Origin of the sequence: Streptomyces sp. NPDC058674 (assembly GCF_042716505.1) — a bacterium.
Taxonomy (GTDB): Bacteria; Actinomycetota; Actinomycetes; order Streptomycetales; family Streptomycetaceae; genus Streptomyces.
Genome location: NZ_JBHXSC010000005.1, coordinates 113116 through 169826, shown reverse-complemented (window position 1 = coordinate 169826; position 56711 = coordinate 113116). Strand labels below are relative to the sequence as shown.

Here is a 56711-nt window from a genome sequence, read left to right as displayed (position 1 = left end):
CTGCGCCGGCCGCCGGGGAAGCAGTGCGAGCGTCCCGCGCGCGGTGCTCCGGCTGGCGGCCGCCCTCGCCCTCATGACGGCCTGCGTCCTGGGCGCCGCAGCGGTCGGACTGCTGCCGGCCGGGCGCCGGGACGCGGTGGTGCGCGCCTGGTGCACCGCGCTCCTGCGGGCCCTCGGCATACGGATCACCCGGCACGGCAGCCCCGGTGGCGACGGCGGCCGCCTGATCGTCGCCAACCACATCTCCTGGCTGGACATCCCTCTCGTCCTCGCCGTGCTGCCCTCCCGCATGCTGGCCAAGAGCGACCTGCGGACCTGGCCGGTCCTCGGCCGCCTCGCCCGGCGGGCCGGCACCCTCTTCATCGAACGCGACCGCATCCGCGCCCTGCCCGCCACCATCGAGGACATCACGCACGCCCTGCTGGCCGGGGACCGGGTCACCGTCTTCCCCGAGGGCTCCACTTGGTGCGGACGGGCCCGGGGGACCTTCCACCGGGCCGCCTTCCAGTCCGCCCTGGACGCCCGGGTCCCCGTACAACCCCTGCACCTCGCGTACCTGCGGGGTGACGGGGGGCCCGCCGGGGAGGCCGCCTTCGTCGGGGACGACCCGCTGACCGCCTCCCTCTGGCGGATCGCCCGGGCCCGCGGAGTACGGGCCGAGATCACGCTGCTGCCGCGGATCCCGCCGGGCCGGCACGCGGACCGGCGGGACCTCGCGGCGGCAGCTCAGGCAGCCGTGGCCGCCGCCGCGGGTCCCGCGCCGCTCCCGGGCGTACCCGATCAGCCCGCCGCGCCCTCGGCGACCGACAGGGACAGCGCGAAGCGGCCTGCCGCATCCGTCCACCACTGGGTCAACTCCAGCCCGGCCGCAGCAAGTTCCTTGCGCACGCCCTCCTGACGGAACTTCGCGGAGATCTCCGTCAGGATCTCCTCACCCGCCGCGAACGGCACCACGAGATCCAGCGCCGGGATCTTCACCACCACGTCGGCCCGGGCCCGCAACCGCATCTCGATCCACTCCTGCTCCCCGTTCCACAGCGCCACGTGCTCGAAGTCGGCGAGGCCGAAGTCGGCGCCCAACTCCCGGTTGACGACGGCCAGCACGTTCTTGTTGAACTCCGCCGTCACCCCCCGCGCATCGTCGTACGCCGCCACCAGCACGGACTCGTCCTTCACCAGGTCCGTCCCCATCAACAGCGCGTCCCCCGGCGACAGCATCGCCCGTACGGACGACAGGAACAGCGCCCGCTCCGGCGGCAGCAGATTTCCGATCGTGCCGCCCAGGAACACCACCAGCCGGGGCCCGGGGGACTCGGGCAGCCGCAGCGCCCGCGTGAAGTCGGCCAGCAGCGCGTGCACCCGCAGCCCCGGATGCCCGGCGAGCAGGGACTGCGCCGCGCCCTGCAACGCGCTCTCGCTCACGTCCACCGGTACGTACATGTCCAGCGCGGGCAAGGCCTCGATCAGGTGCCGGGTCTTCTCGGAGGAGCCTGAACCCAGCTCCACCAGCGTCCGGGCCCCGCTCTCCGAGGCGATCTCCCGCGCCCGCTCCAGCAGGATCTCCCGCTCCGCCCGGGTCGGGTAGTACTCGGACAGCCGGGTGATCTCCTCGAACAGCTCGCTGCCCCGCGCGTCGTAGAACCACTTCGGCGGCAGCGCCTTGGGCGTCCCCGTCAGCCCGTGCAGGACGTCCGTGCGCAGTGCGGCCCCCGCGGTGCTCTCGTCCAGGGTCCGGGTCAACTGGAAGTCACTCACGAGCGCTCCTTCTCCCCCAGCGGGGTGTCCTTCGAGAGGGGTCAGTTCGACCCGGGTGCGGGTGGCGGTCAACAGGGTCCGGTCGGGCACTTCGCGCCAGCGGGAGTCGTCGTCGTACGGCTCGGACGCCACCACCGTGCGCCGGGCCTGCGGATCGTGCAGGTACCAGAGCGAATCGCCCCAGGCCGTCGCGGCGATGGCCGCCCCGTCGGTCAGCAGCAGGTTCAGCCGGGAGCCGGGCGAGGCCGCGGCCACCTCCCGGACCGGCTCGGCGAGCGCCGTGCCCAGGTCGTCCCCGGCGCGCAGCCGACGCAGGACCAGCGCCCAGAGCAGCGCCGAATCCGTGCGCGCGGTCAGCCGCAGCAGCTCCTCGGGCGGCAGTGCGGCGGCCAGGGGGGCCACCGCGCCGGGCCAGTCCCGCACCGCGCCGTTGTGGCTGAACAGCCAGGGGCCGTCCGCGAAGGGCGCCGCCGCGGCCTCCCCGTCGGCCCCGGCCAAGGTGGCGTCCCGTACCGCCGCCAGCAGGGCCCCGCTGCGCACGACCCGGGCGATGTCCGCGAAGCCCTCGTCCGCCCAGACGGGGCCGGACCGGCGGTAGCGGCCCGGGACCGGGTCGCCCTCCGCGTACCAGCCGACGCCGAAGCCGTCGGCGTTGACCGTGCCGTACCGCTGTCGGCGCGGCTCCCAGGACTGCCGGACCAGGGAGTGTTCGGGATCGCTCAGGAGTCTCCCCAGGGCCGCTTCCGGCCCCAGGTAGGCAAGGTGACGACACATCAGCTGTCACCGTCGCGGGCCGTGCGGAAGCCGGAGAAGATCTGCCTGCGCACCGGGAGGTCCCAGTTGCGGAAGGTGCCCCGGCAGGCGACCGGGTCCACCGCGAAGGAACCGCCGCGCAGCACCTTGTGCTCCGGCCCGAAGAACACCTGCGAGTACTCCCGGTACGGGAACGCCCGGAATCCGGGGTACGGCGTGAAGTCGGAGGACGTCCACTCCCACACGTCGCCGATCAGCTGGCGCACCCCGAGCGGGGAGGCCCCGGCCGGATAGCTGCCCGCCCGGGCCGGCCTCAGGTGCCGCTGCCCCAGATTTGCGTGGGCCGGGGTGGGCTCGGTGTCACCCCACGGGTAGCGGGTGGAGCGGCCGGAGGCCGGGTCGTGGCGGGCGGCCTTCTCCCACTCGGCCTCCGTGGGCAGCCGGCGCCCCGCCCACCGGGCGTAGGCGTCGGCCTCGTACCAGCTGACGTGCAGCACGGGCTCCTCGCCCGGCACCGGCTCGGTCACCCCGAAGCGGCGGCGGAGCCACTGGTCACCGTCCCGGCGCCAGAACAGCGGTGCCCCGATGCCGTGCGTGCGGATCTGCTCCCAGCCGGCCGGCGCCCACCAGCGGGGCTCCTCGTAGCCGCCGTCCGCGATGAACGCCTCGTACGCGGCATTGGTCACCGGCGCCGTGTCCATCCAGAACGGCCCGGTCTCCCGGGTGTGCGCCGGCCGCTCGTTGTCCAGCGACCAGGGCTCGGTGGAGGTGCCCATGGTGAACGGGCCGCCGGGGACGAGGACCTCGGCCGCGGCGGGCGGATCGTAGGGCGCCTGCGGGTCCGGGGCCGCCAGCACCGGCGGGCCGGAACGCAGCTGATGAGTGATCAGCATCGTTTCGTCGTGCTGCTGTTCGTGTTGGGCGATCATCCCGAAGACGTATCCGGAGTCCAGCAGGGCGGTGCCCTCCAGCGGGGTGTGCTCCAGCAGGTCGAAGACCCGGCCCCGGACCTCGGCCGCGTACCGGCGGGCCTCCTCGGGCCCCAGCAGCGGCAGTTTGGGCCGCTCCGCGCGCGGGTGCTCGAAGGCGTCGTAGAGCGGGTCGATCTCCGGGCGCATGGACGCGCGGCCCGCGACGTTGCGCAGCAGCCACAGCTCCTCCATGTTCCCGATGTGCGCCAGGTCCCACACCAGCGGCGACATCAGCGGGGAGTGCTGGGCGACCAGGTCGGGGCCGCTCACCGGGTCGGTGAGGCCGGCCGTACGGGCACGGGCCGCGGTCAGGGCCGCGGCGGCCCGCTCCCGCAGGTCGGGGGCGGGTCGGGGGCGTTCGGCGTCGGTCGTCACGAGCGGGCCCCCGTTCCGCCGGTCCGCAGCGCCGGCGGATCGTCGGCGGGACATCGCCCGCGCAGGACGTACCGCTCGGCGAAGGCCGCGACGGTGTCGCGGACTTCGGGGCCGGCGCCGAGCCGGGGCAGCGCCTCGGCGGCGGCCCGGAAGCAGAGGGCCGCGGCGTTCCGCAGCTCGGGGTCGGCGAGGCCGTACCGGGCGGCCGACCTCCACAGCGGATTGCGGGGCGCGGGGCCCGGTCCGTAGGAGTCGGCCAGCCCCTTGGCCACGGTGTACGCCGTCTCGGCGGCTTCCGGATCGTCGAACAGCGCGTGCACGACGGCCACCGGGACCAGCCACCCGTCGTCGCCGGGCTGCGCGTCGATCATGCGCAGTTCGAGGTGGCCGCGCGGCCGGACCGGGGGGAACAGCGTGCTCTGGTGGTAGTCCAGGTCGTCCCGGGTCGGCCGCCGCAGTCCCGGCGGGCCGTCGCCGCGCAGCCAGTCCCGGAAGGTCATCCCGCGGGGCGCCGACCACGGATCGCCGTCGTACGACCGTACGCACATCACCTCGGTGTCGAGGGCCTGCCGGGTCCACGCGGAGCGGGGCGCGGCCTCCAGGGGAGGGGCGAGGGCGCGCCGGGGGTCGATGTCGCCCCACGTGCCCTGGCGGGCGCAGCGCCAGCCGGCGTACGGGCCTTCGGGACCGGGGGAGTTGGCGAAGGCGGCCACCAGCACCGCGCCCAGCAGGTGAGCCAGCCGCCAGCGCCGCCCGAGGCCGAAGGGTCCGGGCTCCTCGAACCCGGCGTCCACGCAGACCTGCACGGACGTGGAGGCGCGCATCATGGCGCGGCCGGCCGGGCCGGTGCGGTCGAAGTGCGCCTCCATCGCCCGGTAGCGCGGGCTGTCGAGCAGTCGCCGCTGCGGGCGCCGGGGGTCCTGTCCGAGGCCGCGCAGGGCGAGGCCCCGGGAGAGGAGGGCGGAGCGTACGGCGGTGAGGTCGGCCTGGAGGCCGTCCAGGCACCCGGTCAGGGAGGCGGCGGGGGCGGAGCTCAGTTCGAGCTGGCCGCCGGGCTCGACGGTGAGTCCGGAGTTCAGGGGCAGGGCCCGGGCGGCGGCGTGCGCGGCGCGCAAGCGCTCGGGCGGCAGCGGCTGGTCGGGGCGCTCGACGTCCACGACCAGCCATTCGAGCTCGGCACCGAGCAGGCGCGGCGGGCCGGTCTTGAAGCATATGCCGTGGAGCAGCTCCTCGGCCTGCGTCTCCGTGAGGGGGGAGCCGGATGGGGGAACCGATGGGGGAGGGGCCTTCGGGAGCGGTGCGGGAGCGGATGAGTCCTGTGACATGACCGGGTCCTCGTCTCCTGTCGACAGCCGTGGCATCACCGGTGCCTACCCGTCTCGCAGGCACTAATTCCTTTGCCGCCGGGGTCTGCGGTGCGCAGGATGGCGGGGTGAGCAGCAGATTGCGCGAGATCGCGCGGGAGAACGCGGAGATCCTGGCGGCCGGCGGCTACCGGACGCGGTCGGGACGGCAGGTTTCGCTGGCCGCCGCCCTGGCGGAGGCCAAGGCAGGAACCAGGATATACGGGCCGAACCGGGTCGCTCCAGACGAACTGCCGCCGCCTGCGGCCGCCCGGACCGATGTGGAGGTCACGGGGGAGAGCAGCACGGTCGCGGCCCGCAGGCTCGCGACGGACGGCGCGGACGGTCCCGGCGCCGGTCCGGTGGCCGTCCTGAACTTCGCCTCGGCCAGGAACCCCGGGGGCGGCTACGTCCGCGGCGCCAAGGCCCAGGAGGAAGCGCTGTGCCGTGCCTCGGCGCTCTACGAGACCCTGCTGGAGGCGCCCGAGTACTACGCGGTCCACCGGGCGGAGCGCAGCACCTTCTACACCGACCGGGTGATTCACTCGCCCGGAGTCCCCGTCTTCCGCGACGACCGCGGGGCACTCCTGGAGACCCCCTTCCGCGCGGGCTTCCTCACCTCCCCCGCCCCGAACGCGGGCACCATCCGCCGGCAGGAGCCTGAACGCGTCGAGGAGATCCCCGGCGCGCTGCTCCGGCGGGCCGGGCTCGTCCTGGAGGTGGCGGCCCTGCACGGCTACCCGCGGCTGGTCCTGGGGGCCTGGGGGTGCGGCGTGTTCCGGAACGACCCGGCGCAGGTGGCCGAGGCCTTCCGGATCCTCCTGTCCGACCGGTTCGCGAACACCTTCGAGCGGGTCGTGTTCGGCATCCTGGACCGCGACCCCGGCCCCCGCGAGGCCTTCGAGCGGGCCTTCGCGACCTGAGGGCCGCGGGGCGACGGCTCCGCCGGGCGCGAGGGGGCCAGGGCGGCCGGGGCGGCCGGGGCGGCCGGGGCGGCCGGGGCGGCCGGGGCGGTCCGGGGCGGCCGGCGGGCGGGAGCGACCGGAGCGGCGGGCGGGTCTCCGGGCTACTGCCAGCCGTGGCGTTCGCGCAGCCGGCCCGCCACCCGCTCGAACCGGTCGCGGTCCAGCGCGCACGCCTCGCGGCGCATCCCGGCCTCGTGCACGCGCAGCACCCGGTCCACGGCCACCCAGGACTCCCGTCCCGCGGCGTCCCAAGGGCCCGTGCCGATCGGCACCCACTCCCGGTCGTGATCGTGCCGCTTGCTCGACAACTGCACGGCGAGCACGGTCCGTCCGCCCGCCTCCCGGGCCACGACCAGCACCGGCCGGTCCTTCCCGCGGCCGTCGTTCTCCTCGTACGGGACCCAGGTCCACACGATCTCGCCGGGATCCGGATCGCCGTCCGGGTCGGGGGCGTACTCGGTGCGCACCGGTCCGACGGCGCGCGGATCCGCCTCGGCGGTCGCCGTGCCGCCGTCCCGGCCGGGCTGCTCGACGTGACCGGAGCGCCCGGCGTGATCCGGCTGCCCGACGTGACCGGGCCGCTCGGCGCGGCCGTTGCCCTGGTGCGAAAGTGCCGTCATCCGGGTGAGGCTACCGGCTCCGGGGCGGCCTGGCCGTGGGCGAACCCGACCGTCCCGGCCCTCGTGTGCGGGGCGACCGCCGTCCGCGGGGCCCTCCCGTCCTGCGCGGTGGCCGTCAGGAGGAGCGGCCCTTCTTGCGGAGCGCCCCCGGCTTGTGCACCGCGTTCCGCCCGGACGCGTCGCTCTCCACCTCGTACTGCGGCTGCTCGTCCGAGGCGTCCACGGTGCGGCCCGCCGCCCGCGTGCGGTCCGTGATCTTCTTCTTCACCTTTCCCGTCACCTCGTGGCCGTGGCTCTGCCACGCGACCTCGTCACCCCGGCGCGGTTCCCCGCTGGCACCCATGGACCTCTCCCTCCTGCTCGCCCGCCGCCCGCATCCCGCGGCACGACCCTGTCCAGCCTCGGTCACCCGCCCCGCTCACGCACCTCGTGGGCGGACGGACGGACGGGCGTTCGAACCCCGCCGGACGGCCGCGTCCGCCGCCGTCGAAGCGGGCCGGGTTGGTTGGATGCGCCCATGAGTCCAGTGCACTGGTTGTTCGGGGACCAGCTCGGCCCGCACTTCACCGCCACCGCCGCGGGCGGGACACCGAGGGGCACCCGATGGCTGCTGATCGAGTCCCGGGCCGTCTTGCGCCGCCGCCGGTTCCACCGGGCCAAGGCCCATCTGGTCCTCAGCGCCATGCGACACCGGGCGGCCGAGCTCGGCGAGCGCGCGCAGTACGTCCAGGCGGAGACCTACCGGGAAGGACTGGCACGGGCCGTCGGCGACGCACCCGTGTCCGTGCACCACCCCACGTCCCGTGCCGCGCTCGCCCTGGTGGCATCGCTGCCGCAGGTCACCGTCCACCCGGCCCGCGGCTTCCTGGTCGACCACCGGGAATTCGTCGGGTGGGCCGCACGGCAGAAGGGCCGGCGGCTGCTCCAGGAGAACCTCTACGAGCACACGCGCCGCACCCACGACATCCTCATGGACGGCGACCGGCCGGCGGGCGGCCGCTGGAACCTGGACCACGAGAACCGCGAGCCCCCTCCCCGCGGCACGGCCACCCTCGGTGCGCCCCCGCCGTACCGGCCCCGCGAGGACGAGATCGACGAGGAGGTCCGGCGGGACCTGGACCGCTGGGAGCGCGAGGAGGGCATCACCTTCGTGGGCCGCGACGGCCCCCGGCTCTTCCCCGCGAGCCGGCGGGAGGCGCTGGCCGCGCTGGACCACTTCGTCACGCACCGCCTCGCCGGCTTCGGCGCGCACGAGGACGCCATGCTGGCCGCCGACCCCGTGATGAGCCACAGCCTGCTGTCCTCCTCCCTCAACCTCGGCCTCCTGGACCCCTGGGAGTGCGTGACCCGGGCCGAGGACGCCTGGCGGGCCGGGCACGTCCCGCTCAACAGCGCCGAAGGGTTCGTACGACAGGTGTGCGGCTGGCGCGAGTACGTGTGGAACCTGTACTGGCACCTCGGCGAGGACTACCGGCACCGCAACGACCTGCGCCACACCGCGCCGGTGCCCGCGTGGTTCGCGGAGCTGGACGCGGACGCGGTGGAGGCCCGCTGCCTGTCCACCGTGCTGGCGCAGGTCCGGGACACGGGGTGGACGCACCACATCCCCCGCCTGATGGTCCTCGGCAGCCGCGCCCTGCAGCAGGGCTGGGACCCGGCGGAGGTGACGGACTGGTTCCACCGGTGCTTCGTCGACGGCTACGACTGGGTGATGCTGCCCAACGTGGTGGGCATGTCCCAGTACGCGGACGGCGGGCTGATGACCACCAAGCCCTACACCTCGGGCGGCGCCTACATCCACCGGATGAGCGACCTGTGCGGGAGCTGTCGGTACCGGCCCACCGACCGCACCGGCGACCGGGCCTGCCCCTACACCGTCGGCTACTGGGCCTTCCTGGACCGGCACCGCTCGCGGCTGGAGGGCAACCCCCGCACGGCCCGGGCCGTGCGCGGCCTGGACCGGCTGGGCGACGCGGCGGAGGTCGTCCGGGCGCACCGCGACGGGGGAGACGCACCACCCTGAGGACACCGGCGGGAGCGCCGGTCACCGCACTAGAGTGGACATACCGCCCGGTACATCCCCGGGCACCCCCGGGGCCCGCAGTCCCGGGGCAGCGGTGAGGATCGGAACGGGGCAGGAGACGCACATGGGCTCCCAGCCGTACGCGGGCGGGCCGGGCTACCACGAGGACGCCCTGTTCGGCCTGGAGGACATCGACACGGGGCAGGAGCGGGGTGCGCCCGCGGGGGCCGGCCCGCTGTTCCGCGACTCACCGGCCGCGCGCCGGCTGCTCTCCGTACGGGCGATCCACGCCGAACCGGCCGCCGCGGCCTCCCCGCGCGGCCGGCAGGTCATCGCCCGCTTCCCCGGGGCCGAGGTGATCCCCGTGGAATCGCACTGGGGGATTCCGGAGCTCCACGGCAACGAGGGGAACGTCGACCGGTGGGTCCGGATCAAGAGCGAGGTCCTGGTCCTGGGGGAGAAGAAGACGCTCACCACCCGCCCCAACGGGCGCTCCGCCGACTGGATCGCCCCCGGCCCCGCCAACGGCTGCGCCATGGCCTGCGCCTACTGCTACGTCCCGCGCCGCAAGGGGTATGCCAACCCGATCACGGTCTTCACCAACATCGAGCGGATCATCGCCCACCTGTCGCGGCACGTCGCGCGCCTGGGGCCCAAGGCGGAGGCGAACCAGTGCGATCCGGCCGCGTGGGTCTACGACATCGGAGAGAACAGCGACTGTTCGGTGGACGCTCTGATCAGCGACAACGTCGCCGACCTGGTCCGCGCCTTCGCACGGTGGCCTGCCGCCAAGGCCTCCTTCGCCACCAAGTTCGTCAACCCGGACCTCCTCCTGCTGGACCCGCGCGGCCGCACCCGCGTGCGGTTCTCCGTCATGCCGCCGGAGGACGCCAAGCTGCTGGACATCCGCACCAGCCCGGTGGAGAGCCGCATCGCCGCCGCGGGCGACTTCCTGGAAGCCGGCTACGAGGTCCACTTCAACCTCTCGCCCGTCGTCCTGCGCCCCGGCTGGGAACGGGACTGGGCCCTCCTCCTGCGCCACATGGACGACGTGCTGCCCGGTCCGGTGAAGGAACAGGCCGCCGCGGAGGTGATCATGCTGACGCACAACAAGGACCTGCACGACCTCAACCTCGGCTGGCACCCGCGCGCGGAGGACGCCCTTTGGCGGCCCGACCTCCAGCAGCCCAAACGCTCCCAGAACGGCAGTTGGAACGTCCGGTACCGCAACGCCGTGAAGGCCGAGGCGGTCGAGGCCGTGCACGCGCTCGTGGCCGCCCATGCGCCGTGGCTGCCGATCCGCTACGCCTTCTGACGGACGCCACCGGCGGGCGGACGCGCGACGGGGCCGGGACCGCTCCCGCGGTCCCGGCCCCGTCCGTACGCGATCCGTACGAAGATCAGTGCTTGAACGTGTCCTTGACCTTCTCCTTGGCCTCCCGGGCGTCGCCCTTGGCCTGATCCGCGCGGCCCTCGGCCGTCATCCGCTCGTTGCCCGTCAGGCGGCCAGCGGTCTCCTTGAGCTTGCCCTTGGCCTGCTCGCCCTTTGCCTCGGCCTTCTGCTCACCAGACACAGCTGATCACTCCCTGTTCGATGGAAAAAGTCTTACAGAACCCCGTATGACCGGTCAGCCGCCTCCCAAACGGCCGGGGGCGAAACCACCGGGCCGCACGCCCCGGCTTCCCGGTCGGAGCGCGTCACGGCCTGGCGCGGCGTACGGCCGCGGGGGCCACCGGGCCGGGCCTGCTGGCACAGTGGTGGCGGTGACACACGATCCGCATCCGCCCCGCACCCCCGACGGGCACCACGTCATCATCGGCGGCAGGCGCTGGCGCGCCACCGACCCGTCGATCCCGCAGGACGCGGGCGCGCGTCTGCGGGCCCATCTGATGACGGCCCGACGGGCGGTCGGGGCCGCCCTCAGAGCGGGCGACGGGCAGGCCGAGGCCGCCGCCCGCGCCCGCGTGCAGCTGGCGAAGGTCGCCCTGGGGGAGCGTGGCACCCCCTGGTGGGAGCAGAGCGAGACCGAGCGGCGGGCCCGCTGGCAGGAGGGCCTGGACACGCTCGACGAGGAGTGACGGCGTCCCCGCCCCGCCCGGAGTGCGCTCGACCGGGTGACGGCGTACCCGCCCCGCCGGGGCGGTCGGCCCGACAGTGCCCGGCGGTCGGCACGCCGGGGCCGCGCGCCGGCGGCTCGTCCTGCCGGCTACCGCCCGGCGGGGGACGCGCCCCCGGCGGCCCCCGCCCACGCGGCGCTCCAGGCCGGGGCCTGCGCCTCCTCCACCTGCGCCGCCAGGCTCAGCAGGAGGGGCTCCGAGTGCGCCGGGCCGAGGAGCTGGGCACCCAGGGGCAGCCCCGAGCGGGTGAAGCCCGCCGGGACGTTCACCCCCGGCCAGCCCAGGACGTTCCACGTCCAGGCGTACGGGCAGGCGGCGATCATCGCCCGGTCCGTGGCCAGGGCGCCGAGGCCGGCCAGGGCGCCGATCCGCAGGGGCGGTGTGGCCGTCGTCGGGGTCAGCACCACGTCGTACCGGCCGAACACCTCGCCCACCCGCCACCGCAGCCCCGCCTCCGCCCGGCGGGAGAGCCGCAGCGGCAGGCCGCCCAGCATCCGCCCCGTCCGGACGGCCTCGTGCGTACGGCGGTCCAGCAGGGTCCGGTCCGGCACCCGGTCCGCCCAGTCCCGTACGCCCGCGGTCGCGCGGGGGACGAAGGTCAGGCCGATCGGCCCGTACCGCGGGTCCTCCGGAACCACCTCGTGGCCCAGTGACTCCAGCCGCACGGCCAGCCGCTCCACGGCCGAACGGACCTCGGGGTGGAGGGACTTCGGCGTCGCCGTGAACGGCATCGCGAAGGAGAGGGCGATCCGCAGCCGCCGGGGGGCGCGCCGGGCCGCCTCGAGCGCTGAGACGGGGGCCGGACGGTGCAGGTCCTCGGCGTGCTGACCGCTCGCGGCGTCCAGCAGGAGCGCGGCGTCGGCGACCGTGCGGGCCAGTACGCCGTTGACCGTCAGCCCGTTGAAGGACTCGGGCTCGGGCCAGGTGGAGATGCGCCCGCGCTGGGGTTTCACGCCGATCAGGTGCGTCCAGGCGGCGGGTATCCGTACGGAGCCCGCCCCGTCGGAACCGAGCGCCGCAGGGACCAGGCCCGCCGCCACGGCGGCGGCGGAGCCGCCCGAGGAGCCGCCGGGGGTGTAGTCCGTGTTCCACGGATTGCGCGTCAGGCCGAAGGCCTCGCCCTCGGTGAAGGGCCATTGGCCCAGCTCCGGGGTCTGGGTCTTTCCGACGATCACGGCGCCGGCCGCGCGGAGCCGGCGTACCGCCTCGCAGTCGGCGGTCTTCGGGGCGAAGGAGCCGGCGCACCCGAAGGCCGTCGGCTCCCCCGCGAGGTCCATGTCGTCCTTGACGGCGAGCGGTACGCCCAGCAGCGGCAGCCGCTCACCGGCCGCGAGGCGCCGGTCCGCGGCGTCCGCCTCGGCGAGCGCGGCCTCCGTGCGTACGGTCCGGAAGGCGTTGAGGCCGGGCTGCGCGACCGCGATCCGGTCGAGGGCCCGCTCGGTCAACAGGCGTGCGGACACGCTCCCTTCGGCGAGCGCGGCCGCCATCTCCACGAGGCCCGCGGGCTCGGACACGGGAGAGGCCCCGGACGGATGCGGCACTGTGACCCCTCCCCGTTACCGATCGGTAGGGAGACGGTAGCGGCAGTACCGTCGAGTGGCCAGTGCCACCGGCGGGGCGGAGCCCCGGGACACCGGTCCCGGCCGCGGGCGGGCGGTGCACCGAGGCCTCCGGGGCCGCCCGACGGCGTGCCCCCACCCGGGCCACCCCGCGGGCGCGCGTTTTTCGCCATCCGCCGGAGCCGGGGCCCCGCCGGTCTGGAAGGATGCCTCGGCAATGTCTCAGTCACCGAAGTCACCGAAGCCGCCGACACCGGACTCCGGACCGCCCCCCACCCCGCCGCCGCCCGTCCCCACCAGCGCCGACGTGGCCCGCCTGGCCGGGGTGTCGCGCGCCACCGTCTCGTACGTACTGAACAACGCCGAAGCCGTGCGCATCAGCGAGCCGACCCGCCTCAAGGTCCGCCGCGCCGCCGAGGAACTCGGCTACGTGCCGCACGCGGCGGCCCGCAGCCTGCGCGCCGGGCACACCCGGATCGTGCTCCTGCCCACCTCCCACGTACCGGTCGGGCCGCTCTACAGCACCTTCCTCAACGAGCTCCAGTGGGCCCTGCGCCGCCTCGACTACACCGTGGTCCAGTACGGCAGCCTCGGCTTCACCGGCGACGAAGCCGCCCGCGCGTGGGCGGAGCTGCGCCCGGTGACGGTGATCTCCCTCGGCGAGATCACGCTCTCCGCCCGCAACGTCGCCACCCTCAAACGGGCCGGGGCCCGCGCGGTGATCACGATGGGACCGGCCGGCGTGCCGGGGGCGCACGCGCTCGTCATGGACCAGCGGGAGGTCGGTGCGCGGGCGGCCGCCCACCTCGTGGAGCGCGGCCTGCGGCGGATCGGCGTGGTCGTGCCTGAGGAAGAGGGGCTGGAGCTGTTCTCCGCTCCCCGTCTGGCCGGCGCCCGCTCCGTCGCGGGCGCGGAGGTCACGCGCCTCCCGATGGCCTACTCGGAGGAGTCGGCCGCGGCGCTCGCGGCGCGCTGGCGCGGGCTCGGGCTGGACGCCGCCTTCGCCTGCAACGACGAGTACGCGATGCTGCTGATGCGGGCGTTCCAGGACGAGGGGCTCCGCATCCCCGCAGACGTGGCCGTCATGGGGGCCGACGACCTGCTCATCGGCCGCCTGCTGCGGCCCCGGCTGAGCACGGTGCAGATCGAGATGCCGACCGGGGACCACCTGGCGTCGCTGGTGGACAGGGCGGTGCGCGAGCCGTCGGAGGTCACGCAGCGGCACGACCTGATGGCGGCCGTGGCCGTCCCCCGCGAGTCGACCTGACCGACAGCACCGCCCCTGCCGGCTCCCCGGCCGCCGACGCCCACCCCCGTGCCCGGCGGCGGGCCCCCGGCAGCCGTTGACAGGCGGCGACGTGCGGACGGAGACTTCGGGCGCGCCCCACCGGGCGCGCCCGCCCGGCGGCGCGTCCCGGTACCCACCGGCACCGGCGCGCCACCGTCCGTACGGATCCGCCCAGGAGAAACCCGATGAGCATCCGCACCGTCCGCGACGTCTACGTGGTCGACGCCGTCCGCACCCCGATCGGCAAGTTCGGCGGGGCCCTCGCCGGAGTCCGGCCGGACGACCTCGCCGCCCACGTCGTCCGTGCACTGGTGGACCGTACGCCCGACCTCGACCCCGCCCGCATCGACGATGTGGTCTTCGGCGACGCCAACGGCGCGGGCGAGGACAACCGCGACGTGGCCCGGATGGCCGTGCTGCTGGCGGGGCTTCCCGTGACCGTTCCCGGAGCCACCGTCAACCGGCTCTGCGGCTCCGGCCTCGAAGCCGTGATCCAGGCCGCCCGCGCGATCGCCCTCGGCGACGCCTCCGTCGCCATCGCGGGCGGAGTCGAGTCGATGAGCCGCGCCCCCTGGGTGGTGCAGAAGCCCGAGCGGACCTTCCCGGCGGGCCACCAGCAGATGTGGTCCACCACCCTCGGCTGGCGGATGACCAACCCGCGGATGCCCGCCGAGTGGACCGCCTCGCTCGGCGAGGGCGCCGAGCTCGTCGCCGAGAAGTACGGCGTCACCCGCGAGGCCCAGGACGCCTTCGCCCTGGAGAGCCACCGCAAGGCGGCGGCCGCGTGGGCCGCGGGCCGGTACGACGGCGAGGTGGTCCCGTACGGCGGCGTGGACCTGGTGCGCGACGAATGCATCCGGGAGGACTCCACGGCCGGGGCGCTGGCCCGGCTCAAGCCCGCCTTCCGGACGGACGGCACCGGCACGGTCACGGCCGGCAACGCCTCCCCGCTCAACGACGGCGCCGCCGCCCTGCTGCTGACCGACGAGGCGGGGCTGGCGGCGACCGGCCGCGAGCCGCTCGCCCGCATCAGCGCCTCCGCCGTCACCGGGATCGAGCCCCAGCTGTTCGGCCTGGGACCCGTGGACGCCGTCCGGAGCGCACTGGAGAAGGCCGGCCGGGGACTGGCGGACCTCTCCGTCCTGGAACTCAACGAGGCCTTCGCCGCACAGGCGTTGGGCTGTCTGTCGGCCTGGCCCGAGCTGGACCCGGCCGTGGTCAACCCGCGCGGCGGCGCCATCGCGATCGGCCACCCGCTCGGTGCCTCGGGCGCGCGGCTGGCCGGAGCGGTCGCGCACCAGCTGGCGGCGGCCGGCTCCGGCACCGGCATGGCGGCGCTGTGCATCGGCGTCGGGCAGGGCATCGCGCTCGTCCTGGAGCGCTGAGCCGGTTCCGCCGACGGTCCGTCGATCGTTTCCGGTCAGCGGCACATGCCAACTGCCCAATAACTGAACAGAAGTGAGGCCTCCGGTCTGGCACGATGGCGCGTGCTGCCGCCCCCCGCCCCGCCCTTCCCCGACCGGAGGCCCCGCGCCATGCCACTCCTCGACCCGACGCTCTGGCAGGACGGACCCACCCTGACCGGCGGCGCCGCCCCCGTCGTCGAACCGGCCACGGGCCGTACCCTGGCGACCCTCGACCTGGCCGCCCCCGCCGACGTCGCCGAGGCCGCCGTACGGGCCCGGGCCGCCCAGCGCGACTGGGCGCGCGCCACCCACCCGGAGCGGGCGGCCGTGCTGCGCCGGGCGGGGGACCTGTTCACCGTCCACGCCGACGAACTGCGGGACTGGCTCGTGCGGGAGTCGGGCTCGATACCCGGCAAGGCGGACTTCGAACTGCACGTCGCCGCCCAGGAGTGCTACGAGGCCGCCGCGCTGGCCTCCCGCCCGACCGGGCAGGTACTGCCGAGCGAAGCGCCCCGGCTGTCCATCACCCGACGGGTGCCGGCCGGCGTGGTCGGGGTCATCGCCCCCTTCAACGTCCCCCTGGTCCTCGCGATCCGCTCCGTCGCCCCCGCGCTGGCCCTCGGCAACGCGGTCCTGCTCAAGCCGGACCGGCGCACGGCCGTCTCCGGCGGCCTCGCCCTCGCCGCCGTCCTCGCGGCCGCCGGCCTCCCGGCCGGTCTGCTCCAGGTCCTGCCCGGCGGCGCCGCCACCGGGGCCGCGGTGGTCGCCGACCCCCTGGTCCGGGTGGTGTCCTTCACCGGTTCCACCGCTGCCGGACGGACCGTCGGCGAGCTCGCGGGCCGTCACCTCAAGCGCGCCCACCTCGAACTGGGCGGGAACTCGGCCCTGGTCGTGCTGCGCGACGCCGATGTCGAAGCCGCCGTCGCCCAGGCCTCCTGGGGCTCCTTCTTCCACCAGGGCCAGATCTGCATGACCGCCGGGCGCCACCTCGTCCACGCCTCGCTGTACGACGACTACGTGGAGCGGCTCGCCGCGCGCGCCGAGGCGCTGGCGGTGGGGGACCCGTACCGGGATCAGGTCCACCTGGGCCCGCTGATCGACGCGGGGCAGGTGGAGCGCGTGCACGGCCTGGTGGAGGCGAGCACTGCCCGGGGCGCCAAGCTCGTCGCGGGCGGAACGCACCGGGACCTCTTCTACCGGCCGACCGTACTGGCGGGCGTCGCCGACGACACCCCCGCCTACGCCGAGGAGGTCTTCGGCCCCGTCGCGCCCGTACGGTCCTTCGCCACGGAGGAGGAGGCGGTGGCCCTGGCGTCGGCCGGTCCGTACGGGCTCTCCCTCGGGATCGTCACCCGGGACGCGGGGCGGGGCCTGGAGCTGGCGGAGCGGATTCCGACCGGGATCGCGCACATCAACGACCAGACGGTGAACGACGAGGCCGTGGCCCCCTTCGGCGGGGTCGGCGCCTCCGGCACGGGTGCCCGCTTCGGCGGCGAGGCGAATCTGGACGCCTTCACGGAGCTGCGCTGGACCACGGCCCGTACCAGCCCCGCACCGCACCCCTTCTAGCCGAGCCCGGCCCACGGTGCCGGAATGATGCGGGCAGGCCGTTCGTTCAAGCAGCAGACGGCTCACTCAGGAGGAATGGACACCGTGGCTACAGTCGAGCTCACCAAGGAAAACTTCGACCGGACGGTCAGCGAGAACCCGTTCGTGCTGATCGACTTCTGGGCGGGCTGGTGCCGGCCGTGCCTGCAGTTCGCCCCCGTCTACGAGAAGGCCTCGGAGACCCACTCCGACCTGGTCTTCGCCAAGGTCGACACCGAGGCGCAGCAGGAGCTGGCCGCCGCATTCGAGATCAGCTCGATTCCGACGCTGATGATCGTCCGGGACCAGGTCGCGATCTTCTCGCAGCCGGGTGCGCTGCCGGAGGCGGCCCTGACGGACCTGATCGGGCAGGCGCGCGCCCTCGACATGGACGAGGTACGGGCAAAGATCGCCGCTGAGCGGAAGGGCGCCCAGGAGTCCGGCACGCCGGAGGCCTGAGTGCGCGCGCCGCTCCGGGCCGGTCGGTGACACTGGTCCGCATGACTGAAGCGGTGGAGTACGACGTCGTGGTGCTCGGCGGGGGACCGGCCGGCGAGAATGTCGCCGACCGGACCCGCGCCGCCGGGCTGAGCACGGCCGTGGTGGAGAGCGAGCTCCTGGGCGGGGAGTGCTCGTACTGGGCGTGCGTCCCGAGCAAGGCCCTGCTGCGCCCGGTGCTGGCGCGGGCGGACGCCCGCCGGGTTCCCGGCCTGGCCGGCGCGGTCGAGGGGCCGCTGGACACCCGGGCGGTGTTCGCGCACCGCGACTACTGGGCGAGCCACTGGAAGGACGACGGCCAGCTCGACTGGCTGACGTCGATCGGCGCGCACGTCTACCGGGGACACGGCCGGCTGTACGGGACCCGGAAGGTCGCCGTGACCAGCCCCGAGGGCGAGCACCACGTGCTGGCGGCCCGGCACGCCGTGGTCGTCGCCACCGGCACCCGGGCCGTCGTCCCCGACCTGCCCGGGATGGCCGGGGCCCGCCCCTGGACCAGCCGGGAGGCGACCTCCGCGCAGGAGGCGCCGGGACGGCTGCTGATCGTGGGCGGCTCGGTGGTCGCCGCGGAGATGGCGACGGCCTGGCAGGCGCTGGGGTCGCAGGTCACCGTGCTGGTGCGCGGCCCGCGGCTGCTGCCGCGGATGGAGCCCTTCGCCGGGGAACTGGTCGCCGACGCGCTGCGCGAGGCCGGCGCGGTGGTCCGTACGGAGGTGTCCGTCGAGGCGGTCGTACGGGACGGCTCGACGGGGCCGGTCACCGTGGTGCTGGAGGGCGGCGAGACCCTGGAGGGCGACGAGCTGCTGATGGCGACGGGCCGTGCGCCGCGGACCGGGGACATCGGCCTGGACACCGTGGGGCTGCCCGCGGGGGAGTGGATCGGGGTCGACGACAGCTGCCGCATGCCCGGCCACGACTGGCTGTACGCGGTGGGGGACGTCAACCACCGCGCGCTCCTGACCCACCAGGGCAAGTACCAGGCCCGGATCGCCGGCGCCGCCATCGCGGCCCGCGCGGCGGGCACCGGAGCCCTGGACACCGGCCGCTGGGGCGCGCACGCGGCGACCGCCGACGTACGTGCCCTGCCGCAGGTGGTCTTCACCGACCCGGAGGCCGCGGCGGTGGGCCTCTCACTGGCGGAGGCGGAGCGCGCCGGCCACCGCGTGCGCGCCGTCGACCACGACCTGGCGAAGGTGTCCGGCGCGGGCCTGTACGCCGAGGGCTACCGGGGGCGGGCCCGCATGGTCGTCGACCTGGACCGCGAGGTCCTCCTCGGAGCCACCTTCGTGGGCCCGGGGGCGGCGGAGATGCTCCACGCGGCCACCATCGCGGTCGCGGCGGAGGTACCGATCGACCGCCTGTGGCACGCGGTCCCGGCCTTCCCGACGATCAGCGAGGTCTGGCTGCGCCTGCTGGAGGCGTACCGGGGGTAGGCCGTCTCTCTCGGATGCGTGACCCTGCTGTTGCTGCGGACGCCGGAGACGCCCTGAGGGCGTGCCCGAGGCGGACCCGCACCGAACCGGTGAGACCGTGCGGGGGTTCGGCCGTCGCGGTCGGGTCCCGCGGCTCACCCGATCCGGTGGTCCCCGCGTGATTGCGCCGGGGCCCGCGGGTCCCTGCGTGACACTCGGGGCGTGGCAGAGACATCACCGCCGGCGGACGAGCGCGCCCCGGATTCCCGCGGCCGGCACGCGAGACGTCCGGCCGGCCGTACGACGGGCGCCCTCGGGCAGTCCTTCACCAAGTGGGTGCTCGCTCCGCGTACGGCCTGGCGGGCCAGGCGCCCCGGCCGGGACGTGGGGCCGGGCTCCGGGCCGGACTCCGGGGCCTCCCCGGCAGCCCCGGCATCCGCGGACGCACTGGGCGGGCCCGCCGGCCGGCCCGGCGGACAGGGGTACGGCCGGCACCGCCGTGACGGTGACGCGACGCCGGGCCCGCGGTGAGCCCGGCCGCACGGGTGGCCGGGGACCGCACGTAGAGCCGGGGACCGCGGGGGAGACGGCTGTCCGGCGGTCGAGGGCCGTGGCCCCTGGTCCTCCGTCACCGGAGCACGGGAGCCGCCGCGCACGCGCCGTACGGACGACGGCGGGGTGGCGGCGCCCTGGCGGCGGCGGAACAAATGCGTTGCCGGGGGTGCCCGGCCCGGGAGAGGGTCCCTCACATGTCACAGAGCACCGAGCATCAATCCCCCACGCCCTCCGCACGAGGAAACGTCGCCGACCTCTTCTCTCCCGCCGGCCGGCTCCTCGCCGTCCCCCGCAAGGCCGCCCGGCGCGAGCAGTTGCTGGTCCACCTCGCGCGGACGCTCTTCGCGGGCGACCGGGACTACACGGAGCCCGAGGTGAACGATGCGCTCCGCACGGTGCACGAGGACTGCTCGGCGCTGCGGCGCTACCTGATCACCTCCGGCCTGCTCACACGGACCCGCGACGGAAGCAGCTACCGCCGCGCCCCGACCGCGGGGTAGCGCCCGTCGGCGGCCGGACCGCTGTCGTTCCCGTCGTTCGGGTCGGCTCCGTGCGGAAGGCCCGCCGGCCCCGGAGCGTCCGGGGCCGGCGGGCCTGTGCGCGGTACGGGTGATCAGGGGCCGACGGTGATCTGCTGCGCCGGGTTCGTGGTGTCGGCGACCTTGTAGACGGCGTTGAAGGTGGAGGAGGTCGCGCTCGTCGGGCAGCCGAAACTTCCGGTGACCGTGACGGGCACGGAGGCGTTGGTGAAGGTCAGGCTCGACGGGGCGCCGTTCGCCCAGGTCCCGCCGACGTTCGCGGGGGCCGTGGGCGCGGTGACGACGGTGCAGTTGGCCAGGCCGCTCGTCGTCACGACGAGGCCGCCGACCGGCACCTTCATGGTGGCGGTGATCGGGGAGCCGTTCTGCATCGACACCGTCCAGGCCCCGCTGGTGGTGACGGTGGGGGTCACGCCCGGCATGCTGGACGTGCAGGAGCTGTACGTCGGGGGCGTGATCGGCGAAGTGACCGGTCCGGCCGGGTTGTTGTTGCCGGGGGCGGCCGGCACGGTGCCGGTGGAGACGGAGACCGAACAGGTCACCGTGACCGAACCGGCCTTGAGGGTGGCCTTGCCGCTGAGGGTGGCCTTGAAGGCGTGACCGGCCGGGGTGACGGTGGTGGACCCGGCCAGCGGTAAGGGAGCGGCGGTCGCGGTGACCGAGGCCACCGACAGGGCTCCGGCGGCGGCTATCCCGAGGACGAGCGAGGTACGCGTACGGCTCACGGCTGTGCTCCTTGGGGATCGTGGTGCGGGGGTGTGGGTGTGGCGGTGGGGGTGGGGCCGGGGTCGGGAGCGGCGGGCTCCGTGCCCCCGGCGGACGGGACGGCGACCGGCTGCCATGCGAACATGAGGCCTCCGCCGAGGATGCCGAGCAGGGTGCCGATCAGGAATCCGCCCAGGTTCGACAGGACGAGGGCGGCCGTCGCGATCAGCACGGTGAGGACACCGGCCAGGTTCCGCTGCGCGGGCGAGAACCAGGCGGTGAGTCCGAGCACGATCATGACGAGGCCCATCAGGACGGACGGGATGCCCGCCACCCCCTGCTGGAGCATGATCTTCAGCGGGGCGAGGGGCAGGACGCAGATCTCGGCGCCGGCGAGGAGGGCGAGGAGACCTCCCCAGAACGGTCTGCTCCGGCGCCAGCGGCGGAACCGTCCGGACCGGCCCCGCCCGACGGGTGCACCCGCTGCACCCGCCGTCGCGGCGGTGCCCGGATCGTCCGGCCCGGTCGGCGCGCCGCGCCCTCTCCGTTCCTTCCGCCCCGCCCGCCCCGTCCTTTCCGTCCTTTCCGTGCGTTCTTCCGGCCGCCCGTCGTCGCGGCGGCTCAGAAGCATTCCTTCTTGCCCTTGCTGACGTTCATGCTGAGACCGGAGAGCTTGAAGGTGCCGGCGTTCGTGGCCCACGCCGTCTGCTGCAGGTTGGAGATGCTGATCGTGTCCGCCTGTTGGGCGAAGAGGTCCTGCATCCCCTGCGCGTCCGCCGGGCCCTTGTCGAGGGTGGAGGCGTCACGGCCGATCTCGATGTTGCTGAAGACGGCGTCGCCGGAGAGCTGCGTCGCGTCCACGAACAGGTTGCTGGCCTCGACCGGGGTCTTCTGGCCGGCGGTGAGGTTGAGCGAGATGTCACCGATCATCGGGAGGGTCGTCACCACGGACTGGCAGAGGCTGTGGAGCTTGGCCTCCCTGATCGCAGTGACCGCGACCGGTATGAGCTCCTGGCGCGCGTTGACGTCCACGCTGCCGTACTGGGCGAAGCCCTCGCCGTCCAGGCTCTTCGCCGAGACCTTGAACTGCTGTCCCGACACCGCGAAGGAGGCGGCGAGCACGCCCTGCGAGAGGGCGATGCCGAGGCCGGCGGTCACGGCCACGGCGGGGACGGTCAGGACGGCGAACCGGCGCCAGCGCACTCGGCCCGCGGCCCCGCCCGGCGCTTCGGATAACTTCGGGGAATCTGCCATGATCGTCCCTTATTTCGGCTGTGCACCGTTGTTACCGACGAGTTGAATGTAAGAGTGCCAATGGAGGTTGGCAAGGTTGCGCGAGCGCACCCTTTCGGCCGACTCCTACTGCTCCGTACGCAGCAGTTCGGCGACCTCCGCCTCCACCCGCCGGGCCATCGCCCGCGCGAACTCCGTGGCCACCACCTCCCCGGCCACCGGGCGCAGGGCCGTCACCGCCTCCGTGATGTGCTGGAGCTGCGTGGCCGAAAGCGGCTCCAGCCCCTCCGAGCCGATCACATGCCGTCGGAACAGTCCGACGAAAAGGTCCGCCAACGCGGACGCCTGCACCTGGAGGAAGTCCCCCGCGTCCAGGATCTCCGCGAGGGGCACCCCCTGGCGCACCAGGGCCAGGGTCGCGTCCAGCAGCCGGCGGTTCGGGTACGTGACCCGGTCCCCGTCGACCGTCACGTACCCCAGCTCCGCCGCCCGCCGGGTGTCCTGCGCCGTCGCCGAGGGGCCGAACAGCTCCCGCAGCTGTGCCCGGGTCATCGTGACCGGCTCCTCCTGGACCCAGCCGCGGGTCATCTCCCGCTCCAGGCCCAGCAGTCGGGACAGGCCGTCGCCCTGCTCCCACGCGTCCAGCAGCTCGGCGATGCCGTTGACCGTGTACCCCCGGCCCAGCAGGTCGCTGATCAGCCGCAACCGCGTCAGGTGGTCGTCGGAGTACCAGGCGATCCGGCCCTCCCGGCGCGGCGGCGGCAGCAGGCCGCGCTCCTGGTAGTAGCGCAGGTTGCGCACCTTGACGCCCGCCGCCCGCGCCACGTCCTCCCGGCGGTACCGCCCGCCACCGTCGGCCACTGCGTCCCCGTCATTGCGTACCTGGCTGCTCACGCGGCCGAGTGTAGGACGTACCGGCAGGTCACATAGGCCGCGGACGATCCTGCTTGACCGCCCGCAGGACCACGAACTTCGGTTCGGACGCGACGACTTCGCTGTTGCCGAAGAGGCGGCGCAGGTGCGTGTGGTAACCCATGTGCCGGTTGGCCACCACCCACAGCTCACCGCCCGGGCGCAGCACCTTGCGCGACTGCGCGAACATCCGCAGCGCGGTCGCGTCCGTCGTCGCCTGGTGGGAGTGGAACGGCGGGTTGCAGAGCACCAGGTCCACGGAGGCCGGGGGCAGCATGGCGACACCGTCGCCGACCAGGAACTCGGCGGTCCGCCGCCCCTCGCGGACGTTCGCCCGGTACGTGGCCTGCGCCGAGGCGACGGCCTGGTACGACTCGTCGGTGAAGACGACCTCGGCGTCCGGGTCGTGGACCTGGACCGCGGTGCCGACGACGCCGTTGCCGCAGCCGAGGTCCACGACCCGGGCGCCGTCGGTGTTGGTCGGCAGGTTCTGCAGGAAGAAGCGGGTGCCGATGTCGAGCCGGTCGGCGCAGAAGATCCCGGCGTGGTTGGCCACGGTCAGCCCGGCACCCGAACCGCCGTCCTCGTCGACCGTGTACGTCAGGGGCCACGGCCCGGGGGTCGCGGGCCGGGTGGCGCCGGGGGTTCCCGGCGTACAGAAGATCAGGCGCGCCTTCTTCTCGGCGAGCGAGGTCTTCGTCGGGCCCAGGATCCGCTCGAAGAGCCGCAGGGTGGAGGTGTGGATCTCCTTGACCATGCCGGCGCCGACGACCACGGTGCCCGCGTGCACGTGCGGGGCCACCCGGTGCAGCTGGTCCTCCAGCAGTGCCAGGCTCTTCGGTACGCGCACCAGCAGGACGTCGATCCGCTCCGGCGGCGCGTCCTGCGTGGTCAGCAGCGTCACCGTCGACTTCGCGGTCCCGATCCCGGCCCGGTCCAGGTTCGCCGCGGTGGCGGACCTGGAGAGGGAGGAGTCGGTGATCTGCGTCGGGTGGTAGGCGGCGAGCGCGGTCGTCAGCGCCCCCCACCGGTCACCGAGGACGGTGATCTGGCCGGCGCCGGCCAGATCCACCGGGCCGCGGTCGCCCGTACCGGAGTCGAGGTGGCGCAGGAGGTACTCGTCGGCGGCGTCCCAGGCGAAGAGCCGGTCGCGCGGGTCCTCGGGGAAGCGGGTGAGCTCGTAGGAGCCGAAGGGCGTGGTCAGACGGTTCATATTGAACCCAGGCTAACCGAGCCGGGGCCCGCCCCCCGCACGGACCGGGCCGGGCCCCGCACGGGTCGGGGCCCGGCCCGGCCGACCGGGTCCTACCCGCGGGCGTCGCCTCCGGGGAGGTCGCCGGCCATCGCGGCGGCCATCCGCAGGTACGGACGGGCCTCGCCGGCCCGGCCGAGCCGCTCCAGCGTGCGACCGAGCATCAGCTGCGCGTAGTCCTCGACCGGCCAGCGCTCCAGGATGGCGCGGAGCTCGCCCTCGGCGCGCACGAGCTGGGCGGAGTGGTAGTAGGCGCGGGCCAGCAGCAGTCGTGGTGCGAGCTGCTCGGGGACCTCCCGCGCGAGCCCGTCCAGGACGCGGGCGGCCGTCGCGTACTCCTTCGCGTCGAAGAAGAGCCGGGCGCGCTCCCAGCGCTCGGCTGCGGTCCCGTGGCCCAGGTAGGTCGTCTGCCCGTTCATCGCGTCCCTTCCGCCGTGCGGGTGATCCGTTCGCCGCCTCCAACACGGCTGCGCGGCGGAACATTCCGCTCACCGGGGCCGCGCCCGCGCGGCTAGGTTGTCCGCATGAGCAATCTCGATCGCCAGCCCGCTCTCTCCGCCTGCGGCGGCCGCGGCTTCGTCGTGGCCGAGCCGGTCCGCGAACTCCTCAGCCCGCGCACGGTCGCGCTCGGGGAGTCCACCGAGGTCCGCCGCCTCCTGCCGAACCTGGGCCGCCGCATGGTGGGTGCCTGGTGCTTCGTGGACCACTACGGCCCGGACGACATCGCCGACGAGCCCGGCATGCAGGTCGCGCCGCATCCGCACTCCGGCCTCCAGACGGTGAGCTGGCTCCACGAGGGCGAGGTCCTGCACCGCGACAGCGTCGGCAGCCTCGCGACGATCCGCCCCCGCGAGCTCGGCCTGATGACCTCCGGCCGGGGCATCAGCCACTCCGAGGAGAGCCCCCGCCCGCACGCCCGGCTCCTGCACGGCGCACAGCTGTGGGTGGCGCTGCCGGACGCCCACCGCGGCGTCGAGCCGCACTTCCAGCACCACGCGGAGCTCCCGCACGTCACGGCCCCCGGGCTGACGGCGACGGTCATCCTGGGCACCCTGGACACGGCGACCTCGCCCGGCACGGCGTACAGCCCGATCGTCGGCGCGGACCTGACCCTGGCGGCGGGCACCGAGACCCGTCTCCCCCTGGACCCGGACTTCGAGTACGCGGCCTTGTCGATGTCGGGCGACGCCCACGTCGACGGCGTCCGAATCCTCCCGGGCTCGATGCTCTACCTCGGCTGCGGCCGCACCGAACTCCCGCTGCGCGCGGCCTCGGACGCGAGCCTGATACTGCTGGGCGGCGAGCCGTTCGAGGAGGAGATCGTGATGTTCTGGAACTGGATCGGACGGTCCCATGAGGACATCGCGCAGGCCCGCGAGGACTGGATGAAGGGGACGCGATTCGGTGAGGTGAAGGGCTACGACGGCCCTCCGATTCCGTCCCCCGAACTGCCGCCAACTCACCTGAAGCCCAGGGGAAGAGTGCGTTGACCTGCCATTTCATTCCGCCCCCGGCCGGGCGCAGCGCGCGCGGCACCCTTTCCGCTTCTTGTTGCCGAAGTGGGGTCGTCGGACATCGTCCGACGGCCTTCGGGGTGCGTGATCGAGTCTCATGGGTTGCAGGCTGTAAACAGCTCTGGTTGGACGAATGCTGACCTTTTGCTGACTTTACTGACGAGTAGTTAGATCGGCCCTAGGCTGGCGCCGGATTGCCTTGCCCGCAAAGGACGGCGGATGCTGCCCTTGCCTCGTCGGCTCCGACGGCCTTGTCTGCGGAGCCGGTCAAGGCGTTCGATCTGGGCCAGCTCTGAGTAGAAATCGATGCGGTCCTGGGCAGGCGTCCAAACTCACTCGCCCATTGCAGAGGAGCGCGTAACTGGCAGGGCGGGGCCGCCGGAAGTAAGTGTGGTTGCAAAAGTGGACCCCAAACCGCTCAATGGCCTGAGCGCAGTCCAACGGGTCGTCGAGGCGTTGCTGGAGACCTCGCGGAGGATTCGAAACTGCGACAGCCGCAGCACTCATGGTGCCTGGTAGTGCCACTCCGGGCCGGTCAGGCCGGGGCGGTGATCCGGCGTACGGATTCCACCACCGCCGCGCGGTGGCGGGCGATCCGGTCGGCTGCCCAGCCTGGGGCCGTCCCGCCGTCCGCCGGAGCGCCCACCGCGCCGAACCACGCCTGCGAGAGGGCCATCACCAGGGTCAGCACGTCGCCGGCGTCCACTCCGGCGTCGATCCGGCCCGCCTCCTGCGCCTGCCGCACCGCCGCGATCTTGCCCGCGTAGGACGTCGCCTCCGTGTCCGTCGCCTCCGGACGCTCCAGCTGCTTCCAGAGCACCAGGCGCATCAGGGACGGCCGCTCGACGAGGTGGTCGAAGACGGCGCCCGCGTAGCCGGCCAGGTCGTCGGGATCGAACGGCACGGACTCCGAGCCCGTCTCCAGCGCCCGCTGCAGCACGGCGTCGAAGAGCTGCTCCTTGTTGCCGTAGTACACGTAGATGAGCCGCTTGTTCGCCTGCGCCGCCTCGGCGATGCGGTCGACCCGCGCGCCGGCGATGCCGTGCGCGGCGAACTCGGAGAAGGCCGCGTCGAGCAGGCGCGCCTTGGTCGCGCTGGAATCCCGTGCCATGCCCCGAGCCTAGCAAGTAACTATCCGGTTATTGACATCCGCACCAGGTCCGTCGCATGCTCTATCTATCCAGTTAGTTACTTACCGGGAGATCACGATGGACATGCGCGCACTGGGCGGTCAGGGACTGAAGGTCGGCGCCGAGGGACTCGGCCTGATGGGCATGAGCGCCCACTACGGCGCCACGGACGAGACGGAGTCGCTCGCCACGATCGACCGGGCCCTGGAGCTCGGCGTCACCCTCCTCGACACCGCCGAGGGCTACGGCCCCTTCCGCAACGAACAACTGCTCGGCAAGGCCCTGGCCGGCCGCCGGGAAGCCGCCGTGATCGCCACCAAGACGGGGATCGAGTTCACCGACGAGGGCGCCTTCCTCGGCCACAACGCGACTCCGGAGTACATCCGCCGCTCGCTCGACCGCTCCCTGCGCCACCTGGGCACGGACCACGTCGACCTCTACTACCTGCACCGGATCGACCCGCACGTGCCCGTGGAGGAGAGCGTGGGCGCCCTGGCCGAGCTCGTCGCGGCGGGCAAGGTCCGCCACATCGGGCTGTGCGAGGTCGCGCCCGCCACCATCGCCCGCGCGCACGCCGTGCACCCGCTGACCGCCGTGCAGACCGAGTACAGCCTCTTCGAGCGAGGCATCGAGCACGACGGCGTCCTGGACGCACTGCGCGAACTGGGCATAGGGCTGGTCGCCTACTCCCCGCTCGGCCGGGGGTTCCTCTCCGGGGCCCTCACCAGCCCGGACGACTTCGCCCCGGACGACTTCCGCCGGACCGACCCCCGCTTCCAGGGCGAGAACTTCCAGCGCAACCTGGCCGTCGTCGACCAGGTGCGGCGCCTCGCCGCGGAGAAGGGGGTCACGCCCTCGCAGCTCGCGCTGGCCTGGACCCTGCGGCAGGGCGCCGTGCCTATCCCGGGCACCAAGCGCCGCCGCTACCTGGAGGAGAACGTCGCCGCCACCGCCGTGACGATCAGCGACGCGGACCTGGCCGCCATCGATGCCGTGGCCCCGCACGGCGTGGCCTCCGGCGACCGGTACGCCCCCGAGCTGATGAAGTCGCTGGGCGGCTGACCGGCCGGCCGTCGGAGCCCCGGACCCGGCGTAAGCCCCCTGCTGTGTCTTCGGAACGATCCGTCGATGCCTCCGGGCCCGGGGACACCACCCCTGGATCATCACCAACAAGGGGGCCGGAGTCTTCATTGCGGAGCCGGAAGGGTGGCGGGGGGCGGAAGTTCGAGGGCGCTGTCCGGCCGGCACGCGTCGGCGGCATTGTCAGTGCGGGGCAGGATGATGACCTTCATGACTGACAACAGCGCCCTGCATTCTCCTGCCGCCTACGCAGAGGCTGTGACCACTGCCCTGGCGGCGTCGGCCGCGTACTACGGCGACGGGACCACCCCGCTCGGTGACGACGAGTACGACGGGCTGCTGCGCGCCATCACGGCCTACGAGCAGGCCCATCCGGACGAGGCGCTCGCCGAGTCTCCGACCGGGAAGGTGGCGGGCGGGGCCGTCCAGGGAGACGTGCCGCACTCGGTGCCGATGCTCTCCCTCGACAACGTCTTTGACGCCGACGAGCTCGCCGAGTGGGCGGCCGGGCTGGACCGGCGTCTCGGGCACCCGGTGGCCGGGTGGTGTGTCGAGCCGAAGCTCGACGGTCTCGCGGTGGCCGCACGGTACCGGGGCGGCCGGCTCGTCCAGGTCCTCACCCGCGGCGACGGCCTGGCCGGCGAGGACATCACCCAAGCCGCCGACGCCGTCCTCGGCCTGCCGCCGGTCCTCACCGAACCGATCGACGTCGAGCTGCGCGGCGAGGTGCTGCTGACGACCGCGCAGTTCGAGGAGGCCAACCGGATCCGGCTCGCCCACGAGGCCACGCCCTTCGCGCACCCGCGCAGCGGAGCGGCCGGCACGCTGCGGGCGAAGGACCGCGCCTACCGGATCGAGCTGACCTTCTTCGCCTACAGCGCGATCGGCCTGGACGACCTGGACCACGTCGCTCTGCTGGAAACCCTGGCCGCGCTCGGCGCGAACACGGCCGCCAGCACCGCCGCGGCCCCGATGCGATGCGACACCGTAGAGCAGGTGCAGGAACGTATCGACATGATCGCCGGCCTGCGCGCGGACCTGCCGTTCGGAATCGACGGGGTCGTCGTCAAGGCCGACACGGCCGAGGACCAGCGGCAGGCCGGCAACGGCTCCCGCGCTCCGAGATGGGCGGTGGCCCGGAAACTGGCGGCCGAGCACAAGGTGACCCGCCTGCTGGCGGTGGAGTGGAACGTCGGCCGGACCGGGATCATCGCCCCGCGCGCCGTCCTGGAGCCCGTGGTCATCGACGGGGTGACGGTCACCTACGCCACCCTTCACAATCCGTCCGACATCACCCGCCGCGGGCTCATGATCGGCGACCAGGTGTTCGTGTACCGGGCCGGCGACGTGATCCCCCGAATTGAGGCACCGCTGGTCGACCAGCGCACCGGCGCCGAGACCCAGATCGCGTTCCCCGAGGCCTGCCCCCGCTGCGGGGACGAGATCGACGCCTCCGAGCAGCGGTGGCGATGCGTGCGCGGCCGCGACTGTCAGGCGGTGGCCTCGGTGATCTACGCCGCCGGCCGGGACCAGCTCGACATCGAAGGCCTCGGCGGCACGCGCGCGATCCAGCTCGTACAGACCGGCCTGGTCAACGACATAGCCGACCTTTTCACGCTCACCCGCGAACAGCTCCTCGGCCTGGAGCGCATGGGAGAGACCAGCGCCGCCAACCTTCTGGCCGCGATCGAGACCGCCCGCGGGGCCGCGTTGAGCCGCGTGTTCTGCGCCCTCGGCGTCCGCGGCACCGGACGCACGATGTCCCGCCGGATCGCCGCGTACTTCGGCTCCATGGACGCGATCCGGGCCGCGGCCGCGGACACGCTGGCCGGGGTCAACGGCATCGGCACCGAGAAGGCACGCGTCATCGCTGCCGAACTCGTCGAACTCGCCCCGCTCCTCGACAAGCTTCAGGCCCAGCAGGTCGGCACGCAGGCCACCGAGCCACTGAAGCCCGCGACCGACGCCAGAGCCGGCGAGGACTCGGCGGGCGCCCCGTTGGCCGGACAGGCGGTCGTGGTGACCGGCTCCATGACCGGCCCCCTCGCGGGGTTGTCCCGGAACGAGATGAACGAGCTGATCGAGCGGGCCGGCGGTAAGGCATCGTCGTCACTGTCCAAGCGCACCACCCTCCTGGTGGCGGGCGAGAAGGCAGGCTCCAAGCGCAGCAAGGCCGAAGAACTGGGTATCCGCATCCTCGACCCCCAGGAATTCGCCGTCCTCCTCGCCGACCTACTACCCACCACCTGACCATCGCTGCCCCAGCCCCCATCCGAGTTTGCCGAGTACGGAGGCCGGATCCGGGCGGCCGCCCGCCGTGGAGCGCACCTGCGCCTGGACGCGGGCCTGGCCGGCCACCGGCTGTCGCACGCGTGCGGCTGGCACGCTACCGCACCCGCCCATCAGCCACCGTGCCGCTTCCGGGACGGGCCGCGCCTGCACCTGCTCGGCTACGGCGACCGGACCGGACCCGCCTCCGCCACCCTCATCGGCGTCGGCCGCGCCACCCGCCCCACCAACAACCGGACCACCGCCCACGCATAAGCGTTTCGCGTTTGAGTTGGCTGTCCCCGGTTGGCTCCGTGGACGTCGACTACGAACGGCAGGGTGGGTGACTACAGTCACCCTCTACTCAGCCGAGGACGTCGCGCTCCTGGAGGTGGTCCGGCCCTCGGTGGACTGGCGGGCCGTGTGCACCGTGGTGGCGGGGCGTCGCTCACCGCTCGCAGCCCTTGACCCGATCGCCCCGGCCGACGATCGGGCGTTGCCGGCGGAGGTGGCGGGGATCGCCAGGGTTGCCCGGGCCGCGGTGGTGAACTGGCGCCGCCGGCGCCCCGACTTCCCCGACCCGGTGGCCGGCATAGACGTGCACCCGCAGCTCGACCGCCACACCGCCGTTGCCTGACTCCTGTCCCGCGACAAGATCGACATCCCCACGGGGCCGACGGTCTCCCCAGTGCTACTGGCCGGTACGGGGGGCGCGCCACGCACGGGTTCCGGCTTGATGACCCGTGGCTGACCCTGGCCGAGGACGCTGACGGGGAGGACCAGTTGTCCGGCTGGTCCACCGATACGGACGCCGAGCGCCCGGATGGTTATGGGTCAGCGTTGGCGGGGGAGTGGGGGGCGTTGGGCGTCGGGGTCGGTGGAGCGGTCGAAGGCGCCGGGCTCGGCGAGGTCTTCGAGGAGTTCGTCGATGAGTTGCCGGGTGACGTGGGGCATGACGTAGACGTGGCTGTAGTCGTGGCGGCGCCCGCCGAGGTTGAGGGGCATGCAGGCCAGGGAGTATTTGCGGGTGATGTCGGCGCGGGGTTGCTGGAACCAGATGCTGAGGGCATGGTCGGCGTGACCGACCTCGATGCCGTCCTCGGCCCAGGGCTCTGCGCGTTCGCGGAGCTGGTCGCTGAGTGTGCGCAGGCGTCGCGCGGTGTACTGGGCGAGTTGTGAGACGTCGGCGGCCTGGCGGATCTGTTGTTCCTCGCTGAGCTGGGCGAGGTGGTTCCACATGGCGAGGGCTGCGAACCCGCTGCGGGAGCCGGCGAAGGTGCTGTCGGGGGAGGAGACGTAGGCAGGGTCGGACGGCGGGCGGAGCTTGGCTCCCGCGCGTGCCATGTAGATCCCGGTGGGGACGGGCGCGCCGGGGTATTTGTGACCGCTGGTGACGATGGAGGACACCTCGGGGATCCGGAAGTCGAAGACCGGGGGTGCGGTGTCGGTGAGGCCGGTGTCGCGGGCCTTTTCCAGGTAGGGGGCGTAGGCGGCGCCCATGGCTCCGTCGACGTGGATCCAGTACCCGTTGCGGACGCTGACACGGTTGGGGTCGTCGGGGTCGAAACGCACGGTGCGGTCGACAAGACCATGCCGTGCGAAGACCGGCCGCAGGCGCTCGCAGGCGCCTTGGACGTCGTCGAAGGCGCCCTTGAAGACGCTGCCGACGTTGAAGTTGACCAGGACGGGGTGTCCCTTGGCGGCGAAGAAGTCCACGACGGCGACCAGGGCGTCGACATCGACGGTGCCCGGCCCCTCCTCGCCGCCGGTGGTCGGGACCCCGCCCAGCGGCCAGCCGTTGTACGTCGGCATCCCGGTACCGGACACGTCGATCGGGCACTGGTCCGGGTAGAGGCTTCCGCCCAGGTCGTAGAAGGTCGGGATGTCCAGCACCCGCATCGCCTTGATGTGCGAGTAGTGGGTCTCCCGGGAGAAGAACGCCACGGGCAGGTAGGCGTTGGGGTTGTCGTCGGGATGCTGGGACCGCAGGTAGCTGGTGCGGCAGCTGGCATCGCCGGAGACCTCGTCACGCACCAGGGCGTTGCCGTCCAGGTAGTCCCGTGCGTTCCACATCGCGTACAGGTTGCCTTCGGTGCTGCCCATGGACAGCACGTATCCCCATCCGTCCTTCTCGCACGGCCGGTCCGGATCCTCGGGCAGTGTCACGTGCCACAGACGGGCATAGTGCTCAAGGACGGCCCGCTCCAGCCACCGCGAGTGCAGGCTGTAGTGGCTGTCGACGAACGGGTCCCCGATGTTGTTCAGGTGGAAGCCCAGGAACCGGCCCAGCGCGGCGTGGCCCTCGAGCGACAGGTTCACCTGATAGCCCAGCAGGCGCCCGCGCTGCTCGCCGAGGTAGCCCTCCAGTTTGGTGAGGACCGCGGTCCTCTGCTCGTCGGTATAGGCGTCGGCACCCAGCCGGTAGTCGTCGTTGGTCGGCGGCGCCGCCACCGGGATTCCTGTGTATTCGGTCGTCATGAGGTGTCCGATTCTGAACAATCGCGCGGACCCGAAGGGATAGGGGTGGGGACAAGGCGCGAGGAAGGAGCGGCCGCAGCGACGGCCGCCCGAGCGCTGAACAGCCCAAACAGCAATCGCTGGAGGAGGTTCGGCCGTTGTCCAGGCACCTCGCGGCATCCAGGCTATATGCCCTGCGACGTAGGAATTCCCGCCCCATCCGCACAACATTCCTATTACCTGATTCCGGTGACCGGAGTTTGAATTCGCTAGCTCAAAGGCGCCATGAGCAGTGACGTTTATGCGCGCACCGGCAGCGGCGGCGAAGTGCTGGCTCCGAACTGACGTCCGTTTCTGCTGCCGGTCCTGTACGCCCCCGTCCGGGCGGCTCTTGGCGGCCCGGGCCACGCTGTTGCCCGGACCCCGGGTACCCGAAGGCGTGTCGACGCCGGTGGACTGTTGGACGATCGCCGAACCCTTCCAGTCCGGCAAGGGCCTGGCCGGACTGGACGAACACCAGGTCAGACTCTGGACGTCCTGGCACCGCTGGGTCACCCTCGCGATGCTGGTGCACGCCTTCCTCACCGTCGTCCGCGCCGACGAACACGCGGGCCATCCCAGTCCGGACGGGCTGCCCCCTGACCTGCAACGAGATCCAGCGCCTGTTCACGCTGGCCGTCCGACGCGTCCACGACACAGACCACCGGCTCGACTGGTCCCGCGGGCGACGCGCCACCAGGCCCGATCCAGCGACAAGCCAATCGAGCATGAAGATCGCGATCTAAAGCTGGAGTATCAGGCGGTGAATTTCCCGAAGAGGTGGTTGGCTGGAGCGTCCGGGTTGTTGCCGTAGAAGAACTCCGTGAGCGCCTGGTGGAACTCGGCGCGGTTCAGCGCGCCGGAGCCATCCCGGTCCAAAGCGGCGAAGACCGCGGCACAGTCCTCGCCGGGAACGCCGGCGACTGAGTCGAACATCTGCTGGAACTCCGCCTGATCGATCTTGCCGTCGGCGTTGAGATCGACCAGGTCGAAGAAGCAGTTGGTCACCGGCTCGATCTGTTCCGGGTACAGGTTGGGGTCGGTCAGGACCCGCTTGAATCCTTCGGTCATTTCCCGCAGATCGACCTTCCCGTCACCGTCCTGGTCCATCGGGGCGATCACCTTCGCCCAGAACCCGTCCATCCCCTGGGTGAGCTGGTGGGTGGTGGCGGAGTCCGGTGTGGTGCCGCGGGCGGCGATGTAGCGCTCGCTCATGTTGCGGACGTCCCGCTGGGTGATGAACCCGTCGCCGTCGACGTCGGCGCCCCTGAACCACTGGCCGTACTTGAGGTCTTGAAGTGCAGTCATGGCTGCGCACAGTATTCATGGCGTTACACAGGCGCAAACGGCGAGTGCAGGGCTCTCGGCGGTCTGACCGGCCCGCTACGCGTCTGACTAGGGCGTACATGGGAACGCGCCCGACGAGGCAGGAAGTCTTCGTGTCAATGTTCGAGGTCGGGTGGCGTGAAGGCGAGCACACCAGGCGGAAGATCGGCATAGACCTCGACATCGACCAGCGCACTGAGAGCACTCGGCCCCTGGGACAGGCGCGAGCACGGCCGATCTGCCGTGAGGACGTTCGGATTGCCGTGACGGTCCAGTGTCCCGCTGAGGCCCGGGTGGACCGGATCCCACCACGCTCCGGTGGACAGTTGTACGACGCCTGGCATGACGTCATCCGATAGCACGGCGCCCGCGAGGCAACTGCCTCGGTCGTTGTAGAGGCGTACGATCATGCCGTTCTCGATGCCGCGCGAGGCTGCGTCCGACGGATTGAGCGTCGCGGGCTCACGCCCTCGAATCTTTGAACTGAGGCTGTGACCGCCGTTGTCATACTGACTGTGCAGGCGCGAGGCGGGCTGATTCGAGATCAAATGCAGCGGAAATCGGTCCGCCAGATCAGCCTGAAGCCACTCCACTGGTTCGAACCATGTCGGATGCCCGGCGCAGTCGTCGTAGCCGAACGAGTCGATCTCCTCGGAGAAGACCTCGATCCTGCCCGACGGCGTCGCCAGGGGAAAACGCTGCGGATCCGAGCGCAGCGCCTCGAAGCTCCCGGGAAACGGTCCGGTCAGCGCCGGCAGCTCAGCGGTGGAGCTACGCCAGAAGTCGTCGAAGCTGGGCAAGGCGGCAACGTCGCCGAGCTCAGCCCTCGTCTGCTCGTAAAGGTGCCGGACCCATTCGATTTCGGAGCGCGACTGTGTGAACCCCTGCTCGTATCCGAGCCGGGCGGCCAGGGTGGCGAAGATATGGTGATCGGTGCGCGACTCGCCCTCCGGCTCACGGACCTTCGGCATCGCGACGAGGTGGGGATCGGAGAATCCGGCGGCGAAGTCGTCGCGCTCCAGGCTGGTGGCGACGGGGAGGACGATGTCCGCGAACTTGGCCGTGGTGTTCCACCAGGCTTCGTGAACCACCACCGTGTCAGGGCTCTGCCAGGCACGGGTCAACCGGTGCAAGTCCTGGTGGTGGTGGAACGGGTTCCCTCCGCACCAGTACACGAGGCGCAGCTCTGGCAACGTGAGCCGCTGCCCGTCGTAGTCGATGGTCTTCCCCGGATGCAGCAGGGTGTCGGCGATCCTGGCGACCGGGATGAAATCCGAAACGGGGTTGAAAACCGGGGGAATCGTCGCCACCGAGGGGCGGCCTGGGGCAACGCCGGTCGCGTCCATCGTCGCGTAGCCTGCGCCCCAGCCGCAGCCGGGCCGGCCCATCGAGCCCGCCATGGCGGCCAGCACGACGGACATCCAGATCGGCTGTTCACCGTGGTCTGCCCGTTGCACCGCGTAGTTCACCATGATGAGGGAACGCTGAGTGGTGAGGCGGCGAGCGAGGTCGGTGAGCGTGTCGCGGCTGATGCCCGTGATCCTCGCTGCCCAGGTGGCGTCCTTGGGGATACCGTCGAGCTCGCCGAGTATGTAGGAGGCGAAGCGGTCGAAGCCTACGCAGCACCGGCGGAGGAAGTCCTCGTCATGCCACCCGTTGACCAGCATCGTGTGGGCGATGCCGAGCATCGCGGCGGTGTCGGTGTTGGGGATGACGGGCAGCCACTCGGCGTCGAGGAAGCTCGCGACGTCGCTGCGGATGGGGCTGACGTTCACGAACCGCACTCCGGCCTCGCGGCACCGGCGCTGCAGGTTCGACGTCTGGTGCCTGGCCAGCCCGCCGGGATTGATCTGGCTGTTCTTGAGAGCCAGCCCGCCGAACGCCACCACGAGCTCGCAGTTCCCGGCGATCTCGTCCCACATCGGCATCCGGGACTGATAGCTCCACGGATGCCCGCCGATCACGTGGGGAAGAATGACCTCCAACGCCGCAGTGCTGTACGTGTTGCGCGAGTCGGTGTAGCCCCCGCCCAACGACAGGAACCGGTGGAGTTGCCCCTGTGCGTTGTGGAACGCGCCGGCACTCGCCCAGCCGTAGGATCCGCCGAACACCGCGCTGTCTCCGTGCTGTGAGCGCACCCGACGGAGTTCATCGCTCACCAGCGTGATCGCGTCGTCCCAGCTCACCTCCACGAAAGCGTCCGCGCCTCTCGCCGTGTCACGGGCGCGCGGCAAACCGTGCAGCCAGCCCTTTCGCACCGCAGGGCGTAAGACGCGAGCGCTGTCGTCGGCCGCCGTCACCATTCCCGGGCCGATGGGCGACGGCGCAGGGTCATCACCCCGCGGCTCAATCCGAACCAACCGACCAGAATCGACCACCGCGACAAAACTGCCCCAATGCGTCGCGACCGACATGCGTCGTTCCACCGTGCATCAACTCCATCCTGAGGTTCCCCTGCTCCCGGACAGCGCTGCTTACGCCACAGGCACTCCACTTCAGTGGACGCTCCGCGGGACAGAGACTTCCCCGGCGGTCTGCTGCCCAACCCCGGCGGTGCTCCAGGTTCTGCTCCACCCCTCCCGGGCTGCTGACCGAGCCCTGCATCTGCCCGCCGAAGCGCGACGCCGCCTCGCCCTCGTTCTGCGCGGCCGCCCCCGCCAGCCCGGCCTGGACGACCAGATCGTGCAGGAGGCCATCGACCACCACACCCGCCGCTCGGCCTCACTGATGCCGGGGTCTTCCACGGTTTCGCCCTGCGCGCCTGGGGCCACTGGCGGAGCGCGGACCCTCAGCGCCGAGGGAGAGTACCTGTCGGTGACCTGGCATACCCTGGCTGCCCGCACCACGCAGCCGATCTCATCCTCGCTGGGAACAGTTGACGGCAACTATCTCTGCCGAACCGCCGTCCGCCTCGACTCCTCGCTGATCGGCTCGCAGATCGTCCGAGACCACGTTCCGGCCGGACGGGCCTTCTCCTCCATCGAGGAACTGGACTCCGCATTCCGTCAGGCCGGTGTCACCGTCTCCGGCGCTGTCCCCGCGTAGCAGTTTCCCTTCACGGTGCGAGTCCGGGCCGGGCGACAGAACCGCTACCGAAGGAGCGGGCGGCAGGGGAACGGGGTGGCCGCAGTGTGACTCGCGTGGGACGAGTCACTGAGTCCCTGCCGTTCGGGGCGGAGATGCAGAGGGCGGTCATGTCCGGCATGGAGGAGGGGCCGGAACGGTGGTGAGGGCGCCCGGCACGGATTCCGGAGGCCACCGCGGTGTTCTGCAGCCGCCCGTGCATCAGCCGGTCGCTGTCGCCGTTGCCCGTGACACAGGCACTGGGGTGCGGGTGGTGGCCGGGCAGTCGGGTGTCAGCTCGCTGCGGGCTCACTTGTCGTGGTGCGCGGGCCGGGGCGACGTCGCCGGCCGATGGGTGCGGGCTTCCACCAGTTGGCGGGGCCCAGAAGTGCCATGACTGCGGGGACGAGGATCCCGCGGACCAGGATCGCGTCGAGGATCGCTGCCGAGGCGATGCCCGCGCCCATGAGTTTGAGGATGGTGACGTGGGAGGTCGTGATGGCAGCGGTGGAGATGGCGAGGGCCGCTGCGGCGGAGGTCATCAGCCGGCCGGTGCGGGAGATGCCCTTGACGATGGCCGCCTGGTTGTCCAAGCCGCGGTCGAACTCCTCCCTGATTCTGCCGAGGAGGAAGACCTCGTAGTCGATGGACAGGCCGAACGCGACGGCCAGGGTGAACAGCAGCAGACTTGCGTCGAGGGAACCGGTGACCGTGAACCCGCCCAGCACGTCCGCCCCGTGTCCGTACTGGAAGATCCCCACGATCAAGCCGAGAACGGCAGCCAAGCTGACGACGGCCACCGCGAGCGCTTTCAAGGGTGCCATGGCACTACGGGTGAAGGCGGTGAGCGCGGCCAGCAGGAACACACACATCGCCACTGCAACACCGGGCAGCGCGCCACGCACCGCGTCTGTGGTGTCGGTGATCTGCGCGGCCCGACCGCCTACCAGGGCCGGACCCGGCGCGGGAGTCTTGCGCAGCCCATCGACCAGGCGCGCGGCCTGGGGCGTGTCGGGGTCCACCGTTGCCGCCACCAGCACCAGCACCAGCGCCGGGCGCTGCTCCTGCTCCGCCTGTCCAGGCCGGCCCGCCGCAGAAGTGGACACGACGCGCACCGCACCTACCTGTGGCAACCGGGCCACGGCGGCCGTGTAGTTTCCCAGACCCGCGCCCGGCCGTTCAAGGACCACCACCTGGACTCGTTCCGGAGGCACTTCGAAGCGCCCGCGCAGGTCCGTTGCCGCAGCGGCGGCTGAGGCCGTCGGCGGCAGCGTCCGCTCGTCGATCGCGCCCAACCGCAGACCCGTTGCGGGCCAAGCCACCACGACCAGCACCGCAAGCGCCCCCACGCCCGCCGCCACAGGCCAGGCAGTGACACGGCGGGCGAGCTCCCGCCAGAACCGGCTGGCTCCTCCGACCGGAGCCCGGCGCAGCCGGCGCAGCGGGTCGGCGCCATCGACGCGATCACCCAGCAGCGTCAACGCGGCCGGCAGCACCGTCAACGCGGCCAGCGCCGCCAGCAACGTCACCGCAACTCCCGCGAGGGCCAGCGCGCGCAGCAGCGGGACGGGGATGGCGGCCACCGCCACCAGGCAGGCAGAGATCACTGCTGCCGAGCAGAGCACACAACGACCCGATGTATTGAGCGCCACGTCCAGTGCCTGGGCACGCGGCATCCCCTTGGCGTGCTCCTCGCGGTAGCGGGCGAGGACGAACAAGGTGAAGTCGATCGACAGGCCGAAGCCGATAGCCGCGGCCGCGTTGACCGCGAACGCGGACACATCACTCACCTGGGCCAGCAGACCCAGCAATGGCACACAGCAGACGACGGCCAGCACCGCGACCACGAGGGGCAGCGCGGCCGCCGCCCACGAACCGTAGGTCAGCAGGAGGAGAAGCAAGACGAGCGGCGCAGCCCAGAGTTCCGCCTTCAGCAGATCGGCCTCGGCCTGCTGGTCGATCTCGGCCGTCGCCCATGAGACCCCGCTCGCGTCCACCCGCATCCCCGGCACCGCTGCCCGCGCCTTGGGCACCAGACGCAACGCCGCTTCCTTGCGGTCCGCGTCGCTGCCCGACAGCGAGACCGTCACCAGTCCGGTGCGTCCGTCCCGCGAGATCAGCCATGGATCTCCCGTGGCGGCCGACTGCACCGTACGCACAGCCGGCTCGTCTGCCACCACACCGGCAACGACCCTGGCACCCGCTGCAACCGCCGGCCGTGCGCCCCCGTCGCCCACCGTCACGGCGAGCACCAGATCCGGGGTGCCGACTTCCAGCAGTTCAGCCTGCGTCTGAGCCCTGGCTGACTCGGTGCCTGTGGCGATGGTCCCTCCTGCGCCGAAAGTGCCGGATACCGCTGGGAGACTCAGGAGCGCCGCGAACAGCGCAACCGCCGCGCACACCACCACCCCCCAGGCCCGGGACGCCGACCACAGCCCCCTCGCTGTCCCATCCTCGCTGCGTACTGGCATACCCGCACCAACGATCAAGGCGCACACAAGTGATGTTGCTGCAGGCGGGAAAGATCACCTGGCGGCACCGAGCCGATCCGGCCTTTCCCGCCCGCTCCGGGCGCGTCATGTGAGGGTTCAGTGGCGAAGGGTGAGGCTTTCATTCCGGGCGTCGGGCAGTTGGGCCGGCCTGTCGGCGGGCGCGGCGTCCAGAGCGATGCGGCGGCGCTGGCACAGGCGGTCCAGGACCTGCACCCCCGGTTCCGCGCCGCGGAGCAGGGAGGGGCCGGAGCCGACGAAGCGCGAGCAGACGCCGACGTGGGCGTGATGGACATCCGTCAGGACTTCGACCAGGCGCCTGTGGGCGGGTCGCAGGATAGAGGACCTGCCCGGTGCGGCCAGGCCCCACTCGCGCAGACTCTGCACCAGGACACGGTGATCGGCCGACCACAGGCCGGAGAATCCACGGGGAGCCTGCGGTGGCGCCATCGAGGGCCGGACAGTGTCGTGGTAGTCCCGCGCGTCGAAAGACGCGGTGATGCGCAGGGCGGACGCGCTGGCGCGCAGGAAGTGAGCGGCGCTTTCCAGGCCGAGGGCGGAACCTGCGGGTGAGGGGGCGCGAAGAGCGTGCCGCAGGGCGAGGACGGTCGCCTGGGTGAGGGCGAAGAACAGCCGGTGCCCCTGAATCCAGCGTTGGCGCACCGTGGCCTGCGTCCGGGGCTCGGAGACGCCGGCTCGAGGGGTCAGGCCGGCCGCGTGCGCGGCGAGATCGAGGTCGGGCTCCGTCAAAGATCCGTCCGGGTTCCGGGAGAAGGCCCGCACGGTGGCCAGGGTGTCGTCGAGGGCGTCGATCAACAAGGGTGCGGGGGTGCAGGCGCACCGTGAGACCGCGAAGTATTCGTCGAAGGCGGCTTCGCGGGGGTCGCGTTCGGGGAGTCGGCGGTGGTCGGGGGGCGCGGGGTGGCGGTCAGGTCGGTTCACGGCCTCCCGCAGGGTCGCCAAGTCGTGGGGCAGGTGCTGGGGCGGGGCGAGCCACAGCACGGATTCGCTTGTCATCTGGGTCATTTCACTAGTTTTTATGCGGTACGTTACCCGGCATGTCAGTGACTCTTGGTGATGATTCGTTTCGCAGTGCAATCGGCGAGGTTGCCGCGATCCTTGAGGACTACTGGGAGGACCTGCGCGAGGAACGCCTGCCGGTGACGCCAGACCTTCGCCCCGGGGACGTACGCGCGATGCTGCCGGACTGTGCGCCGGTACACGGCGAGCCGATCCGGGATGTCCTGGCCGATGTACGGCGTGTGGTGATCCCCGGGCTCGTCCACTGGCAGCACCCTTCGTTCCTCGGCTACTACCCGACCCAGACCAGCCCCGCGTCGGTGGTCGGCGAGTTGTTGGCCTCCGGCCTGGCGGTCCAGCACATGATGTGGTCGACGGGCCCGGCCGCCACCGAACTCGAGGAGACGGTCCTGGACCACCTCGCGGTCGCGCTGGGCCTGCCGGAGCGATTCCTCAGCACCGGGGACGGCGGCGGGGTCCTGCAGGACTCCGCGTCCTCAGCGGTCCTGGTGGCCGTAGCCGCCGCCCTGTACCGGGTCTCAGACGGGCGCTGGCGCGAACACGGCACCGAAAGCCGCTACCGCCTGTACTGCACCGACCAGGCGAACTCCTGTGTCCCCAAAGCCTCACGCATCGCCGGCCTGGGAGAACCGACCTGGATCCCCACCCTCGCGGGCACGTGCGAGATGGACCCCCGCGCGCTACGTGAGCACCTGGCAGCCGATCGCGCCGCAGGCCTGGTACCCGCGATCGTGGTCACCTCCGTAGGCACCACCGGCACCTGCGCCATCGACCCCGTCGCCGCCGTCGCCGCAGTGTGCCGCGAGTTCGGAACCTGGCTGCACGTGGACGCCGCTTACGCCGGCTCGGCCGCCGTCTGCCCGGAGAACCGCTGGATCAACGAGGGCGTCGAGCACGCCGACTCCTACGCCGTGAACTGCCACAAGTGGCTGCTCACAGGACCGCCCTGCGACGCCATGTGGGTGGCCGACCGCCACAGCCTCACCGCCGCCATGGACATCCGCCCGCCTTTCCTGCGCAACCAGGCCAGCGACTCCGGCGACGTCACCGACTTCCGCGACTGGCAGGTGCCACTCATGCACCCCTTCCGCGCCCTGAAACTGTGGTTCGTCCTGCGCACTCACGGCGTCGAGGGCCTGCGCGCACACATCCGCGAACAGCTCTCCCACGCCGCGCTGCTCGCCGACCTGGTCCGGGACAGCCCCGGCTTCGAACTGGTCTCGCACTCACTCGGACTGGTGTGTTTCCGCCTCACCGGTGACAACGCCCGCACCGAGCGCCTGCGCACCGATCTCGAGGCCACCCACCAGATCCTGGTGACGCCCACCACCGTTGACGGCCGCTACATCCTGCGCGCTGCCCTGGGCTCGCGCTTGGCCTCCCAGACCTCCGTACGCAACGCCTGGGCGCTGGTGCGCGAGATCGCGGCCGCGATCCCCGACAACCAGCCCGCGTCATCCGAAACGTCGCCGACGACCCCGGTCGGCGCCCGGTAACCCGGTACACGCCGGGACAGCGCCCGTAGGGAGCTACGGACCGTGAACGGCAGCAGGTGCATGAACAGCAACCCAACGCCCCGGCCTTCGCCACGCGAACGACAGTCAGCGGAGAACCCTGTGCCCGACGACCATGACGACGCGACCGCGGCGGGCGAACGCTGGTTCGACTACGCGGCCGCGCACCCGCACACGAACGTGGAGATCGGCGGGGCGGCCGTGGTCGCCGGCCCCGCCCCTTCGACCGTCGAACTGCACGCGTTGATCGACGTGATGCGGGCTGCCCACCCGCCACTGCGCGACCGGGCCCGCCCACGCGGCGCGAGTGCGGTAGGCCCGGCCGTGCCAGCCGATCACCTCAGGGAGATCGCGCTGACGGCGCAGGGCGGTGACCTCGCGCTGCACGCGGCGATCGAGCGCGTGTGCGCCCAGCCGCTCAGGGACGTCACCTGGGGCATGACCCTGCTCCACGGCCACCGTGACAACGAGTTCGCCCTGCTCCTTCGCGCCCACCACGGCCTCCTCGACGGCATGTCCCTGATCGGGATCACGCTCGCCGCGGTGCGGGAACCCGGCCCCCCGCGCCGCCGCACACCCCCCGTGCACCCACCTTCCTGGACGAGCGCACGCGTGCGCGCCCTGGTACGCGCGGTCGCTGGCATCGCGCTGCCCGCGCACGCAATCAGCCTCGGCCCCGACCGCGGTCGAGCCCCGACCGGCCCAACCAGGCGCATGTGGGTCCACACCCCCCTGCCTCGTATGAAGGCCATTGCCCGGGAAGGTGGTGTCAGTATCAACGACGTCTACCTGGCCGCCCTCGCCGGCGCCCTGCGGCCCTGGCTGCCCGACCCGACCACAGGCACCGTACGGGTGACGGTCCCCCTCAACACCCGGCGCGTCGACACGAGCGCCGCGCTGGGCAACTTCCACCGCGGGGTCCCCGTCATCCTGCCCTGCCACCTGCCCACCGCCGCCGAACGCCTGGCCGCCACACGCCTGGCCACCAGGAACATCCGGATCAGCCACCGCGATCCCGACGCGGATGTTCTGTTCGACTTCCTGCCCACGCGCTGGCATGGCAGAGCCCTGGCACGAATCCTGCACCCGCGACGCACCACCATGGTGGCCACCCACGTCCCCGGCCCCGCACGCCCCCTCGAACTCTACGGCCACAGCATCAACGCCCTGCTGCCGCTGATGTTCCTACCCGCAGGACACCACCTGTCGGTCTGCCTGGGTGAATACGCCGGCACCGCGCACCTGGCCGTCGTCGCCGACCCCAGCCTGCCCGACATCGACAAACTCCCCGCCCGCTGGCTCGCCGGGCTCGATGCGCTTGAAGATGCTTTTACACAGCCCGGCCCTGCCACAGCCTCAACGCCCTGCACCATCACGGATCCGGCATCGAACAATACGGAACGCGTCACGACCAGTTCTGCCGGACAAGACGCGTAACCGGAGCCGTACAGATTCCCTGGACGCGCTGGGCAGACGGCCCGCTGCCGAGTCGCAGCAGACCGGGCTGACCGCGCTCGGCCGGCAGATCGAGTCCCTCACCCGCGAAGTTGCGCAGGCGGCCAAGGACCTCGGCCGGCTCCTTACGGAAACTCGGGGCGCCTACCACTGACGCCCCTGCCGAAAGCGGCGCGGATCTGCAGCCCTGTTCAGTGAACCGAGGCGGGCTTGGAAAGGGCCGAGGATTCGACGATCCGAGTGAACCGTGCGGCCTGGCCGGCGGAGTGCTCCAGCACGGCCGCGAGTTCCTCTCGTGCCTGTTCGCCGCCCGGGCCCAGGCCACCCGCGTCGAAGATGCCCAGGAAGCGCACGATGGGCTGCAAGACCTCTTCGTAGTGGGTGACGGGACTGTAGATACCAGAGCGGGCCATCGACCGGGCCAGCCGTGCGTAGCCGGGCGCGCCATGGCCGGGCGCACGGATGGAAGCGGCGACATCCGCCACAGCCCGTACGGTGCGGTCAGGATGCAGATCCATCGCTGCCGACAGGACCGTGCGGTAGAAGAGCATGTGCCGGTTCTCGTCCTTGGCGATGCGGTTGAGCATTGCCTCGCAGGCCGCATCGCCGCACTGAAGCTTGATGTTTCGGTAGGAGACGCGGGTGCCGAGTTCCTGAAGGGTCACATAGACCAGGGAAGCGACAACATCATCGCCGTAGTCCATGCCCCAGCCGTTCTGGACATGAGCAGTTCGGTCGTTCTCCAAGGCGACAGGATCAACCGCACGGGACACCATGAGGTAGTCGCGAATGGCGATACCGTGACGACCTTCTTCGACTGTCCAGCGATCGACCCACGTACCCCAGGCTCCGTCCCGGGTGAAGAGCTCGGCGATCACCCGGTGGTAGCTCGGCAGATTGTCCTCGCTGAGGAGGTTGTGCACCAGGCCGTCCCGGGCTGCCTTACCGAGAGTGCCCTGTTCCGGCTCCCACGGTGTCCCGCCCAACACACCGTCGAAATCAGCGCCCCGACTCCAAGGGGTGTACTCATGGGGATACCAGTCATCCGCGCTCTCCAAGTGGGCATCCACCGCCCTCGCCACCACCGGCTCGAGCTCGCGCAGCAGGCTGATGTCACGGCGAGGCGTCTGGCAACGGTCCATGGCTACTCCAAGGGGTTCCGGCGTGCGGAGCGCCGCTGGTCCGGCCCCCCGACAGGGGTATTACGTGATGCTCGGCCCTCCCCGGACGGCCTGCGGGTGGTGGCTCCTGGACCTCCACCCGTCCAACGGCAACGCCCAGCGCGGCCCTCGGGGGCCCTGTGCCAGGACCGTCACCACCGGGTCAGGTTCAGCTCGACGGCCGTACGATGTGGCGGTGCTGCGGGTGGCTATGTGCTGCTGAGCAGCAGGACCGCGTTCTGCCCGCCGAAACCGAAGGCGCAGCTCACAGCCGTGTTCGTGGTGAACGGACGAGGCCGTCCGCTCACGATGTCCAGCATGTGCTTGCCGTCCTGCTGCTGGAAGTTCGCGGTGGGCGGGACGGTGCCGTGGCGTAGCGCGAGGACCGTGTACGCCGCCTGGATCGCGCCCGCCGCCCCCAGGGAGTGTCCGATCACCCCCTTGGAGGCCGTGACTGGAGGCGTGGTGTCGCCGAAGACACGCGCCAGGGCTGCGGCTTCCGCCTCGTCGCCAAGCGGGGTGGAGGTGCCGTGCGCCTGTACGTGCTCGATGTCGTGAGGGCTGCACCCCGCGTCCTGGAGGGCGGCCACGATTGCGCGGACGGCGCCGTCGCCCTGTGGATGCGGGGCGACGGGATGGTAGGCATCGGAACCCGCACCATAACCGCGCAGCAGAGCCAACACCTCCACCTGCCGGGCGCGTGCGTCGGCGGCCCGTTCCAAAACGAGGACGGCAGCTCCCTCACCGAGGACGAATCCGTCCCGAGCCGCGTCGAACGGCCTGCTGGCCAGCTCGGGTTCGTCGCGGCGTGGCGACAGCGCGCGCATCCGGGTGAAGCAGGTGGCCGTCATCCGGGACCGGCCAGATTCACTGCCGCCAGCGAGCACGATGTCGCAGGTTCCCGACCGCAGCAGATCGCGCGCCACTCCGATCGCGGTCGCCCCAGAGGCGCAGGCGCTCGCGGTGGTGAAGTTGGGGCCCTGGGCGCCGAGGTCCATGGCGACCTCACCGGCAGCCATGCTCGGCACGCTGCGCGGCAGCGCGAGCGGCGAGACGCGCACCGGCCGGTCCGCGCCGAGATGGCCGAACTCGGTGACGTATGTGCTCAGGCAATTCGATCCGACGCCGAGCACGACCCCGACCCGTTCGCCGAGTCCGACGTCCCTGGGCAGACCGGCGTCGGTGACTGCCCGGCGGGCGGCGAGAAGCGCGAACTGGATGAACCGTCCCACCCGCCGGGCCAGTGACGGGCCGAGTCCCGCCGCAGCGTCGAGGCCCGTCACCTGGCAGGAGAAGTCGACGGGCAGGCCGACGAGATCGGGGTCCCGGGCGGCCAGCGAACGGCCCCGGCACAGGGCCGCCCAGTTCTCCCCAAGCGTGTGCCCGGCCGGGGTGACGAGCCCGAGCCCCGTGATGACGACGTCAGCGGGCATCGGCGAAGGCGCGGGCGGCGTCGGCGAGGGTGGCAGACGGGGCCAGATCCATTGCCTCTTCGGAGGGCACGATCCCGAACCGCTCCTCCGCCGCCACGACCAGTTCCATCAGGGCCAGGGAGTCCATGCCGAGACTCTCGAAGGTGAGGTCCGGCGTGATGTTCCGGGCCTGGGCCTCGCCGCCCAGCTGCTCGTGGACCAGGGCCATAAGCTTCTCAGGAAGGGAGTTGTACGCGGTTTGGGTCATGTCTGGTTCCTCCTGCAAGGGTTTTCCATTTGTAGGTGGCTCGCGGCAGTCACCACCGGTCTTCCTTCGACGTGGCCTCTATGCGCTCGAACAGCTCCCGCGCGCGGGCCGCCCGCACGGTGAGCTGCTCCACATGCGCACCCAAGCGGTCCTGCGCCTGCTCGCCGGCCGCTCCGAGGCCGCCCAGATAGGTGACCTTCAGCGCCCGCACAAGGGGGGCCACCACATGCTCGAGGTGGACATCCAGGTTGTAGATGCCAGATGCCGCGATGCGCACCGCCCGCCTCCGGAAGCCAGGGATCGTCGCACCGGGCATCTCGAAGTGTTCGAGGACATCGGCCAGGGCGGCGAGCGCCGCGCCGGGGTACAGGGCGAGCGCGTCAGCGAACAAATCCCGGTAGAAGAGCATGTGCAGGTTCTCATCGGCCGCAATCCGCGCCATCAGCTGCTCGCCGGCCCGGTCCCCACAAGCTGCCCCGGCGTTCCGGTGGGCCTGCCGAGTCGCCAGTTCCTGGACGGTGACGTAGGCCAGCACATGCAGGGGCGTTGCCGCACCGGAGCGGTAGCCGGTGCCGACGTGCCGCATCCGTAGATTTTCAAGGGCGATGGGGTCCACGACGCGGCGGGCGTGGACGTAGGCACGCAGGACCGAGGCATGCCGGTCCTCCTCGGCCGTCCACCGATGCACCCAGGTGCCCCAGGCGCCGTCCCGCCCGAATCGGGTGGCGATCTCGAAGTGGTAGCTGGGCAGGTTGTCCTCGGTCAGCAGATTGACCACCAGCACGTCCTGTACGGCCCGGGGCAGTGCTGTCTGCTCCGGTGACCAGGCCGTGCCGTCCAGTGGGCCGTCGTAGTCGTGTGCCGCACTCCACGGCACGTACTGGTGCGGGAACCAGTTACGGGCGGAGGCCAGGTGCCGCTCGAGGAGTTGCTCCACCGACGGCTCCAACTCCCGCAGGACGCGCTCCGCCTCGGCCACAGCCTCGGTCATCCACCTGTGCCCTTCTTCGTATGCGGGGACATGCCAGTCGGTAGACTGCAAACGCATACGGTGGGAACCGGAAACGATGATTCACCCGTTTGATGTACTGGCACCAACGCACTCCTCGCGACGCGCCAATTCCGCGGGGTGGCGCACCATCAGAGGCGAGGGCTCATGGTCCTTATCGGACGATCGCCTCAAAGCCTCCATCCTTCCGACCGCCAGCGGCCTGCCTGGCCAGCGCCGCACCCCGTGCCGCCCGCGACGAGCGATTCCGCCACCAGCTGACGACCTGGGGCTGAAAACGGCCTGCCACATCAAGCAGTGGGCCGGGCGGAAATCCTGACGGCTCAGCGCTGCCCTACGCGCTATGACCACCACATCCCGATCGTGGACAGCAGCTCCATCCCCTCCGGCATCAGCGTCGCGGCCCTGCTCCGCTGATTCCCGATCTAAGCCCCCAGCTTGTGCTCCCGCTGCTGTGCGGCGTCGTAGCTCATCGCCCACTTCGCCGCCTGGCCGCACGCCTGCCGTACCTCGACTGCGCGGCCAGCCCTCCGCGGGAAATCGAGGAGGCCGGCGCGCCGAGGGGGCACGGCGACGAGATCGGCGACGAGATCGGCGACGAGATCGGCGACGAGTACGTGTTGGTGGAACCGAAGGAGCTGGATGAGATCGCGCCGGGCCGCTCCCGTTCGCTGGAGATCGCAGGGTTCGTCGACCTGTCGGAGGTGGACCCGATCTTCTTCGACAAGACCTATAGCTTGGGACCGCGGGGCGCCGAGTACAGCAAGGTCTACAGCCTCCTTGAGCAGGCCCTCGCGAAGACCGGCAAGGCCGGTACCGCCACGTTGGTGATGCGCCAGCACGAATACCTGGTCGCCCTCAAGGCCGAGAACAGCCTCCTGACCTTGCACACCCTGCACTGGGCCGACGAGATCAGAGACCCCCAGAAGGAGATCGACAACCTGCCGGGAAAGTCGAGGGCCTCCGACAAAGAGCTGACCGGGAAGACTCCGCCACGGTCCCCGCCACTAGCCTCCGTCACCAGCTCCGGGAGGACCGGCGCTACGTCCAGGACGTCACGGCACTCGTATCCTCACCGACGCCCACGCGGCGGGGATCGGCGTCGATCAGGCCGTCGCCCCCGTCAACACCGCGGCCGTCGCTGCGCAACTGCTCCGCTCGGCGGACGCGGCTACCAAGACTCTGCCCTGTTGGCCCAAGCAGCCGCGCAGGCACCGATGCGCGACGAGTGCATCAGATCCCCGCGCTGGCCGCGGCCGGCAGCCGGGCCCGGGCTGTGCTTGGCCGCCGTTTGCGATGCCCGAGCGGAACTGGCCACTCGTGCCGGGTCCGGACATCGCCACCACACCTCCACCGTCTTCCCTCGTGCCCGTGACGGCTCCGGACTGGTTAGACCTTGGTGTTGGTGTACCGATCGCCCTTGAAGAGGTAGACGTGCGTGCTGCTGTTGGGGACGGCGCAGGCGGCGTCCAAGTTGGAGGCGAAGGTGGTGCCTGCCAGCTGCGGCCAGCCGGTGGCGATGGACAGCGGACCGCGAATGATCCTGTCGTAGTGGGCGTTGTAGCGCACGTACTGATCCCCCTTGAACAGGTAGAGGTCGGTGCCGTGGCCGGGGACGGGGCAGGCTGCCTGGATGTCCCGTTCGAAGATGGTGCCGGCCAGTGGTGGGAACGCTTCAGCGATCTTCCTGGGCCCCCACTTGATCTCGTCCTCGTGGTTGTTGTAGTTGACGTACATGGCGCCGGCGAACAGATAGAAATCCGTGGACTTGCCGGGGACCGCGCACGTGGCGTCGACCCCGCGGGTGAAGGCAGTCGACTCCAGTCCGGGGAAGCCCTCGGCGATATCCTTGGGTCCGGAGGTGACGCCTTCCGTCCGCACGTCGTACCTCAGGTACTGCTCGCCCTTGAACAGGTAGACGTCTTTGTGGGCGTCGTTCGGCACGTTGCAGGCAGCGTCCATGTCATGGCTCGCCATGGTGCCGAACAGACCGCGCCAGCCAGTGGAGATCAGGCTGCCGTCGCCCGAGGGGGCGGCGCCGGGTTCGTCCCCCGTGTAGCGGACATTGAGGGAGAAGCGGCCCATGCCATAGTCTTTGCGGTCGAACGTCCAGGGCATGGTGCGGTTGGGCCTGTTGTAGAGGGTGGCCATGTCCGCCCGGCCGAAGGCGAAGCCGCGTGATTGGACCAGGTCGTCTTTGTTGCGCAGGGGCTCCCACAAGGTGGCAAGAAGGCTCAGGCCCATGTGCACATAACCGTAGAGGTCCAGCTTGGGGATGATGCTGGAGAAGTTGGCAGAGATCTGCAGCAGCTCGACGACCTTTGTCAGAGCGGTACCGAGCGCGTCGTACCACTCGTCGTTGGACTGGTCTTTTTCCCAGAGGGTGATCACCGTGGTCCCGCAGCCGTCCAGGCGGGTGTCGAAGAAGACGTGGCTGCCGGTTACGTAGTCCCCGTAGATCGGGTACTTATCGCGCTCCTCGACCGATCCGGTGTGCGTGGTACGCGTTTTGAACGTGTAGCCCCCGGCGTTGGAGGCGGCCGTCCAGTAGATCTCGTCCCTGCCACCGCCCTGGTCGCCAACCGCCTCGTGGCAGTAGAAGGTGTCCCATTCCAGCCTGGCCCGGAACGGTTCACGCGCCTGGAGGCCGTCGGCCTCGTCATCGCCCTTGCCAGTGAACGTGGTGACGCCGTAGCCGTACTCGGCCAGCGCCGCGGTGAACTCCGGCGTGTCGACGCTCCCTCCGTCGGCGAGCCTGGCCCGGTCCACCACCGCAACGTTCGGCATCTGGGCGATCCGCGGCAAGACCTCCGCTACCGCAGCCAGGTAGCTCTCCCGGCCAAAGCCCTCGGACAGGCTCCGGGTGGCGACCGTCTGCGGCACGATCGCCACCGACCGCCCCTCAGAACGCTGCTCACGGTAGATACGCCCGATCGCGCCCACCTCGTCCTCGCCCAGCACCTGCTGCAGTGGAGCCAGGATGGACCGCTCCAGCTCGGTCAGCTCCAAGCCCTGTTCCGCCCGCGCCGCCGCGTGCAACCACACTCCCGAAAGCAGATTCACCGAGCCGCTCTTGGCCACACGGCTCGCCCCAGCCCCCTCCACGCCCACTCCGGACAGCAGCGCCTGCCACCGCCCCAACCTCTGTTCCCGCGCCTCAGCGGTGAGCATTGCTTCATTCGTCACAGTCTGTCCCCTGTCTGTCGTACGTACACGCACCGGACCGTGCGGCCCGGCCATACGCGCCCCTGGAAGAGCACGGCCACTTAGGGGGCAGCTGTGCGGATAGGCGAATATCGCCTCTGTGTAGCTGGCCAGCCACCCGTCCCAACAGGCCCTGGGGCACAACTCACCCGTGCGGGCGGTTCGATTCGCCGCAGAAACGAGCCTGCGTCCTCGGCCTCACCAGGGCCGAGATAGCCGCATTCTCCGGGGCCCCTGCTGACGTCCGCCTAGGCGCCGCGCTGGGACTGACGCAGAGCCAGGTCAGCCGCAGACAGAACGGCAAAGCCTCCTGGACGTTGACGGACTGCGACCGCCTCGCCGCCCACTGGGGCATGCCCGTCCTCGACCTCCTCGCAGGCCCCACCCACGCACTTACCCGTCTGCCCGCCGACCGGGTCGCCATCGGCGGGATGCAGACTCTGCTGCCGCTCGACACCCCCGAACCCGAACCAGAACCCGCAGCGGCCCCGGCACAGCCGACCGCGGCCGAAGCCGCCGGCAGCGCACCCGCTCCCAAGCAGGTCGCCGCGCCCACCACCGAGCCGGCGCCCGCCGCTGCGCCCGCTCCCAAGCGGGTCGCTGCGCCGGCCGGCCCTCTCGCGGACCGTATCCGCGGTCGCGTCTCCGAGAGGCCCTCCGATTCCAGCTCCGGAACTGCCCGCAACTCGCTTGAAGGCGAGGGGCAGGACGCGCTGAACTGCGACGGAGCCACCTGGACCGGGACGGCGGTGGCCCAGATGACGGTCAGCGCGATCGGGTAGGCGGGGGTGGCGAGCGGGGTCTCGCGCAGCGCACGCCGGCCGGACGGCCGATCATGGGGCCCGGCTCCGCTTCCCGGTCCCTCAGCCCCCGCGAACGGCCGGATTCGCCGCCTCCAGCGCCTCGAGGGCCGGCCGTTCACGGCCGGGCACCACGCTCACGAAGGGCACCCCGGTGCGGGGATGCTCGATGACCTCGGCTTCGACCTCGTACACGTCGGACAGGAGCGGGGCCGTGAGGACCTCCTCGGGCTTTCCGGTGGCCACGACGCGGCCCTCGGCCATGACGCAGATCCGGTCGCAGAACGCCGCGGCGAGGTTCAGGTCGTGGAGCGCGACGACGGCGGTGACGCCGAGCTGTCGCACGAGCCGCAGCGCGTCGAGCTGGTGCCGCAGATCGAGATGGTTGGTCGGCTCGTCCAGGACCATGGTCCCCGTGCGCTGGGCGAGTGCGCGGGCGATCAGGACCCGTTGCTTCTCTCCGCCCGACAGGCGGTCGAACGGTACGTGCGCGAGGGCGTCGACGTGCAGCTCCGCCAGGGACCGGGTGATGATGTCGCGGTCGTCCGCGTCATCGCCGGCGAAGGCCCTCTTGTGCGGGGTGCGGCCCATCGCCGCCACGTCGTACACGGTCAGTTCGAAGTCCCCGGACGTCTCCTGCAGTACGGCCGCGAGCCGCCGGGCGAGCCGCTTGCCCGGCATCCGCCAGATGTCCTCGCCGTCCAGCAGGACCCGGCCCGACGTGGGCCGCTGCGCCCGGTAGAAGGTACGCAGCAGTGTGGACTTGCCGGCGCCGTTGGGGCCGACCAGGCCCACCACCTCGCCGGGCGCCACGTGCAGCGACGCCCCGTCGACCAGGGTTCTGCCGTTCACCACGACGCTGACGCCCTCGGCGGCGAGTGAACCGGGCTCATCTATCGGTCGGTTCGTCACCGCGCCGCCTTCCGTCGCATCAGCCAGAGGAAGAAGGGTCCGCCGACGAGGGCGGTGAGGATGCCGACGGGTATCTCCTCGGGGCTCATGAGCGTGCGCGCGGCCAGGTCGGCGCAGGTCAGGAAGGCCGCCCCCAGGAGGGCCGCGGCGGGCAGCGCGCGGCGGTGGTCGGCGCCCACGAGCAGGCGCACCACGTGCGGCATGATCAGTCCGACGAAGCCGATCTGCCCGCTGACCGCGACGATGGTGCCGATCATCAGGGCGACCAGGGTGAACAGGGAGCCGCGGAAGCGGTGGACGTCCAGGCCGAGGGCCGCGGCGGCCTCCTCCCCGGCGAGCAGGAGGTTGAGCGGACGGCAGACGCCGAGAAGGACGGCCGTCCCGAGCAGGACCGCGCCGACGGGGACCCACACCGTGGTCCAGGTGGTGCCGGCCAGTCCGCCGAGCATCCAGCGCAGCGCGGACTGCGTCTTGTGCGGGTCGTTGGAGGTGACGATCAGGAAGCTGGCCAGCGCCGACAGCACCTCGGCCGTGGCCACGCCCGCGAGGACCAGCCGTACCGTGGTCATCCGCCCGCCGGACCGGGCCAGGAAGTAGACCGCGACCAGGGCCGCCAACGCCCCGCAGAACGCCGCCACCGGCAGGGTGAACAGACCGAACACCGTCAGGTTCAGCACCAGAACCGACACGGCCCCGACCGACGCACCCGAGGAGACCCCGAGCAGCATCGGGTCGGCCAGCGGATTGCGGACCAGCGCTTGCAACGCCATCCCCGCGACCGAAAGACCCGCGCCCACCACACCGGCCAGCAGTACCCGGGGCAACCGGACGTCGATGACGATCGTCTCGCGCACCGGCGTCCATGTCGGGTCGGCGAGCGCCGGGTGGATCCTGTGCAGCAGGATGCTCCACACCTGCTCGGCCGGCACGCTGATCGAGCCCGCCGCGACTCCGGCGGTGGCGGCGCCGGCCACCAGGACCGCGAGGAAGGCCAGCACCAGACCGTAGGGCGCTCCGGGGCGGGGTGGAGCGGGTGCGCCGACTGCCCCGCGGACCCGGGCCTGCGCGGGGGGCGCCTCCGCTTGCAGACCGGTCACTGGACGCGACCCGGGTGGAGCTGTCCGGCGAGGGACTCCACGGCCGACGGCATGCGGACGCCGAGCACGGTGGAGGACAGCGGGAGGACCGCGAACCGCTGGTTCTTGATCGCGGGCACGTCCTTCAACGCCGGGTGGGCGAGCAGGAACTTCTTCTTGTCCTCGACGGATCGGTCGCCGTAGTCGTAGATGACGACGGCGTCGGGGGAGCGCTGCGCCACCTGCTCGAAGGAGACGTCGCCGAAGGCCTTGTCGAGGTCGGCGAAGAGGTTCACCCCGCCGGCCCGCCGGATCATCTCGTTGCCGACGCCCTTGCCGCCCGCGGTGAACGCCGTCTTGTCACCGCTGTCGTACACGAAGAGCTTGACCGGGGTGACGCCGGTGAGCCGGGTCTCGACCCGGTCGAGGGTGGCGTGCAGTTTCCCCAACCGCTCCTCGGCCCGCTCGGGTACGCCGAAGATCTTGGCGACCGTGCGGATCTCCTCGTCCATGGAGGCGGCGTTGACCGGGCCGGTGGGGCACTCCTCGGTGTTGAGGTGGGTGTTGATCCCGGCCTTGGTGAAGGCGGCCCGGCTGCGTCCTTCCTTCTCGTCGAAGGTGGAGCTCCACCCGCCGTAGACGAAGTCGGGCTCGGCCTCCAGGAGCGCCTCGAAGGACGGGTACTCCTTCGAGACGACCTTCACGCTGTCGTAGGCGGCCTGGTACTCGGGGAGGATCGTGTCATCGAGGTAGCCCGTGCCCACCATCGACTTCTCCAGCCCCAGCGACAGCATGACCTCGGTGGCGTGCTGGTTCAGCGAGACGGCGCGCTGCGGCGGACGCTGGTAGGTGGTGGTCACGCCGCAGTTGTCGACGGTGACCGGAAATCCCCTGGCGGGCGGATTCGCCGAGGGGGTGGCGGAGGGCGCGGTGCCGCCTCCGCAGCCGGATATCAGCAGGCCGACAGCGAGTGCGGACAGCACGGACTTCGAGTGGTTGCGGGGCATGGGTGGTCCTCTCACCGCAGATGGATCGCATGGTCTTCACGCCTCCGCCGGTGGGGAGGGCAGTGCGGGGTGTGTGGTCGTGCCGTACGAATCCAGCCAGTCGCGCACGCCCTCCCACGGCCGATGATGCACCGTATGCGCACCTGCACATAGTCTGCAATAAGACGCCTCGGGGTGCGGAGGGCGTGCAGGGGCGCGCGGGGGCGTACGGAGTCGCGCAGTCATTTATGCTTCAAGCCGGCCGCGGGGCGACGGCTCGTCGCGGTGGGCGGCACCTGCGGGACGATTCGTCCAGCCGGCCGGACGGGGAGCGCGGCGTGCGTCGGGATCTCGGTCCCGACGGGACCGGATGGCGCCGATCAAGACGATCTCGGGGAATCGGTGGCTGCCGGGACGCGTCTCGGTGGCGTGGGGTGTCCAGCCCACCCGCCCGCGAACGGAAGACCCCCAGGGAGAAGCGAGGTATGCCGGTGATCTGCGTCGGAGGCATGATCGGGATCGGCAAGACGAGCGTGGCGGAGCTGCTCGCCAAGGAGCTGCGCAGCGAGGTCTTCTACGAGAGCGTGGACGACAACCCGATCCTTCCGCTCTTCTACACGGCGAGCCCCGAGGAGATCCAGGCGAAGCGCTATCCGTTCCTGCTCCAGCTGTACTTCCTGCAGACACGGTTCGCCTCGATCAAGGAGGCGTACAAGCAGGGCGACAACGTCCTGGACCGGTCCATTTACGAGGACTGGTACTTCGCCAAGGTCAATCACGACCTCGGCCGGATCAGCTCCCTCGAGATGCGGGTGTACGAGGGACTGCTCGGCGAGATGATGCGCGAAATCGACGGTCTGCCCTACCGCAAGGCGCCCGATCTCATGGTCTACCTCAAGGCGGACTTCGAGACCGTGCTGCACCGCATCGGGTTGCGGGGCCGTGATTTCGAGCAGGACGAGGGCCTCGTCGCGTACTACCGGACGCTGTGGTCCGGCTACGACGACTGGGTGCACGAGCACTACTCGGCCAGCGAGGTCCTCGTCGTCGACATGAACCACACCGATGTGGTGAACGACCCCGAGGACGCGGCTCGCGTGGTGCGGCAAGTCAAGGACGCCCTGACGGCGGCCAGGCTCCGGGACTGAACCTGCTCCACACGAGACCGCCTCCCCGGTGTGGTGCACGGCACAGAGGGGACGGGGAACCGGGGTGCCGGACCACCCGACTGTCTTCCCGGGCGGTCGTGGAGTCCCACCCCCGGGGAAGGGAGACTTCTGTGGCGGCGGAGGGGACGACGGCGGCGAACGCGTCGGCACCGCGTGCGCGGGACCGGGAGGACCGGAGCCTGACCGCCTTCCTCACCTGCGCCATGGCGTTCTCGATGCTGCAGTTGTTCCTGCTCGGCGCGCTCGGGCCGCGCCTGGTGGCGGAACTGGACGTCTCGCCCACGGTGTTGGGGCTGACGGCCACCGTCGGGTTCGGTACGGCCGCCGTGTTGTCCCCGAGCGCCGGGAGGATGGTGGACCGCATCGGGCCCCGGCGCTCGCTGGTGCTCCTGCTCGCCGTCTCCGCCCTCGCGCTGGCGTTGATCGGGGCCGCGCCCGGTGCAGGTCTGCTGCTGGGTGCGGTCGCGCTGGGCGGCATCCCGCAGGCTCTGGCCAACCCCGCCACCAACAAGGCGATCCTGGCCGCGGTCCCGCCTGCCCGGCGGGGCGCGGTGACCGGCCTCAAGCAGTCCGGCGTACAGGTGGGGGCGTTCGCCGCGGGACTCCCGCTCGCCGCCCTCGCGAGCGGTCTCGGCTGGCGGGGCGCGGTGTGGACCGCCGCCGGGGCGGCGCTCCTGGCCGGAGCATGGGCACTGCGCGCGCTGCCGGCGGACCCGCCCGCGGCGCCGGCCGCGCCCGTCCGCGCGTCGTTCGTTCCGCAGGGGATGGCGGCTTGGCTGGCGGGCTTCTCGCTGTTCCTCGGAGCCGGTATCGCTTCCGTGAACACCTTCCTCGCCCTGTACGGGGTGCAGTGCCTGGCGCTGGGCCCCGACGTGGCGGGCGGCCTGGTCGCCGTCCTCGGAGTCGCGGGGATCGTCGGAAGGGTCGGATGGTCGAAGGCGGCGCGCCCGGGCCGGGCCGAGTGGCTGCCGGGTCTCCTGGCCTGCGGTGCCGTGGGCGCGGCCGCCCTCCTGGCCGGCGGGCTCCTGGCGAGCCCGCTGGTGTGGGCGGGCGCCGTCGCCGTCGGGGTGTTCGCCGTCTCCGGCAACGCCGTCTCGATGGTGCTGGTCATGCAGCGTGCCGCCCCGGGCCGGGCCGGGCAGGACTCGGCGCTGGTCGCGGCCGGCTTCTTCGCCGGATTCGCGCTGGGGCCGCCCCTGTTCGGGCTGCTCGCGCAGAGCGGGCGGTACGGGGCGGGCTGGTCGCTGGTGGCAGCGGAGTTCGCGGCGGCGGGAGCGGTCGCGTTCCTCTGGGCCGTACGGGACCGGCGCGCCGGGACGGGGAAGGCGGCATGACCGGCGGGGACTGGGCCGGCCGGGCGCTGACCGCCGTCATCGACCGGGTGACGGTGACCGAGGCCGAGGTCGGAGCCCGCTTTCCGCTGTACGCCGATCCCGGGGACGGTCGGTGGAAGACGACCGGCCGCGGCTC

49 protein-coding genes and 3 pseudogenes (2 of these 52 only partly in view) are annotated in these 56711 nt (G+C 71.9%); 24 read left to right on the top strand and 28 right to left on the bottom strand.

Going from position 1 to position 56711, the window contains the following annotated elements:
* Positions 1 to 898: the 3' portion of a lysophospholipid acyltransferase family protein gene (locus ACFWU6_RS04830; RefSeq protein WP_383978492.1), read on the top strand. 41 nt of this gene lie to the left of the window's left edge; only the last 898 of its 939 coding nucleotides appear in the window; its start codon lies beyond the left edge, outside the window; its stop codon occupies positions 896 to 898.
* On the opposite strand, the gene egtD is transcribed toward ACFWU6_RS04830, so the two are convergent.
* From egtD to egtA, 4 genes and pseudogenes are all read right to left on the bottom strand, one after another.
* Entirely contained in the window at positions 781 to 1755 is a 975-nt protein-coding gene (gene egtD, locus ACFWU6_RS04825; RefSeq protein WP_383807496.1) for an L-histidine N(alpha)-methyltransferase, read from the bottom strand. The genes ACFWU6_RS04830 and egtD overlap by 118 nt on opposite strands.
* Positions 1756 to 1848: 93 nt before the next feature.
* Positions 1849 to 2529: pseudogene (egtC, locus tag ACFWU6_RS04820) on the bottom strand (ergothioneine biosynthesis protein EgtC); the annotation flags it as partial.
* Complete coding sequence (egtB, locus tag ACFWU6_RS04815; RefSeq protein ID WP_383978489.1) at positions 2529 to 3908, bottom strand: ergothioneine biosynthesis protein EgtB; 1380 nt, start codon at positions 3906 to 3908, stop codon at positions 2529 to 2531. The gene egtB and the pseudogene egtC, both read right to left, overlap by 1 nt.
* Positions 3851 to 5179 (bottom strand): ergothioneine biosynthesis glutamate--cysteine ligase EgtA, encoded by a 1329-nt coding sequence (egtA, locus tag ACFWU6_RS04810; RefSeq protein ID WP_383807457.1) that lies wholly within the window; start codon positions 5177 to 5179, stop codon positions 3851 to 3853. The genes egtB and egtA overlap by 58 nt, the downstream gene beginning before the upstream one ends.
* Before the next feature lie 107 nt (positions 5180 to 5286).
* Between egtA and ACFWU6_RS04805 the strand changes: the two genes are divergently transcribed.
* A complete protein-coding gene (locus ACFWU6_RS04805; RefSeq protein ID WP_383978486.1) occupies positions 5287 to 6120 on the top strand; it encodes a TIGR02452 family protein in 834 nt (277 codons plus the stop codon).
* Positions 6121 to 6263: 143 nt separating this feature from the next.
* On the opposite strand, the gene ACFWU6_RS04800 is transcribed toward ACFWU6_RS04805, so the two are convergent.
* Positions 6264 to 6782, bottom strand: coding sequence for a type II toxin-antitoxin system PemK/MazF family toxin (locus tag ACFWU6_RS04800; RefSeq protein WP_383978483.1), 519 nt, complete (start codon positions 6780 to 6782; stop codon positions 6264 to 6266).
* A gap of 115 nt (positions 6783 to 6897) precedes the next feature.
* Complete coding sequence (locus ACFWU6_RS04795; protein ID WP_383807466.1) at positions 6898 to 7125, bottom strand: DUF2945 domain-containing protein; 228 nt, start codon at positions 7123 to 7125, stop codon at positions 6898 to 6900.
* Between the two features lie 174 nt (positions 7126 to 7299).
* Between ACFWU6_RS04795 and ACFWU6_RS04790 the strand changes: the two genes are divergently transcribed.
* Positions 7300 to 8805, top strand: a complete 1506-nt coding sequence (locus ACFWU6_RS04790; protein ID WP_383978480.1) for a cryptochrome/photolyase family protein — start codon at positions 7300 to 7302, stop codon at positions 8803 to 8805.
* Between the two features lie 124 nt (positions 8806 to 8929).
* Positions 8930 to 10120 (top strand): spore photoproduct lyase family protein, encoded by a 1191-nt coding sequence (locus ACFWU6_RS04785; RefSeq protein ID WP_383978477.1) that lies wholly within the window; start codon positions 8930 to 8932, stop codon positions 10118 to 10120.
* An 85-nt stretch (positions 10121 to 10205) separates the two neighbouring features.
* Here the strand turns inward: ACFWU6_RS04785 and ACFWU6_RS04780 are convergent, their stop codons facing one another.
* A complete protein-coding gene (locus tag ACFWU6_RS04780) occupies positions 10206 to 10379 on the bottom strand; it encodes a CsbD family protein (protein WP_383807475.1) in 174 nt (57 codons plus the stop codon).
* A 190-nt stretch (positions 10380 to 10569) separates the two neighbouring features.
* Between ACFWU6_RS04780 and ACFWU6_RS04775 the strand changes: the two genes are divergently transcribed.
* Entirely contained in the window at positions 10570 to 10884 is a 315-nt protein-coding gene (locus ACFWU6_RS04775; RefSeq protein ID WP_383978474.1) for a hypothetical protein, read from the top strand.
* Positions 10885 to 11012: 128 nt separating this feature from the next.
* Here ACFWU6_RS04775 and ACFWU6_RS04770 read toward each other — a convergent pair whose 3' ends face one another.
* Entirely contained in the window at positions 11013 to 12437 is a 1425-nt protein-coding gene (locus ACFWU6_RS04770) for an amidase (protein ID WP_383807479.1), read from the bottom strand.
* Positions 12438 to 12699: 262 nt separating this feature from the next.
* On the opposite strand from ACFWU6_RS04770, the gene ACFWU6_RS04765 reads away from it, so the two are divergent.
* From ACFWU6_RS04765 to ACFWU6_RS04740, 6 genes and pseudogenes are all read left to right on the top strand, one after another.
* Positions 12700 to 13749: a LacI family DNA-binding transcriptional regulator gene (locus tag ACFWU6_RS04765; RefSeq protein ID WP_383978471.1), complete on the top strand. Its 1050-nt coding sequence runs from the start codon at positions 12700 to 12702 to the stop codon at positions 13747 to 13749.
* 206 nt (positions 13750 to 13955) lie between these two features.
* Positions 13956 to 15155, top strand: a complete 1200-nt coding sequence (locus ACFWU6_RS04760) for a thiolase family protein (protein WP_383807485.1) — start codon at positions 13956 to 13958, stop codon at positions 15153 to 15155.
* Positions 15156 to 15305: 150 nt separating this feature from the next.
* Positions 15306 to 16646 (top strand): annotated as a pseudogene (locus ACFWU6_RS04755) (aldehyde dehydrogenase family protein); the annotation flags it as partial.
* Positions 16647 to 16829: 183 nt separating this feature from the next.
* Positions 16830 to 17222: a thioredoxin family protein gene (locus tag ACFWU6_RS04750; RefSeq protein WP_383978468.1), complete on the top strand. Its 393-nt coding sequence runs from the start codon at positions 16830 to 16832 to the stop codon at positions 17220 to 17222.
* Positions 17223 to 17263: 41 nt separating this feature from the next.
* Positions 17264 to 18694, top strand: coding sequence for a dihydrolipoyl dehydrogenase family protein (locus tag ACFWU6_RS04745; protein ID WP_383978465.1), 1431 nt, complete (start codon positions 17264 to 17266; stop codon positions 18692 to 18694).
* A gap of 728 nt (positions 18695 to 19422) precedes the next feature.
* Positions 19423 to 19728, top strand: a complete 306-nt coding sequence (locus tag ACFWU6_RS04740; protein ID WP_383809172.1) for a DUF2087 domain-containing protein — start codon at positions 19423 to 19425, stop codon at positions 19726 to 19728.
* Between the two features lie 113 nt (positions 19729 to 19841).
* On the opposite strand, the gene ACFWU6_RS04735 is transcribed toward ACFWU6_RS04740, so the two are convergent.
* From ACFWU6_RS04735 to ACFWU6_RS04710, 6 genes are all read right to left on the bottom strand, one after another.
* The gene (locus tag ACFWU6_RS04735) at positions 19842 to 20492 is read right to left on the bottom strand and encodes a hypothetical protein (RefSeq protein WP_383809169.1); all 651 of its coding nucleotides are present in this window, start codon (positions 20490 to 20492) and stop codon (positions 19842 to 19844) included.
* Positions 20489 to 21103: a DUF6114 domain-containing protein gene (locus ACFWU6_RS04730; RefSeq protein WP_383978462.1), complete on the bottom strand. Its 615-nt coding sequence runs from the start codon at positions 21101 to 21103 to the stop codon at positions 20489 to 20491. Before ACFWU6_RS04730 ends, ACFWU6_RS04735 begins: the two co-directional genes overlap by 4 nt.
* Positions 21094 to 21726: a DUF6230 family protein gene (locus tag ACFWU6_RS04725; RefSeq protein WP_383809163.1), complete on the bottom strand. Its 633-nt coding sequence runs from the start codon at positions 21724 to 21726 to the stop codon at positions 21094 to 21096. Before ACFWU6_RS04725 ends, ACFWU6_RS04730 begins: the two co-directional genes overlap by 10 nt.
* A gap of 105 nt (positions 21727 to 21831) precedes the next feature.
* Positions 21832 to 22599 (bottom strand): MerR family transcriptional regulator, encoded by a 768-nt coding sequence (locus tag ACFWU6_RS04720; RefSeq protein WP_383809160.1) that lies wholly within the window; start codon positions 22597 to 22599, stop codon positions 21832 to 21834.
* A gap of 28 nt (positions 22600 to 22627) precedes the next feature.
* On the bottom strand, positions 22628 to 23821 hold the full coding sequence (locus tag ACFWU6_RS04715; RefSeq protein ID WP_383978521.1) for a methyltransferase: 1194 nt from the start codon (positions 23819 to 23821) through the stop codon (positions 22628 to 22630).
* 101 nt (positions 23822 to 23922) lie between these two features.
* On the bottom strand, positions 23923 to 24288 hold the full coding sequence (locus ACFWU6_RS04710) for a tetratricopeptide repeat protein (protein WP_383978459.1): 366 nt from the start codon (positions 24286 to 24288) through the stop codon (positions 23923 to 23925).
* A gap of 105 nt (positions 24289 to 24393) precedes the next feature.
* Here ACFWU6_RS04710 and ACFWU6_RS04705 point away from each other — a divergent pair, with 105 nt between their 5' ends.
* Positions 24394 to 25359, top strand: coding sequence for a pirin family protein (locus ACFWU6_RS04705; protein ID WP_383978456.1), 966 nt, complete (start codon positions 24394 to 24396; stop codon positions 25357 to 25359).
* A 559-nt stretch (positions 25360 to 25918) separates the two neighbouring features.
* Here the strand turns inward: ACFWU6_RS04705 and ACFWU6_RS04700 are convergent.
* Positions 25919 to 26494, bottom strand: a complete 576-nt coding sequence (locus ACFWU6_RS04700; RefSeq protein WP_383978453.1) for a TetR family transcriptional regulator — start codon at positions 26492 to 26494, stop codon at positions 25919 to 25921.
* A 97-nt stretch (positions 26495 to 26591) separates the two neighbouring features.
* On the opposite strand from ACFWU6_RS04700, the gene ACFWU6_RS04695 reads away from it, so the two are divergent.
* The 3 genes from ACFWU6_RS04695 (at position 26592) to ACFWU6_RS04685 (ending at position 30498) form a co-directional block, all read left to right on the top strand.
* Entirely contained in the window at positions 26592 to 27575 is a 984-nt protein-coding gene (locus tag ACFWU6_RS04695; protein ID WP_383978450.1) for an aldo/keto reductase, read from the top strand.
* 219 nt (positions 27576 to 27794) lie between these two features.
* Positions 27795 to 29843 (top strand): NAD-dependent DNA ligase LigA, encoded by a 2049-nt coding sequence (gene ligA / locus ACFWU6_RS04690; RefSeq protein ID WP_383978447.1) that lies wholly within the window; start codon positions 27795 to 27797, stop codon positions 29841 to 29843.
* Between the two features lie 361 nt (positions 29844 to 30204).
* Entirely contained in the window at positions 30205 to 30498 is a 294-nt protein-coding gene (locus ACFWU6_RS04685) for a hypothetical protein (RefSeq protein ID WP_383978443.1), read from the top strand.
* Positions 30499 to 30695: 197 nt separating this feature from the next.
* On the opposite strand, the gene ACFWU6_RS04680 is transcribed toward ACFWU6_RS04685, so the two are convergent.
* A complete protein-coding gene (locus ACFWU6_RS04680; protein WP_383978441.1) occupies positions 30696 to 32339 on the bottom strand; it encodes a histidine decarboxylase in 1644 nt (547 codons plus the stop codon).
* A 439-nt stretch (positions 32340 to 32778) separates the two neighbouring features.
* Here ACFWU6_RS04680 and ACFWU6_RS04675 point away from each other — a divergent pair.
* A pseudogene (locus ACFWU6_RS04675) lies at positions 32779 to 33066 on the top strand (IS701 family transposase); the annotation flags it as partial.
* 47 nt (positions 33067 to 33113) lie between these two features.
* Here the strand turns inward: ACFWU6_RS04675 and ACFWU6_RS04670 are convergent.
* A complete protein-coding gene (locus tag ACFWU6_RS04670; RefSeq protein WP_383809140.1) occupies positions 33114 to 33665 on the bottom strand; it encodes an EF-hand domain-containing protein in 552 nt (183 codons plus the stop codon).
* A gap of 134 nt (positions 33666 to 33799) precedes the next feature.
* Positions 33800 to 36109: a molybdopterin-dependent oxidoreductase gene (locus tag ACFWU6_RS04665; RefSeq protein WP_383978438.1), complete on the bottom strand. Its 2310-nt coding sequence runs from the start codon at positions 36107 to 36109 to the stop codon at positions 33800 to 33802.
* Positions 36110 to 36497: 388 nt separating this feature from the next.
* Between ACFWU6_RS04665 and ACFWU6_RS04660 the strand changes: the two genes are divergently transcribed.
* Positions 36498 to 36728: a hypothetical protein gene (locus tag ACFWU6_RS04660; RefSeq protein WP_383809134.1), complete on the top strand. Its 231-nt coding sequence runs from the start codon at positions 36498 to 36500 to the stop codon at positions 36726 to 36728.
* A 311-nt stretch (positions 36729 to 37039) separates the two neighbouring features.
* On the opposite strand, the gene ACFWU6_RS04655 is transcribed toward ACFWU6_RS04660, so the two are convergent.
* Positions 37040 to 39148 (bottom strand): MMPL family transporter, encoded by a 2109-nt coding sequence (locus ACFWU6_RS04655; protein WP_383978435.1) that lies wholly within the window; start codon positions 39146 to 39148, stop codon positions 37040 to 37042.
* Positions 39149 to 39334: 186 nt separating this feature from the next.
* On the bottom strand, positions 39335 to 40261 hold the full coding sequence (locus ACFWU6_RS04650) for a hypothetical protein (protein WP_383978432.1): 927 nt from the start codon (positions 40259 to 40261) through the stop codon (positions 39335 to 39337).
* A 32-nt stretch (positions 40262 to 40293) separates the two neighbouring features.
* Here ACFWU6_RS04650 and ACFWU6_RS04645 point away from each other — a divergent pair, with 32 nt between their 5' ends.
* Positions 40294 to 41772 (top strand): pyridoxal-dependent decarboxylase, encoded by a 1479-nt coding sequence (locus tag ACFWU6_RS04645; RefSeq protein ID WP_383978429.1) that lies wholly within the window; start codon positions 40294 to 40296, stop codon positions 41770 to 41772.
* Positions 41773 to 41814: 42 nt separating this feature from the next.
* Positions 41815 to 43227, top strand: coding sequence for a WS/DGAT domain-containing protein (locus tag ACFWU6_RS04640; RefSeq protein ID WP_383978426.1), 1413 nt, complete (start codon positions 41815 to 41817; stop codon positions 43225 to 43227).
* Positions 43228 to 43436: 209 nt separating this feature from the next.
* On the opposite strand, the gene ACFWU6_RS04635 is transcribed toward ACFWU6_RS04640, so the two are convergent.
* From ACFWU6_RS04635 to ACFWU6_RS04620, 4 genes are all read right to left on the bottom strand, one after another.
* Positions 43437 to 44387 carry an acyl-ACP desaturase gene (locus ACFWU6_RS04635; RefSeq protein ID WP_383809118.1) on the bottom strand — a complete coding sequence of 317 codons (951 nt, stop codon included), beginning with the start codon at positions 44385 to 44387 and terminating at the stop codon, positions 43437 to 43439.
* A gap of 227 nt (positions 44388 to 44614) precedes the next feature.
* Positions 44615 to 45838, bottom strand: coding sequence for a beta-ketoacyl-[acyl-carrier-protein] synthase family protein (locus tag ACFWU6_RS04630; protein WP_383978424.1), 1224 nt, complete (start codon positions 45836 to 45838; stop codon positions 44615 to 44617).
* A complete protein-coding gene (locus tag ACFWU6_RS04625; protein WP_383809113.1) occupies positions 45828 to 46085 on the bottom strand; it encodes a phosphopantetheine-binding protein in 258 nt (85 codons plus the stop codon). The genes ACFWU6_RS04630 and ACFWU6_RS04625 overlap by 11 nt, the downstream gene beginning before the upstream one ends.
* A 49-nt stretch (positions 46086 to 46134) precedes the next feature.
* Positions 46135 to 47076, bottom strand: coding sequence for an acyl-ACP desaturase (locus ACFWU6_RS04620; RefSeq protein ID WP_383978421.1), 942 nt, complete (start codon positions 47074 to 47076; stop codon positions 46135 to 46137).
* Positions 47077 to 47534: 458 nt separating this feature from the next.
* Here ACFWU6_RS04620 and ACFWU6_RS04615 point away from each other — a divergent pair, with 458 nt between their 5' ends.
* Entirely contained in the window at positions 47535 to 48518 is a 984-nt protein-coding gene (locus tag ACFWU6_RS04615) for a Ku protein (RefSeq protein WP_383978418.1), read from the top strand.
* Here ACFWU6_RS04615 and ACFWU6_RS04610 read toward each other — a convergent pair.
* Positions 48484 to 50265: a hemopexin repeat-containing protein gene (locus ACFWU6_RS04610; RefSeq protein ID WP_383978415.1), complete on the bottom strand. Its 1782-nt coding sequence runs from the start codon at positions 50263 to 50265 to the stop codon at positions 48484 to 48486. The genes ACFWU6_RS04615 and ACFWU6_RS04610 overlap by 35 nt on opposite strands.
* Before the next feature lie 350 nt (positions 50266 to 50615).
* Here ACFWU6_RS04610 and ACFWU6_RS04605 point away from each other — a divergent pair, with 350 nt between their 5' ends.
* Complete coding sequence (locus ACFWU6_RS04605) at positions 50616 to 51080, top strand: hypothetical protein (protein ID WP_383978412.1); 465 nt, start codon at positions 50616 to 50618, stop codon at positions 51078 to 51080.
* Between the two features lie 81 nt (positions 51081 to 51161).
* Here the strand turns inward: ACFWU6_RS04605 and ACFWU6_RS04600 are convergent, their stop codons facing one another.
* The 3 genes from ACFWU6_RS04600 to ACFWU6_RS04590 are packed head-to-tail and all read right to left on the bottom strand — an operon-like array spanning position 51162 to position 54093.
* On the bottom strand, positions 51162 to 52037 hold the full coding sequence (locus ACFWU6_RS04600) for an ABC transporter ATP-binding protein (RefSeq protein ID WP_383978518.1): 876 nt from the start codon (positions 52035 to 52037) through the stop codon (positions 51162 to 51164).
* Entirely contained in the window at positions 52007 to 53107 is a 1101-nt protein-coding gene (locus tag ACFWU6_RS04595; protein ID WP_383978409.1) for a FecCD family ABC transporter permease, read from the bottom strand. Before ACFWU6_RS04595 ends, ACFWU6_RS04600 begins: the two co-directional genes overlap by 31 nt.
* Positions 53104 to 54093 carry an ABC transporter substrate-binding protein gene (locus ACFWU6_RS04590; RefSeq protein WP_383978406.1) on the bottom strand — a complete coding sequence of 330 codons (990 nt, stop codon included), beginning with the start codon at positions 54091 to 54093 and terminating at the stop codon, positions 53104 to 53106. Before ACFWU6_RS04590 ends, ACFWU6_RS04595 begins: the two co-directional genes overlap by 4 nt.
* 464 nt (positions 54094 to 54557) lie before the next feature.
* On the opposite strand from ACFWU6_RS04590, the gene ACFWU6_RS04585 reads away from it, so the two are divergent.
* From ACFWU6_RS04585 to ACFWU6_RS04575, 3 genes are all read left to right on the top strand, one after another.
* Positions 54558 to 55220 carry a deoxynucleoside kinase gene (locus tag ACFWU6_RS04585; protein WP_383807709.1) on the top strand — a complete coding sequence of 221 codons (663 nt, stop codon included), beginning with the start codon at positions 54558 to 54560 and terminating at the stop codon, positions 55218 to 55220.
* A 131-nt stretch (positions 55221 to 55351) separates the two neighbouring features.
* Complete coding sequence (locus ACFWU6_RS04580; protein ID WP_383978403.1) at positions 55352 to 56575, top strand: MFS transporter; 1224 nt, start codon at positions 55352 to 55354, stop codon at positions 56573 to 56575.
* Positions 56572 to 56711, top strand: the beginning of a protein-coding gene (locus tag ACFWU6_RS04575; protein ID WP_383978400.1) for a sugar ABC transporter permease. 955 nt of this gene lie beyond the right edge of the window; only the first 140 of its 1095 coding nucleotides appear in the window; its start codon is at positions 56572 to 56574; its stop codon lies off the right edge, out of view. Before ACFWU6_RS04580 ends, ACFWU6_RS04575 begins: the two co-directional genes overlap by 4 nt.

What these genes read in the sequence shown, in the direction of transcription:
- ACFWU6_RS04725 (WP_383809163.1), bottom strand. Translation starts at nt 21,726, where the DNA reads ATGGCAGATTCCCCGAAGTTATCCGAAGCGCCGGGCGGGGCCGCGGGC.
- ACFWU6_RS04800 (WP_383978483.1), bottom strand. Translation starts at nt 6,782, where the DNA reads ATGACGGCACTTTCGCACCAGGGCAACGGCCGCGCCGAGCGGCCCGGT.
- ACFWU6_RS04785 (WP_383978477.1), top strand. Translation starts at nt 8,930, where the DNA reads ATGGGCTCCCAGCCGTACGCGGGCGGGCCGGGCTACCACGAGGACGCC.
- ACFWU6_RS04700 (WP_383978453.1), bottom strand. Translation starts at nt 26,494, where the DNA reads ATGGCACGGGATTCCAGCGCGACCAAGGCGCGCCTGCTCGACGCGGCC.
- ACFWU6_RS04740 (WP_383809172.1), top strand. Translation starts at nt 19,423, where the DNA reads ATGTCACAGAGCACCGAGCATCAATCCCCCACGCCCTCCGCACGAGGA.
- ACFWU6_RS04610 (WP_383978415.1), bottom strand. Translation starts at nt 50,265, where the DNA reads ATGCTCACCGCTGAGGCGCGGGAACAGAGGTTGGGGCGGTGGCAGGCG.
- ACFWU6_RS04695 (WP_383978450.1), top strand. Translation starts at nt 26,592, where the DNA reads ATGGACATGCGCGCACTGGGCGGTCAGGGACTGAAGGTCGGCGCCGAG.
- ACFWU6_RS04730 (WP_383978462.1), bottom strand. Translation starts at nt 21,103, where the DNA reads ATGCTTCTGAGCCGCCGCGACGACGGGCGGCCGGAAGAACGCACGGAA.
- ACFWU6_RS04650 (WP_383978432.1), bottom strand. Translation starts at nt 40,261, where the DNA reads ATGACCCAGATGACAAGCGAATCCGTGCTGTGGCTCGCCCCGCCCCAG.
- ACFWU6_RS04590 (WP_383978406.1), bottom strand. Translation starts at nt 54,093, where the DNA reads ATGCCCCGCAACCACTCGAAGTCCGTGCTGTCCGCACTCGCTGTCGGC.
- ACFWU6_RS04795 (WP_383807466.1), bottom strand. Translation starts at nt 7,125, where the DNA reads ATGGGTGCCAGCGGGGAACCGCGCCGGGGTGACGAGGTCGCGTGGCAG.
- ACFWU6_RS04765 (WP_383978471.1), top strand. Translation starts at nt 12,700, where the DNA reads ATGTCTCAGTCACCGAAGTCACCGAAGCCGCCGACACCGGACTCCGGA.
- ACFWU6_RS04760 (WP_383807485.1), top strand. Translation starts at nt 13,956, where the DNA reads ATGAGCATCCGCACCGTCCGCGACGTCTACGTGGTCGACGCCGTCCGC.
- ligA (WP_383978447.1), top strand. Translation starts at nt 27,795, where the DNA reads ATGACCTTCATGACTGACAACAGCGCCCTGCATTCTCCTGCCGCCTAC.
- egtA (WP_383807457.1), bottom strand. Translation starts at nt 5,179, where the DNA reads ATGTCACAGGACTCATCCGCTCCCGCACCGCTCCCGAAGGCCCCTCCC.
- ACFWU6_RS04705 (WP_383978456.1), top strand. Translation starts at nt 24,394, where the DNA reads ATGAGCAATCTCGATCGCCAGCCCGCTCTCTCCGCCTGCGGCGGCCGC.
- ACFWU6_RS04645 (WP_383978429.1), top strand. Translation starts at nt 40,294, where the DNA reads ATGTCAGTGACTCTTGGTGATGATTCGTTTCGCAGTGCAATCGGCGAG.
- egtB (WP_383978489.1), bottom strand. Translation starts at nt 3,908, where the DNA reads ATGTCCCGCCGACGATCCGCCGGCGCTGCGGACCGGCGGAACGGGGGC.
- ACFWU6_RS04635 (WP_383809118.1), bottom strand. Translation starts at nt 44,387, where the DNA reads ATGGACCGTTGCCAGACGCCTCGCCGTGACATCAGCCTGCTGCGCGAG.
- ACFWU6_RS04680 (WP_383978441.1), bottom strand. Translation starts at nt 32,339, where the DNA reads ATGACGACCGAATACACAGGAATCCCGGTGGCGGCGCCGCCGACCAAC.
- ACFWU6_RS04625 (WP_383809113.1), bottom strand. Translation starts at nt 46,085, where the DNA reads ATGACCCAAACCGCGTACAACTCCCTTCCTGAGAAGCTTATGGCCCTG.
- ACFWU6_RS04585 (WP_383807709.1), top strand. Translation starts at nt 54,558, where the DNA reads ATGCCGGTGATCTGCGTCGGAGGCATGATCGGGATCGGCAAGACGAGC.
- ACFWU6_RS04710 (WP_383978459.1), bottom strand. Translation starts at nt 24,288, where the DNA reads ATGAACGGGCAGACGACCTACCTGGGCCACGGGACCGCAGCCGAGCGC.
- ACFWU6_RS04745 (WP_383978465.1), top strand. Translation starts at nt 17,264, where the DNA reads ATGACTGAAGCGGTGGAGTACGACGTCGTGGTGCTCGGCGGGGGACCG.
- ACFWU6_RS04790 (WP_383978480.1), top strand. Translation starts at nt 7,300, where the DNA reads ATGAGTCCAGTGCACTGGTTGTTCGGGGACCAGCTCGGCCCGCACTTC.
- ACFWU6_RS04630 (WP_383978424.1), bottom strand. Translation starts at nt 45,838, where the DNA reads ATGCCCGCTGACGTCGTCATCACGGGGCTCGGGCTCGTCACCCCGGCC.
- ACFWU6_RS04620 (WP_383978421.1), bottom strand. Translation starts at nt 47,076, where the DNA reads ATGACCGAGGCTGTGGCCGAGGCGGAGCGCGTCCTGCGGGAGTTGGAG.
- ACFWU6_RS04670 (WP_383809140.1), bottom strand. Translation starts at nt 33,665, where the DNA reads ATGACTGCACTTCAAGACCTCAAGTACGGCCAGTGGTTCAGGGGCGCC.